Source organism: Thomasclavelia ramosa DSM 1402 (assembly GCF_014131695.1).
In the GTDB taxonomy this organism is placed as follows: Bacteria; Bacillota_I; Bacilli_A; order Erysipelotrichales; family Coprobacillaceae; genus Thomasclavelia; species Thomasclavelia ramosa.
On sequence record NZ_CP036346.1, the window covers coordinates 747,974 to 805,644 of the forward strand.

Genomic DNA, 57,671 nt, shown 5'->3' on the forward strand with positions numbered 1-57,671 from the left:
CGATTCCACTTATAATAAAAGCAACTAAATAAGGAAGCCATAAAGCACCAAGTGTGCTGGATGTTAAAAAGTCTTTTAGTTTTAAAATAATTGCTCCAAAACTAACAGGCATGAACATAAAAAATGAAAAATCACGAGCTGCCTTTTGTGATAATCCCCCTAACATTCCTCCTGTTAGGGTAGAACCACTACGAGAGATTCCTGGAAGTAATGCAAATAACTGAAAAATCCCCATTCTTAAAGCGTCGAATAAGTTTAATTTTTTTGCTGTCCGTTTTCCTTTGTAGCCAAATTTATGGATTGATAATAAGAAAATCGCTGTAACCAGTAACATGCATCCAACTAATTTAGGGTTAGAAAAAGCTGCTTCAATTTTATCATTAAATAAATATCCTCCAATTGCTGCCGGAATAGTTGCAACAATCAATAAAATACAGTATCTAAAATCACCTTCGTAATAGTTTCTTTTTTTTGGTTTTCGAATATAGCCAAAGAAAGCTGTGAATAATCTAACAATATCGTGGCGATAATAATACATGATCGCGAGTAGTGATCCAGTATTGACGATTACTTCAAAAGTAACATCGTTCATTTGAGGAACCATTAGTCCCATTTTTTCAAAAATACTTTGAAAAATAACTAAATGGCCGCTACTTGATATGGGAATTGGTTCACTAAAACCTTGAATCGCTCCAAGAATACCATAAATGATGATATTTTTAATTAATTCCATGTTTTCACCTCAGGAATCATTATATATTAATTAAAAATAAAAATATACTAAAAACATGATTTTATAAAATAATCATATATTTATATGGGAGGAAGATATGAAAGATATAATTGTAAACTGGGTTAAAGAAGATGAAGAATTATTAGAACCATATGAATGGGATGAAGATGATGATCTAGAAATCATTTCAAGAGTAGATATTTATCATGTTGATGAGAAGACTTTGCATGATTTTATTTATGGCTGTATCAATATTTATGATAGTCAATATTTTAATAACATCTTTATTGTTGGTGATGGGAAATATAGTGTAGTCGTAGAAATAAATAATAATGGTAAATTAGTTTATCGTTCATTAACGATGATGAAACAGCGAACATTAATTAATCATGAATTAAAAAAATTACCGATAGTAAAGATCAATTATCACATGTATGATGAGGGTTTAATCAAAGAATATGGCTTAACACGCAATGAACGAATTAAAAAACAATATGTTGAAAACATGGTTGATCAATTATATGTTGAAGACTATGATAAATTTCTAAATGTTTGTAAACAGTTGGAAATCAATGATGATAAAAGTATTGGTAAATATCTTCATCTAAAGAAAAAATTAGAAAAGGGATATTCTTTTATTCATGAACTTCTTTATAATGAATTTGTGAAAAAATAAATAAAAAGATTTTTCTATGTAAATAACTAGAAAAATCTTTTTATTTTGTTTTGAGTCATAAGAATAATTGTATTGACAATACTATAAATTCGTGTTACTGTATTAGTGTATTAATACAGTAGGAGGAGAGTTATGAGTGAACTATTAAAGATTACTAATGTAACCAAAAAATATCATCATTTTAAGGCTTTAAACAATGTTTCGATGACATTAGAATCTGGTAAAATAATTGGTTTATTAGGTCCTAATGGATCAGGAAAAACAACATTGATTAAAATTATTAATGGGTTATTGAAAGATTATGAAGGTGAAGTATTAGTCGATGGGAAAAATGTAGGAATTGATTCACGAAAAATTATTTCATATTTACCGGATGAGAATTATTTTCAAGATTGGATGTATATTAAAGATGTCTTAAGTATTTTCAGTGATTTATATGAAGATTTTGATAAAGAAAATTGTTTGACTCTGATGAATCGTTTTAAATTAGATAAGGGAATGAAAATTAAAGAGATGTCTAAAGGAATGAAAGAAAAATTCCAACTATCATTGGTGATGTCACGCAAAGCTAAATTATATATTCTTGATGAACCGATAGCTGGTGTTGATCCAGCTGCTCGTGAAGTTATTCTAGATGTTATTTTGAATAATTATGAAGAAGATGCTCTGGTACTTATTTCAACACATTTAATCAGTGATTTGGAAACTATTTTTGATGATGTCGTGTTTTTAAAAGATGGTGAAATCGTTTTGCATCAATCAACAGAAGATTTAAGATTAGAAAGAAAACAGTCAATTGATGAAGCCTTTAGGGAGGTATTTAGATGTTAAAATTATTAAAATATGAGATGATTCAATCGTATCGTCAATACTTTTTAACTTTAGGAATATTTTTGATTTTATGTGTTTTGGCACCGTTGTTGCCAGATTTTATTAGTCAAGTATTGAGTTCATTGATGATTTTTGCAATGTTAGGTATATCAATTGCAGTTTTGGTCAATGTTATTACAAATTTTAATCGTTCAATGTATAAGCGACCTGGTTATTTAACCTTGACGTTGCCTGTAAGTACTGAAAAATTGGTTGGGGCTAAATTTATAGGTAGTTTAATTTGGGTGTTTGTTAGTTCGATTGTTTTATCACTGGGAATATTAATTATTGTATTTTTAATTGGTAATGTTCCTTTGAATACTTTATTTGATTTATTTGGTGAGTTGTTAAAGGCTTTAGGTAATAATTTTGGTTTAGTAGTAATAAATTTAATTGATTCAATTGCGATGGTTAGTTCAATGATATTATCATTTTATGCTATTATTACATTAACAAAGACTAAATATATTCCTAAACACAAAACTGTTATTGGAATTATTGTTTATGTAGCACTTTTAATTTTAGGAAGCAGCTTATTAATGTGGCAGCCAATTGAGAGCTTTGTAATGAGTTTGGATAGTACTGCTTCTGTTTGGTTTAGCATTGTTTTAAATTTAGTATTAGCAACAGCATTTTATTTCTTCACTGTTTATTTAATTGATCATAAAATTGAAGTAGAGTAGGTGGTAGAATGAAAAATGACTTCGATCCTAATTTACCAATTTATATTCAGGTCATGGAAGAAATAAAAAAAGAGATTTTTGCCAGTGAGTATTTACCGGGAAGTAAGCTTGCTTCAGTAAGAGAGCTAGCGTTGGAATATGGAGTTAATCCCAATACAATTCAAAAAGCTTTAAGTGAATTAGAAAGAACGGGAATAATTTATAGCAGGCGAGCTTTAGGACGTTTTGTCAGTGAAGACAGTAATTTGATCAGTGAATTAAAAAAAGATGTTTCACTTGATAAAGTTAAAGTTTTTATTGAAGAAATGAGGAAACTAGGTTTTTCAAAAATAGAGGTAATTAAAATGATCGAGGAACTTGATTAATCCAAGTTCCTCGATTTGCATATTATTTTACTATGATTAACGAAAATGATAGAAAAATAATAAAAATAATGTATAATAGTGAAGTAAGGGAGATGGTATTATGATTCGTATTTACACAGCACCGAGTTGTGCATCATGTCGAAAGGTTAAGTCTTGGCTGAAAGAACATAATATTCCTTATGTGGAAAAAAATATTTTTTCAACCTTGCTTAGAGAAATTGAATTAAAAGAACTATTGGAACGAAGCGAAAATGGAACAGACGATATCATTTCTAAGCGAAGTAAAATCATTAAGGAAAATGATATTGACATTGATAGCATGTCAATTAGTGAGCTGATCAAGTTTATTCAAGAAAATCCATCAGTTTTAAAACGCCCAATTATGATTGATGAGCGAAGATTCCAGGTAGGTTATAATGCAGAGGAAATCCGGGTATTTATTCCTCGTGAGTTACGTAAATTAGCAGAATGTCCAAGTAGTGAAGTTTGTCCACAATTTATTAGTGAACCATGCTCAATTAAAGAGGCTTATTTTAAAGATAGATAGCAGTGTTATGAAACGCTGCTTTTTTAGTTCTAGTAAAAAAGATGATTATTTAATCATCTTTTAAACTATCCATTAAACGTTTTACCTTGCTAGGACAATTACGAGAATACTTTAAATTATATTGACCAATAAAGTCTAAAAATATTTGTTTACCATGATGATAATCAAATACTTCGTATTCTAATTCATAATCAGTAATTCCGTTATAAAGACTTTGATCTAGACAAATCAAGCCATCAGTAGTCTTAATTTCACAACGTGTAGTAGTAAGTACACAGTCTGTTTTAAACATCGTACTATCTAATCCAAGGGGTTTTAGAAGGTCAAAAATTTCATTAGTAACAAAATCGTGAGTAATGATTTTCTCTTTAGTTATTTTGTCAATCTTTAGATTAGTTTCTAAATTTCCATATGATTGTGGTTGCTTTAAGGTTAATTCATAATTCTCTTGTTTTTGACGGATTCGCAGCATATATTTTAATTCAGTTAATTTAGGGTGAATCAAATAGTAATTAGTTTGACTATATTGATGGTCGATGTGGTGATCGTTATAGATTTGCTGGTATATTTCTTTGTCGATCAATACTTTAAATTCTATTTCTAAGTTTTCTTCCATAGTAGCCTCCATTAGTATATACTATAGTATATACGCTAAGGTTGGTGAAAACAATGAAACAATATGCATTAGTAGTAAAACAGGATGAAATGTCTGCTAATATTGCTGAAAAAATTAAGAAAGGGTTAACCGGAATTATGGAATATAATCCCGATGATCCTGATTTGGTTATTAGTGTTGGTGGTGATGGAACAATGCTTTTGTCAGTGCATCAATATATGGAGCAAAAAGTTAGTTTTGTAGGTGTTCATACGGGAACCCTTGGTTTTTTTACAGATTATCAAAAAGATGAAATTACTGAATTGATTGCGGCTATAAAAGCTGATCATTATCAAATGACGCCCCGACATTTATTAGAAGTTGATGTGTATCATAAAGCAGGTAAAGAAACATATTTAGCATTAAATGAGATGCGCATTGATCATGGGTATACAACTCAAGTAATTGATGTCTATATTGATGATGAGCTTTTGGAAGTATTTAGAGGAAATGGTCTTTGTGTTTCTACACCATCAGGATCGACGGCTTATAATAAGTCAATTGGTGGAGCTGTTATTTATCCAGGAAATCCCTTAATGCAACTGACAGAAGTCGCCGCTATACAACATAATGCTTATCGAAGTTTGGGTGCTAGTTTAATTTTAGATGAAAATAAGGTGATTAAGTTAAAAGGACAGCATTTTAATCGAGTTTATTTGGGAATTGATCACTTATCTTATCATCTTGATGATGTTGAAAAAATTGAAATTAGAATTTCTAAGAAAGTAGTAAAGTTCATAGAATATAAGGAAATGTCTTTTATTCAACGAATTAGAAGGGCTTTTATCAGCGAATGAAATTTATTATCGCAATGAAAGAAAGCGGAATGTTGTTAAGAGAATTTCTTAGTCAACAGGAGCTTAGTAAAAAAGCTGTTAAATTAATTAAAATGCATGGGAAGATTCTTGTTAATGGTCAGCGTCAAACGGTACGATATTGTTTGCGGTACGGTGATGTTGTTGAATTATTGTGGCCTGAAGAAGTTAGTACTATGGAACCATATCCGCTAGCTTTAAAAATTTGCTATGAAGATGAAAATTTTTTAGTAATTGATAAGCCGGCAGGATTACCAAGTATTCCTACAAAGCGTTATCCTCGAAATACTTTAGCCAATGCAGTTGTTTATTACTATCAAAGCCAGGGAATAAAGGCAACTGTTCATTTGGTTAATCGATTGGATAAAGATACCCAAGGATTATTGTTGATAGCTAAAAACAGTTATGCTCATTATTTATTGTCTAGAGATATCAAGCAGGTACGCCGTGTCTATCACTGTGTAGTAGAGGGAGTATTGACGGGACAAGGAACGATTACAGCGCCAATTATTAAAGATAAAAAAAGTGTTAAAAGACTGATTCATCCAGCTGGGAAATTTGCTGTAACCCATTATCGGGGACTGGAGGTAAGTGCTAATCAGAGTAAAATAGAGTGTATCTTAGAAACAGGAAGAACTCATCAAATTAGGGTTCACCTATCTAGTATCAATCATCCGTTAGTTGGGGATACACTTTATGATTCGATTTATCAAGAATCTTACTATTTGGATAGTATAGCATTAAGTTTTATTGACCCTTTTACACAACGTCTGATTGAAGTAAAGAAAGATTCAAAACAATTTGAAAAGAATTAAAATGATTCCTCATAAATGGATAGCAAATAGCTGAAATTAAATGAAGGAATCTTTTTTATCGAAATAAAAAGATGATTTATCATTTAATAAATCATCTTATATAATTAATAAGTTAATAGCGCTTTTTTCCTTCGAGGATTCGCGTTTGTCGTTCCATATCTAAGAAAATTCCCATTGCAATCATATATGAAAGAAGTGATGAACCACCGTAGGATAGAAATGGTAAGGTGATTCCAGTAATTGGAAATAGTCCTAAAACCATTCCGATATTCCAAACTTGCTGGAAGATAAGTAGACCAAAGATTCCGGCTGTGAGATATTTATCCCGATTATTTTTAGATTTAAAACCAATTCTAATTAATAAGGCATCAAGTACACAGACAACTGCAATAGTGAAACCGCCACCGACAAATCCAAATCCTAAGGCAATAACAGCGAAAATAAAGTCTGTTTGTGCCTCAGGAAGATTAATGATAGCTGTTCCCATACCATGTCCCCATAGGCCGGCAGTTCCATATGATAACATTGCATTAAACAGTTGGAAACCTTGATCATTATAGGTACCCTCGGGATCGACCCAGCCATAGAAACGATTTAATTTATGGTCTCCTCCCATTAAACTAGCAAAAATATCATGTTGGTATAAGAATAGATAAACTCCAATCCCAAGGATGATTGCAACTACAATCCCCCCTATGATAAACCAGCCGGCTTGAATACCGGACATAAAAATAACGAATACTACTGATGCAAGCATGATCATTGTTACTCCGGCATCATTTTGTAAATAAACGAGGATACAAGGTGGTAAGGAAATAGCTAAGAGCTTACCAATCAATAAACAATCATTATGAATATTATGTACTAAATAGCGATTATTATGTTTATCGACTGTATCTGCCATGACAACCACCATGATGATTTTCATAAACTCTGATGGCTGGAGATCAAATACTTTGAGATTGTACCAGGATGTGGCACCACCCGCCCATTTAGCTAAAGGAACAATATGTATTCCAAATCGCGTAAATGCAAAGTGATCAATAGCAAGACCAACTAGTAAAACCATTAAAATTCCATAAATGATCCACATCGATGAATAGATTCGATCGTTGGAGACTTTATAAACGATAAACATCAAGATAAATGATATTCCATAAAACATTAGCTGTTTAATCCAATAGCCACTTGGATTTCCTTTAGTAATCAAAGGAGTGGCGCTTTTAATTCCCAGACAGCTAATGAAACAAAGCAATAGTAATAGACCGATTAATGGCCAACAGATAACGGATTTTTCTTTTTCTTCCACAAAATCCCTCCTTATAAAAATGATAGTTTTTTCTATCATGGTATAGTATACTATAATTAAATGGTAATTAATAGGGGGTATATTTTAATGAATGAATATTTATTATATGGAATAATCGCACTGATTGTAATCGTAATATTAGCGTTTATTTTCCTAAAAGTAATGAAAAATAAGCAACCAAAGCAAGTATCAGCTGCTGATATTCCAGTTGATGTAAATAGTATTATCGAAGCTGTCGGCGGTAAGACGAATATTAAAGAAACAACAGCTACTTCTTCAAAAGTCACTTTCTTTGTAAATGATGATAGTTTGGTTGATTTAGATAAGTTAAAAGCACTTGGTGCTTCTGGAATCGTTCAAACAAGTAACAAGGTTAGTGCAATTTTAGGAAAGTATTCAAAAGAGATATCTCATATGATTAATGGACAGTAAGCAGATAACAATATCTGCTTATTTCTCTATCGAAAGGAGGTAAGTATGGATATAAAAGATCGTGTTAAAAGTTATGAGCCGTTATTTAATCAATGGTTGTTTGAAGAACTGGTAGAAATTCATGATCAAGAATCATTGATAAAAATTAAACATCAAGCGATTGGTGTTGAGAAAACGGCTCTTTTAAAAGTAATAACATTATATGATCAAGATAATAATATTGAATTTTTAGAAAAACGTGTAGAAGAGATTAAAAATAGATTAGGATTGCAAGTAATCAATGAAAGTGAATATTTAGATTATGAACAATATCTTATTGAGGATAATCAAGGAAAGATAATTGGTATTGACCTATGTCTTTTGATGGTTGATGAAGTTGATCGTTTACAAAATATAAATAATGTCAGTGGTAAATTATTGTATGAATTAGGTTTGAAATTATTTGATAAACATGAATATCTTGAAGCTTTAGAGTATTTTAAAAAGGGAGCAGAGGTGGATAATAGTGATTGTGTTTGCATTATTGGTTATTTATATGAACGTGGACTAGGTGTCGAACAAGATCATTATCAGGCTTTTCGTTATTATCAATCAGCAACAAGTTTAGGAAATGTTGTCGCAAGCTGCAATTTAGCATATTTCTATGAGTTAGGAATCGGTGTGAAACAAGATTATCAGAAAGCTTTTGAGTTATATGAATTTGGGGCTCGAGCTGGATTTGCTCGTGCTATTTGTAATTTAGGCTATTGTTACGAATACGGTCATGGAACTGCTGTTGATCTTCCACGTGCTGTTAATTATTATTATCAGGCGGCTAAACTAGGGTATAGTGAGGCTTTGTATAGCTTAGGAACTTGTTTAGAATTTGGTGAAGGAATTGAACAAGATATTGAACGTGCTTTCAAATGTTACGAAGAAGCTGCGAACCAAGGGCACGAACGTTCTCAACACCGTCTGGGTTATTGTTATGAAAATGGATTAGGAACAATTCAAGATTTTGTTAAAGCATTTTATTGGTATTATCAAGCTAGTCAAGTTAATTACGCTCCTGCTTTAATTGCGTTAGCGTCGTGCTACGAATTAGGTCAAGGAACTGATATTGATTTAAAAGCTGCACGTCAAAATTATTTAAAAGCTGCACGTCAAGGATATTCGCGAGCACAGTTTTGGTTGGGTTATTTTTATGAGAATCATCCTGAAATTAAAAATGCACCATATCGCTGTTCATATTGGTATCGTCAGGCAAGTAAACAAAATGATGTTCAGGCAATCGTAGCACTAGGTTACTGTTATGAAAGTGGTTTTGGAGTTAAACAAAATTTAATCAAAGCAATTGAACTATATAATAAAGCAGCTAATCAAGGGTATGCTCCAGCCCAATGTAATTTAGCATATTGTTATGAAATGGGAATTGGTATAGATGTCGACTTAAATGAAGCTGTCCGCTATTATCGCTTGGCTGGAGATGCAGGTTATCCGCGGGCTTTATGTAATTTAGGTTACTTATACGATCATGGAGAAGGAGTGGATGTTGATCATCATCAAGCTTTTAAGTTATATCAAAAAGCTGCAGAAGCTAATTATGCTCCGGGTCTTTATCATCTAGCTTTGGCATATGAAGAAGGTAATGGAGTGGATGTTGATATTGATAAAGCAATTGAGTATTATGAATTAGCAAGTCATCAAGATTATGGAATTGCCCTTTATAATTTAGGTTTGATCTATGAGCATAATGAACAGTATCATGATGATTTAAAGGCAATCAAATATTATGAAGCTGCAATTGATCAAAATGATGTCCGAGCTATGTATCGGATGGCTTTATATTTAGATGAAGGTAAAGTAATTGCTAAAAATCTAGATAAAGCTTTTACTTATTTGCAGATTGCTGCTAATCAAGGCTATGGACCAGCTATGAATATGTATGGAATATATCTTGAAAATGGAATTGGTGGATATAAAAATTTAGATGAAGCTTTCAAATACTATCTTGCTTCAACAAGTGATGAATATGTACCGGGAATATATAATTTAGCACGTTGTTATTTTTATGGTATTGGAACAACAGTTGATAAAGCTTCAGCTTTTAAATTGTTTTTAAAGGCTAGTGAACGTGGGTATTATGATGCTAGTTTTATGATTGGCTATATGTATAGTTATGGAGATGGAATTAATCAAGATAAACAAAAAGCCAAAGAGTATTTTAAGCAGGCTGCCAATAAAGGAATGAAAGAGGCGATTGAAGAGTTGAATAAGCTCGATAAAGAGGTATAAAGAAGTTTAGATTGATTATAATAAATTGATGGAAAGAGGTAGATAAAGATGTCGTTTAAAGAAAAATTATCAAAATATGCACAATTGATCGTTAAAGCTGGTTTAAATGTTCAGCCAGCTCAAATTGTTGTAATCGATGCACCTGTTGAGAGTGTTGAATTAGTACGTTTAGTAACTAAGGAGGCATATGCGGCTGGAGCTAGGGAAGTGGTTGTAAAATATAATGATGAAGTTGTTTCACGATATAAATATAAATATCTTGAAAAAGAAGCGTTTGCTCATGTTCCAACGTGGTTTAAAGAATTTAGAAATGATTATGCTGCTAAAAAGGCTGCCTTTTTAACAATTATTAGTGATGATCCTGAAGGTTTTAAAGGAATCGATCCTGCAAAGATCGCATTGTGGTCAAAAAGTGTATCAACTGCTTGTAAACCATTTTATGATAGCCTTGATTTGGGGATAAATACATGGTGCATTGTTGCTGGCAGTTCAATTAAATGGGCAAATAAAGTATATCCTGATATGTCTGATAGTGAGGCAGTAGAGGCGTTGTGGAATGCTATTTTTAAAGCGGTTAAAGTCGTAGATGATGACCCTTTGACTGCCTGGCAGGAACATCGTAAAAGTTTTGAAGCTCGAGTAGCATATTTAAATAAATTGAATTTAAATACATTGACTTATACTAATTCGCTTGGAACAAACCTAACTGTTACCTTAAATGAGGGTTACCTATTTGCTGGTGGGGGTTCTTATACGACTAAAGGACAATATTTTTTTCCAAATATGCCAACCGAGGAGATTTTTACAAGTCCATATCGTAATGGGACTAATGGGGTTGTGTATAGTTCTCTGCCATTAAATTATAATGGTAATTTGATCGATGAATTTAAAATGGAATTCAAAGATGGTCGAATTATTGATTTTGATGCAAAAATGGGTAAAGAGGTTTTAAAAGAGATGTTGAGTATTGATGAAGGTAGTCTTTATTTGGGTGAAATTGCCTTGGTACCATATGATTCGCCAATTTCTAATATGAAAACATTATTCTATAATACTTTATTTGATGAAAATGCTTCATGTCATTTAGCAATTGGAAAAGGCTTTAGTGAATGTATTCAAGGTGGTTTAACAATGACTAAAGAACAATTGTTGGAAAAGGGAGTCAATGATTCATTAACTCATGTTGATTTTATGATTGGTACTAGTGATTTGAAAATTGTGGGAGAAACAAAAGATGGTCAAGTAGTAAGGATATTTGAAAACGGAAATTTTGTATTTTAAGAAATGACGATATAACGGTTAGGTTATATCGTTTTCTTATTTACTATACTCGCTTTTTGTAATAGAATGAGTTCTATTGAGGTGAAAATGATGGAAGTAAAGAAAAGTATTGTTCCCCAGATAATGACGATCTTGCTAGTAGCTTTAATGATCTTGATGTCAGAAGTGTTTCATGAAAAAGAATTTATTTTTCCAGAAATTACGGCATTGACGATTGGAGCATGGTTAGCGCCTAAACAAGTATGGAAAACTAATAAAATTAAATTGGTTTTTTTAATTGCGGCTTATGCGTCGTTAGGGATTATTTTGGTTAAATATGTAGATATTGATATTTATTTTAAAATTTTAATTGGCTTTGTAGTATGTGTGACGGGATTATTTTTATCTAAAACGACGTTTGCTCCATTGATATCTGCAACGATCTTACCAATCATTATTAATAGTGAGTCATGGTTGTATCCGCTTTTTGCTACTGCAATGAGTATTTTGATTGTAATCGGGCAACAATATTTAGAGAAGGGCGGCTATCGTAGTGTTCAGGAATATCATCCGGTTACTGCAGCAGTTAAAGAAACCTATAGCTTAAATTTAAAACGGTTATGTGCATTAGCATTAACGGCTTTTATTGCTTTACAATTAAAATTACTGTTTTTGATTGCCCCACCCTTGATAGTTGCTTTTGTTGAATTGAGTAGTAATCACCCAAAGTTGCGTCATAATTCGATTAAATTAGCATTTGTTACCTTTATTTGTGCATTTAGTGGTGCTTATGGAAGAATTTTGATAAGTGAGATTGGTGATTTGCCATTAACTATTAGTGCAATTATAATTGTAATGATCATGTTGAGCATTATGAAAATTACTAAATTATATTTTCCGCCAGCTGGTGCCTTAGCAATTTTACCGTTATTGATTGAATCGGGAAAATTAATAGTTTATCCGTTTGTGATAATCGGTGGATTTGTAATCTTCACTGTCTTTGCTTTCATTATTACGAAGACTCCGTTAAACAGTCTGAGTAAATAGATTTCGGTTGACAAATTCATTATAAATCTATATGATTAATCCTTGCAAGGAGATATAAAAATGAGCGATTTTATCAAAGAAGTTGAAAAAAGAAGAACGTTTGCCATCATCTCCCATCCCGATGCTGGTAAGACAACATTAACAGAAAAATTCTTATTATACGGAGGGGCAATTCAACAGGCAGGTACCGTAAAAGGAAAAAAGAACAGCAGACATGCAACAAGTGACTGGATGGAAATAGAAAAGCAAAGAGGAATCTCTGTAACATCATCTGTATTGCAATTTAATTATGATGGTTTTTGTATTAATATTTTAGATACACCAGGTCATCAGGATTTCTCTGAAGATACTTATCGTACATTAATGGCAGCTGATTGTGCAGTTATGGTTATTGATGCAAGTAAAGGGGTCGAAGATCAAACTCGTAAATTATTTAAAGTTTGTACGATGCGTAATATCCCAATTTTTACTTTTATCAATAAAATGGACCGTGAAGCTCAAGATCCATATAATTTAATGGAAGAGATCGAACAAGAATTGGGGATCGATACTTGTCCAGTTAACTGGCCTATTGGTTCTGGAAAACAGTTTAAAGGTGTTTATGAACGGCATGATCAGGAAGTAATCCGTTTTATCCCTGTTGATGGCGGGCGTAAAGAAGTTGATACTAAAATAATGAAATATGATGATCCTGAATTAATTAATGAATTAGATGAAGAATTATATAATAAGCTGCAGGAAGATATTGAGTTATTAGATATGGCAGGAAATGATTTTGATTTAGAAAAAGTGCGTCAAGGTAAACTTTCTCCAGTATGCTTTGGTTCTGCTTTGACTAACTTTGGAATCGAACCATTTTTAAAACATTTCTTAGAAATGACAACACCACCATTACCACGAAGTACTGGTGAAAAAACAATCGATCCATTTAGTGAAGATTTCAGTGCCTTTGTTTTTAAGATTCAAGCTAATATGAATAAAGCACATCGTGATCGAATGGCTTTCTTTAGAATTTGCTCTGGTAAATTTACTAAAGGGATGGAAGTATATCACTATCAAGGTGGTCGTAAAATAAAATTGAATCAGTCAAAACAATTGATGGCTGATGAACGTCAAGAAGTTGATGAAGCTTATGCTGGAGATATCATCGGAGTTTTTGATCCAGGGATCTTTTCGATTGGAGATACGATTACAACAGGTAAAGCTAAATTTGCTTTTGAAGGTATTCCTACCTTTGCTCCAGAACATTTTTCATTGATTCGTAATAAAGATACGATGAAAAGAAAACAATTTGTTAAAGGTGTAGAACAAATTGCTAAAGAGGGAGCAATCCAAATTTTCACTGAATTAGGCGGTGGAATGGAAGAAATTATTGTTGGTGTCGTTGGGGTACTTCAATTCGAAGTATTAGAATATCGCTTAAAGAATGAATATAATGTTGAGATAATCAAGCAGCCGCTACCATATCAATATGTGCGCTGGGTTAAAGAGGGATGCGATTTAAAAGCTTTAAATTTATCTAGTGATACAAAAAAAGTACAAGATTTAAAAGGACAACATTTATTATTGTTTACTAATGATTGGGGCGTTCGTTGGGCTACAGAGAAGAATCCTGATTTAGAGTTATTGGAATTCAGTAAGAATTAGCAGGGCTAATTCTTACTTTTCTTTTAATTATCATGTTATAATGAATGAGAAAAGAGGTGATTACTATCGCAAATACAGGAAAACGTCGCGTGTGTCGTTGTATCAAGACAATGAATATTGTAATTGGTAAAGAACAGCGGGATCTATTTACTAAGGGCCAAGTTTACGATTGTGTGATTCGTGATAGTGGTCAGCTTCAGGTAAATTATAAAATATATGGTAAAGAGTTTGATTTGTCATGTACTAAAGAGGAATTTGAAGAAAACTTTGTTTTAATAAATAAAAAAACGGGGGTTAGAAAATGATATTTGAAGATTTAAAATTAGCAGAATTTAATGATTTTTATAAAGTTATTTTAGGAAATTTTCCTAGTAAAGAAATCAAAGAATATGATTATATGAAAGAGACTTTTATTAATGGTGATTTTAAAGTTTTGACTTTAAAAGAAGATGATGAAATTAAAGGTATTTTATCACATTATGATGGTGGAGAATTTGCTTTTGTTGATTATTTTGCAATAGATGGTAATCAAAAAGGCAAAGGTTTGGGAAGTAAGATGTTAAAACATTTTATGGAGACGGCAGGGAAACCGGTTATTTTGGAAGTTGAACATCCAGAAGATGAGCAAAGTCGTCGACGGATTGCGTTTTATCAAAGAAATGGCTTAGTGCTAAATGATCAGCATGATTATTTTGTACCACCTGTGCGTAACTTAAAACATCGTCTGTATTTTCATTTAATGTCTTATCCAACGGAAATTGATGCATTGCAATTTGAACGTTATTATCCTCAAATTTTACAGTTAGTTTATGGTGTTAATGAGTAGAGTTGGAATTTTTTTGAAGATATGCTAAAATTAGGTGACTATTGGAAAGGAGATTACTATGGCTCGTAATTTCTATATTGATAATATAAATGATAATGATAAATTAAATGAGGTCAGCCTCCTCTTAAACGAAATGGAAGAAGTTTCACGAATCAAGATTGGAAAAACAGGTATTTCATTTTATTGTGAAGATCCTGAAAATGTGCAGGCGGTTTTGAATAATCATGATGAAAATCTTGTTTTAAAAGAGGAAATCAACTCACGTAAGCGTGAATTCGTGGCACCAGAACAAAAAGTAGAACATATTTTTATGTTTACTAATTTAGAGACAGAAGAAGAGGCAAAAGAAATTGAGGAAGTTATTTCACGATATTCAGCCTATGAAAATGTTAGTCTTGATTTTACTAATAAGTTACTTAAAGTCACAACTAGTCAAAAGAATATTTTAGTGCGATTAAATCGTCTAGTTGATAAAGTTAATCCTAAAATTGATGTGGAGCAATGGAAGAAGCCATTTAAATCACAAGATATTTTTCAACAAAAATATTTAAATACAATGATTAGAATTGCAGGATTATTTGTAGCTTTAGCACTTGGATTAGTTACAAAAGATGATCCTAATTTTATAACTAATATTGCCTGGCTGATTGCTTTGATTATTTTTAATGAAAAGACCTTGGTTCAAGCATATAAAGATTTAAAAGTTAAACAATTCTTAAGTGAAAATATTACAATTAATCTAGCTTGTTTATTTGGATGGGCTTATGGTGCTTATATTGAGGCTATCGTGGTTTCTTTGATTTACCAAGTTGGAGAACGGTTATTGATGCGTTTAATCAATTTAACGATGGAGAAAATTGATGACGAGATCAACCCAATTCAATTGGGACGTCGAGAAATTGGTGAAAATGAATATGAGATGGTTTCTTTAGAAGATTTTGATATTGGTGATGTGATCGTAGTTTTACCTGGAGAAACGATACCTCTAGGTGGCAAGATTGCTTCGGGTGAAAGTGAATTAGATATGTTTGCCATTAATGGATCAGATATTTTAGAGCCAGTTAAAGCCGGAAGTGAAGTTCAAAGTGGAAGTGTCAATGTTAAAGACACTTTGAGAATTAAAATTTTATATACGTATGATCGCAGTGCAATGAGCAGAGTCTTAGAAATTGCGACAATGGCACCTGTTGGTTCTTCAAGAACGCATAGGCTGGTAGAATTAATCAGTAAGATTGATACAGTTCTTTTAGTCGTCGCAGGAATTCTTTGTGCAACATTAGTGCCAATTCTTAATTTTGAAGCAAATTTTAAATATATTTATTTAGGGGCTATTTTAATAACAATTTCTGGTTCTTTTGCTTACAAGCAGGCTTCTTCTTTTGCTGTTCTATCAGGAGTGGCTAAAGCTTTTTCTAAAAATATTGTTATTAAAGAAAATAGTGGTTTAGATGCTTTGAATTTATGTCGAACAGTTATTTATGATCGTTTTGATGGAGTTGAAGTAACTGAAGAGGAAATGGAATTATTCGCTAAATTATCAAAATTACATGTTGGCTTGATTATTTTCAATGATGGACCAGTTGATCTTGAAAATGATCAGTATCGAATCTATAATAATTTGGCAGTTGATGAAAAATTAGAAGTAATGGATAAAGCAAGTATTGCTGGACCAGTTGCTTATATTGGTGATAATTCAAAAGATATTGCATTATTGCAAAAAGCTTATGTAGGTATTAGCCGTGGTGGCATCAAAGATAAAAAAGTGATTGAAAATAGTGATATTATGCTGATGAATTCTGATCTTAATACCGTTATTGAAACATTCATGATTTCTAAGAAACAAAAATATATTACGATTGAAAATATTTTTGTAGGATTGTTTATTAATGTAATCTTAATGATCTTAGCTGTTTTATTTATTATTCCTTGGTGGCTGGCATTAGTAATTTATTTAATAGAAGTTGTAGTTGTATTATTTAATACTCATCGAATCATTGATATGAAATAGGTTACTTTAGTAACCTTTTCTTATAAGGAGGAAAATATAATGGATATGATTGAAGTAAGTACGATTGATTATTTACCCGGATACCGAATTACAAAGAGTCTGGGAATCGTTTTTAGCAGTAAAATCATGAATCAGGCAATTGCTAGTGATAATACTAATATTGAAGAAATGTTAGATACAGCAAGACAAGAAGCGATGGCAGAAACAGTTGCTCAAGCTTCTCGAAGACATGCTTCAGCAATCATTAATGTTCGCTTTACAACAACAAACCTTGGCAACAATATGATTGAGTGTCAAGTTTCTGGAATGGCAGTTAAGGCGGAAAAAATCGATGAATAAGTATTTAGTGAAGACAGATTCTACGTTAATGGAGTTTTTATTAAATCACTATAATAAAAAGAATGTTAAAAATTTACTTAAATTTAAGCAGGTGTCTGTCAACGGGCAAGTGATTAGTCAGTTTGATTATTCATTAAAACGGGATGATGAGATTGTTGTTGATCGTAATCCTAATAATAATTCAAGTCTAGATATTATTTATGAAGACAGAGAACTGATCGTTATTAATAAACCGGCTGGTTTATTAAGTATGGCCGGAGGAAATGAAAAAGAAAAAACAGCTTATCATTTAGTTGGAGAGTATCTTAAAAGTAAAAATAAAAATGCCCGTGTTTTTATTGTTCATCGACTTGATAAAGAAACATCGGGGGTACTGTTGTTTGCTAAAAATGAAATAATTAAAAATAAATTACAAAATAATTGGAATGATATTGTTTATAAGCGTGGTTATTTGGCAATTATTGAAGGAAAGCTTAAAAAGAAGCATGGAACGATTAAAAATCACCTTGATGAAAGTAAGACACAAATGGTTTATATTGCTAATAATGGTAAAGGTAAATTGGCGATTACAAATTATAAAGTATTAAAAGAATCACGATATAATTCATTGATTGAAGTATTTCTTGAAACGGGTCGTAAAAATCAGATTCGGGTCCATATGCAATCATTAGGTCATAGTATTGTTGGGGATAAAAAGTATGGTGCTACAACTAATCCGATTAAACGAATGGGACTTCATAGTCATGTATTCGCCTTTGTTCATCCGGATACAAAAGCTAGAATGGAATTTAAAGCGGTTGTACCAGAAGAATTTAAAAAAATGTTTAAATAATGTCTTGTTATGATAAGTAGCAAGGCATTTTCTAGCTTCTATTTAGTCGATATGCTATAGTAGCAAGAGGCTGTGGGCGCAGTATAATTTGACACAAGAAGAACTAGGGGGCAAGCGGTCGCTAAGTGAGAAATAAATGGTGGTATCTTGATATTGAAAATATTAAGAATTTGGCTAAGTTTATATTTATTAATAAATATAATTGCTGTAGAATGGAAAGTATTTAAACATAATCATAAAAACAAGTAATAATTTTATTGGGATTACATATATTATTAGTGGTGATGAAATGTTTGCATTAATAGTATTGATAGTCTTTTCGGTGTTTGGATACTTTAAATATTTACAAATAGATGAAGATGAATAAATCTTTTAAATATGGGTTGACTTTAATTAAATAAAATGATAATATACTCAAGTAAATGAAAAGTAGTGGAAAGAAGAAGTGCCTACTTCTCGCCTGATTGATTATGTCGATAGGCAAATGTCGCTAAGATAAACTATCTTAATGTCAATGTGTGGGTACTCAGTGTGCTCACTTTTTGTTTAAACTACTAAAATGGAGGTGGCTTTTATTAGCAGATTTGATAACAGAAAACCAAAACAACCGGATGAGTTAGTAAACGAAAAAATTCGTTTCAAAGAAGTACTAGTCATTGATCAAAATGGTGATCAATTAGGTGTCAAAAGTCGTAACCAGGCAATTGATATTGCTTATGGTGCAGGACTTGATTTAGTGTGTGTTGCCCCTAACGGTAAACCACCAGTATGTCGTATTATGGACTTTGGTAAATATCGTTTCGAACAACAAAAGAAAGCTAAAGAAATGAAACGTAATTCTAAAGTGGTTGCTTTAAAGGAAACTCAATTATCGGTAACTATTGATGTTCATGATAAAAATGTAAAATTAAAAAGAACATTGAAATGGTTAGAAGAAGGTAACAAAGTTAAAATTGCAATTAGATTTAGAGGAAGACAATTAGCTCATATGGATCTTGGGAAAAAAGTTATTGATGACTTCGTAGCTGAATGTGCTGAAGTTGGTCAAATTGAAAAACCAGCTAAGCTAGAAGGTAGAACTCTAACTGCAATAATTGCACCAAAGAAAAAATAATTTAGGAGGAATATATCATGCCAAAAATGAAATCACATAGTGGTCTTAAAAAACGTTTAAAAAGAACAGGTAGCGGTAAATTAAAACGCAGCCATGCTTATGTATCACATTTATCTCACAATAAAACTCATAAACAAAAGAAACACTTAGCTAAAGCTACTTTAGTAAGTGCATCAGACTACAAGAGAATTAAATCTAGATTAGCAAAATAATTATTGACATAGGAGGAAGAAACAAATGGCAAGAGTAAAAGGTGGATTTACTACAAGACGTAGAAGAAAAAAAGTATTAAAATTAGCCAAAGGATATTTTGGATCAAAACATACATTATATAAAACTGCTCATGAACAAGTTATGCATTCATTAGCATATTCATATAGAGATAGAAGACAAGTAAAAAGAGATATGAGAAAATTATGGATTGCACGTATCAATGCTGCTGCAAGATTAAATGATATCTCATATTCAAAATTAATGCACGGATTAAAATTAGCTAACGTTGAAGTTAACCGTAAAATGTTATCTGAAATCGCAATTTGTGATCCTAAAGGATTTACTGCAATTGTAAATACAGCAAAAAAAGCATTAGCAAAATAATTATTTAGAGAAAGTTCGCTTTCTCTTTTTTTATTGTGTTATAATGGAATCGTGGAGGGCTCAAAAAATGAAAAGAATAGATATGACAGTTGATTTTAAAAGTGAAGTAGCAGCAGTTTTTAAAGTAATAACTAATTTAAAGGATTGTTCATGGCGTAGTGATTTAACACGGGTTGAGCAGATTGGTGATAATCGATTTATTGAATATGATCGAAAACAGCGGGAAACGAAGATTTTTGTTACAGATTTACGTGAAAATATTCAATTTGACTATGATGTTGAAAATAATAGTTATCGTGGTCATTGGAGCGGACAATTTGCCCCTTTGCCTGATGGTGGATGTCGCATGTATCTAAATTTTGATTTTGAACCTCAATCGATATTAGGAAAATTTGTTCGTGTAGATAAATTTGAAGAAAGATATATTGAAGATTTGAAAAAAGAGCTGAATGAATATTAAAACTATACTAAGGTATAGTTTTTTTAGTCAATTAGAATATGTAGCTTACTACATATTTTAATTGACTATTAATATTAGTCATCTTATAATATTAATATGTAGCAGGCTACATATTAGGGAGGCGGAAATGAAGGATTATGAAGTAATGTTCAGTTTAAATAAACTGGCAGGAAATATTGCTAATTATGCAAATGCTCGTTTAAAGCCATATGGATTAACTTTTACACAGCTTAGTGTCCTGATTTTTTTAGCCGATAATCAGGATCGAACGATCAATCAAAAAGATATTAGTATGGAATTTGATGTCTCACATGCTACAACAGTAGGAATAGTTGCACGAATGCATGGCCGTAGTCTTGTTAAGGTTAAAGCGTGCGAATCTGATCGACGAATAACCAATGTTATAATCACAGATCATGGTAAAGATATGATAGTTCAGACTAGAAAGGTACAAGAGGAATTAGTGCAATTATTTTCTAAATGTTTAGATGAAACAGAAATGACTAATTTTTTTAAATTGATCAATAAAATTAATCAAGTTTTTAAAACTTAGATAGGAGAAAAGTATGGGAAATTTTAAGTTTGCAATGACATTACTGGTGAAAGAGTATAAAAAGAGTGCTTTTTATGCTTTGACAATGGTTTTTGCTATTGCAGTTTGCTTTATCTTTTTTAATATTATGAATAACGACTTATTAGCTGATCCTGGTGCTGTCGTTGGTGGTACTACATGGAATCAAGTCAATGTACCGCTTTCTACAACATTATCTTTTATCATAATTTGCTTTTGTTGTTTTATGATTTTCTTTGCAAATAGCTTTTTTATTTCTCGAAAAACTAATGAAATTGCCATTATGACATTATCGGGAAACAGTTCTTTTAAATCTACTAAATATTTGATTTATCAGACATTTGTATTATTACTGATTGCAGCACCAATTGGTCTTGCGTTGGGGATGGCAGTTACACCAATCTCAAATTATTGGATGTTTCATTATTTGGGGATTGAGGCATCGATTTATCATATACCTTCAGCAGCATTTATGCAGACCATAGTTGTAGTTGCAATGATCCTAGTTGCACTTTGTGTTTTTGCTAGTGGGTATATTTATCGAAATGATATTTCAAGTTTGTTACAACAAGAAAAGGCAATGGATTTTAGTGATAAACGTAAATTAGTAATTCCATCAGCTGTTTATTTATTTTTATATGTATTTGGAATAGTTATGATGTTTATGAATGAGCATAGTGCTACCGCTTATATCGCACCTACCGGGGTAGGGATCGTTGGGGCTATTGGTTTGATTAGATATGCGCTGCCAGAGTATATTAAGAAGTTTAAAGAAAAGAAATTATTAGAAAAGAGATATGCATTGATTTATGTTTCTAACCTTGGTTATTCAATTCAGCGAGCTATTTTACTAATTAGTTTAATGATGATTTCTGTTACAGGGATGATTGCGGCAATCGCTGCTAATCAGGGAGCACCTCGTGAATATATTACTGGAGTGATTGGTTACATTGTAATAATCATTTTGTTAATAACTAGTATCGTTTATAAATTTTGTATGGAGGCCCAGACAAGAAAAACTTTATTTTTTAATCTTTGGAAGATTGGGTATACACGAAAAGAAATAACTAAAATAATTAAGTATGAGGTATTTTATTTTTATTTAGTTTTATTATTAATTCCAATGATTTATATAATTATTATTTCAGGATGTTTTATTTATCATGGGGAGATGTCGGTTGCTTTTGCGTTAGGAGTAATTGGGGTCTACTTTATTCCTGTTGTTTGTTCAGGTTTAATTACTTACTATAATTATAAAAAAGCGGTGGTAGCACCGATTCATGGAGGAAAAAATGATGGAAAATAAAATTTTAGTTGCTAAAAATGTAACAAAAATATATGGTGTAGGGACAAAAAACCCCTATACTGCGTTAAGTGATGTTTCTTTAGAAATGTATGAGGGAGAATTTGTTTGTGTCATGGGTCCTTCAGGAGCTGGTAAATCGACTTTTATTAACAATTTATCAACAATCGATATTCCAACTAAAGGTTTTGTTTATATTAATGGTAAAGAGGTACGACAAATGTCGGAGGGAGAAATTGGTAAATTCAGATATGAAAATTTAGGATTTATTTTTCAAGAATTTAATTTATTAGATTCACTAACGATTTTTGAAAATATTGCTGTACCGCTGACGTTAGCAGGAAAATCAAAAGTAGAGATAAAAGCAGCAGTTGCAAAGATTGCAAAACGGTTAGATGTCGAGCAGATTTTGAATAAATATCCAAGTGAGTGTTCTGGGGGACAAAGACAAAGGGCAGCAATTTGTCGGGCTTTAGTTACTAATCCAAAGATTATTGTAGCTGATGAACCAACTGGAAATCTTGATAGTAAAAATTCTCATGAATTGTTATCGTTGTTTAGAGATTTAAATATTAATGACGGTGTATCTATTTTAATGGTAACTCATGATTCTAAAATTGCTTCGTATTCATCGAAATTATTATATATTAAAGATGGTGTGATTGATGAAACAATAGAGCGAAAAGATATGAGTCAAAAAGAGTATTTTTACAAAATCGTTGATATTAATTCGACAGAATCGCAAGCGTTGTTTGACTAATGGGCTTAATAAAATTAGCAATAAGATCTTTAAAAACTGATTTTTTAAAGAGTTTATTTTATTTTCTATCTTTTGTTTTAACAACGATTTTTATTTTTTTATTCTTTAATCTTACACTTAATCCTAGTACAGGGATCAATCTTGGTGGGAATGATGCAAAGTTGATTACTACGATAGCTGCTTTTGTAATTTTGATTGCAATGGTTTGTGTATTTATGGCTAATGATTTTTATGTTTTAGCGAAAACTAAAGATGTGTCAATTGTTTTGATGTCAGGGGCATCTGTTTATCAAGTTGGGATTTATTTGCTTTTACAGAGTACGATTATCATGTTTTTAGCTATTCCAATTGGTTTTGTCATTAGTTATCCTCTAGTTCCTTTAGTAAATAATTTACTTTTTATGGTCTTTGATTATCAAGGAAGTTTAAATTATATTTCGAGTAATACTTTTATGGCAACTGCTATCATTTTATTTTGTGAAATTGGCTGGTGTACGCTTTTAAATATGGGATATTGTTATCGTACCAGCATCAATAAGATGGTGACTGCAAATGTTAAAATTGAAAAATTTGGAATAGGCGTAAAGAAACTATCAAATCGAATATATCTTGTTTTGTTTATTTTACCAATGATCGTATTTCCTTTTCTTAATGATACAGCTAGTCATTTATTGATTGCTCTTATTGGAATAATTGGTGTTTATGGCCTAGTTAAGAATATAATTCCTGAATTCATTGAAAATCGGCAAACTAATGAATCGTTAGAAGACCGCTGTTTATTAATTACGCTGGGAAATGTTCGCTATGATCTAGAAAAAGTTAGAATGCTTGTTTTAGTAATAACCATAGCAGCGATTATTTTGATGTGTACAACTATTTATACTTTAGATACCCCATTGATTAGTATGGTTACGTTGATGTCATATTTTAGTGTCATGGTATTGTTATCGATTACAACTATTTTTAAAGTAGGAATGGAATTGCAAGGACGAAAAAGGAGCTTTCTTAACTTGTATCATATGGGGTATGATCTAAAAGATTTAAAAAAGATAATCGATTTGGAAATGATTATCTTCTATGGTTTAATTATTGTTATTCCTTTGTTGTATCAAATAATTATTTTAATTAAATTGTATAGTTTAGGATTGATTAATTTTTATCTAGTGGGGGGATTGTTATTGATTCAAATTATCCCAATGCTAGTTTGTATGATTATTTGTACGCTCATGTACCAAAAAGTTTTGCCGGAACCGATTATTTGAACCATTTTTTATAAAATGGTTCTTTTCTTTTAGGACGTTCCATTGGGGAAAAAGGGTCACATGGTTCTAATGTCGTGACATCATAAAAAGTACTTTTTTTTGTCTTAGTATCAAAAATACAATAAGTTGGATTACGATACTGACCTCTAGGATAACAAACACTACCAGGATTAATAAAAGTGATTCCTTCATGAAAATCGTAATAAGGTCGATGAGTGTGCCCGAAACAAACTATATCAGCTCCCTTTTCTTTTGCGATATGGGTTAAATAATCTAGGTTATAATCAACATCATAGCGATGACCATGGACAATATAAAATTTTAAATCATCGATTGTAATAAATAATTCATCAGGAATATTACCAAAATCGTTATTACCACGGACTAAATAAAAACTATTAAGATTGATGCCATCATAAGTCATATAAATATCACCGCAGTGAATGTAATAGTTAACAGAGTTGTTTTTTAAAAGGGTTAATAAATCGGTTTTAGAAACAGAATGAGAATCTGATAAAATCATTATTTTCATAATAGACCTCCTAATTGATTTAATTTTAGCACGATTTTTATGAAAATTCTTGTAATATGAGTAGCATTATTTAATTTATTTATTAAAAAAGTAGAAATTGGATTGAGAATAGTTTCGTGATATAATTATGTATATGTTTTAATTAGAAAGGTAGTGATGATAAATGAAAAGTTTCATTACATTTAATAATGTTAAAAAGACATATAAAGTTGGTGATGTCGAAATCAATGCATCAGATGGTGTTGATTTTGAAGTTAATAAAGGTGAATTTGTAGTAATTGTTGGGCCTTCTGGTGCTGGAAAAACAACTATTTTGAATCTTTTAGGGGGAATGGATAAAGCAACAAGTGGGCAAATTTTAGTTGATGGTCAAGATGTTGCTAAATATAGTGAAAGACAGTTGACGCAATATCGACGAGATGACATTGGTTTTGTTTTTCAATTTTATAATTTGGTTCAAAATCTGACGGCTTTAGAAAATGTTGAATTAGCTACCCAGATATCGAAGAATCCTTTAGATGTGAGAATGGTTTTGGAACGTGTAGGATTAAATAAACGGTTAGATAATTTTCCGGCTCAGTTATCAGGTGGTGAGCAGCAGCGGGTGGCTATTGCGCGAGCAATTGCTAAAAATCCTAAACTGCTTTTATGTGATGAACCGACAGGAGCATTAGATTATCAAACCGGTAAAGCGATTTTAGGATTACTACGGGAGATGTGCGATAAATATACAATGACAGTAATTGTTATTACTCATAATAGTGCTTTAGCTCCAATGGCAGATCGAATCATTCATCTTAAAAATGGTCAAGTAGCTTCAATGAATATAAACGAACATCCTAAGTCAATCGCGGAAATTGAGTGGTAATATGAAAAAGAGAGCATATGTAAAAAATCAAATTCAAATAATAAAAAAAACTAAAGCACGTTTTTTGTCGATTTTTTGTATTGTCTTTTTAGGTGCTGCCTTTTTTGCAGGACTCCGGCATACGGCTTCAATTATGGAAATAACGATGGATAGTTATCTTCAAGAACACGCTTTCAATGATCTTAATTACGTTGCAACACTAGGATTTACAAATGAGGATATAGAAGCTGTTAAAAAAATTGAGCAAGTCGCTCAGGTTGAATATGGAAATCGCTTTGATGCTTTGATCCAAGTTGGTGATAATGTCAAAGGAACGACAGTATATACAAATGAGAGTTTTGATAATAAGGTCAATAAAATTGAATTAGTTGATGGTACAGTTCCAGTTGCTGATGATGAATGTTTGGTGGATAATAATTATGCTTCAAGAAATAAAATCAAAGTAGGAAGTAAGATAACATTAACTAATGATAATGGTGAAAAGAAATTTAAGGTTGTTGGATTGATCAATGATCCTCGTTATTTTAGTACGATTGAACGGGGGACAAATACTCTCGGTGATGGAACTAATGAGGCTTTTGTTGAAATTTTAGCTCAAGGCAATGAATCATTAGCTTTACCGCAAGATCTATATGATCTTCGTAATGGAACTGTTTTTAATGAAATTCGAGTGACTTTAAAAAACAGTGATGATAATAATATTTTTAGTGATGATTATTTAAGTTATGTAAAAGATGTTAATAAAGAAATTAAAAAAGTTCTTAGTGGTAAAGTTGCTCAGGTCAATGAGGAATTAGCGGGTGATGCTAATCGTGAATTAGAAAAAGGCGAACAGGAATATAATGATGGTATCAATGAATACCAAGATGGATTAGCTCAATATAACAATGGTCTTAGCCAATATGAAAGTGGCTTAAAGCAGTATCAAGATGGTTTAAATAAATACAATGATGGGTATCGTCAATATCAAAATGGTCTAAAGCAATATCAAGATGGAAAAGCTCAGTACGATCAAGGAGTCAGTGATTATCAGCTGGGAAAAGCTCAGTATGATCAAGGAATCAGTGCATATAATGAGGGGATAAATCAATATAATAATGGACTGAATCAGTATAATGTGGGAATTGAGCAATATAATCAAAGTGTAGTACAATTACAATATTTAATTGAGAATAATTTAATTACGCCAGAAGATGCTGCAATAATGCAAGAAAAGTTGAACGAGACTAAAATTCAACTGGATGCAACTAAAAAAACTTTGGATGCGAGCAAGCTGGAATTGGACAATAATGGTGCTGTTTTGGCTGCTACAGCTAATCAATTGGAAAGTGCAAGAATTACGTTAGCAAATACGAAAGTTACTTTAGACAGCTCCAAAGCCCAGTTAGATGAAACAGCGATAACTTTGACTAATTCTAAAAAACAACTGGACGATTCTAAAATTACATTAGACAAGACAAAAGTTTTACTGGATGAAACAAAGATTAAATTAGATGAAGCGAAAACATCGTTAGATGATGCTAAGATAAAACTGGATGAGGCTCGCAGTGCCATTGATGATATTCCAACTGGAAAACTGATTAGTTTAACACGTGAGGAAAGTGCTAGTATCTTAAGCTATGATTCTGCTTGTCAATCAATGAAAGCCATTGCAGTAGTCTTTCCACTGATCTTTTTCTTGGTCGCTGCATTAGTTAGTTTAACAACAATGACTCGAATGGTTGAAGAACAGCGAGTCCAAAGCGGAACCTTCAGAGCTTTAGGATATGATAAAAAAGATGTAATTAATCAATATTTGATTTATGCTTTTTTAGCTACTTTCGTGGCTAGTGTATTAGGAATTATCGCAGGAGTATATTTCTTCCCAAGTATTATTTATTTCTTGTATCGTAAAATGTTGTTTAATGTCGGTGCACCAATCAAGATTTCATTTGATACTTTTATTTGTATCCAAACATTTTTGATTTCAGTAGCGATTACTTTATTAGTTACTTACATAGTGACACGTCAAGAATTAAGTGAGATGCCAGCTAGTCTGCTTAGACCTAAGGCCCCTAAAATGGGAAAAAGAATTGTTCTAGAAAGAATAACATTTATTTGGAAACGTTTGTCTTTTAATCAAAAAGTTACGATGCGAAATATTTTTAGGTATAAAAAGCGTTTCTTTATGTCGATTATAGGAATTGCTGGTTGTGCGGCTTTAATTGTTACTGGATTTGGGATCAAGAATTCGGTTTCTACTTTAGCAGATAAGCAATATGGTGATATTTTTACTTACGATGGAATGGTTGTATTTGATCGTAATCTAAGTAATGATCAATTAAAAAAAGAAAAGGATGAGTTTGAGAGTTTAAGTAGTGTAAAAGATTGCAGTAGTTTTTATCGAAAAACGATCACAGTTGTAGGAAGTAAAGATCATTATGGTACATTAGAAGTATTTAAGAATAATGAGGAACTTAGCAAATATACAAATCTAGAGAATTATCAAACAGGTGAAAAAATTAAATTAAATAATCAGGGGGTTGTTATTTCAGCTAAATTATCAGAATTATTAGGAGTAACGATTGGAGATAAAATAAATATAACGATTGATGAAAAAGATTATCAGGTTAAAATTACAGGAGTAATGTTATTGTATTTTCAACACCATATATATATGAGTGAAGAATTTTATCGAGGTCTAACAGGTGAGACACCAGTTAATAATTATGCGTATTTTAATTTAGAAGATGATGGCAATCGTAAAACTGTTACTAACTATTGCGACAAGGATAGCAATATTGATTCATTAAATTATGTTAAAGGAATTAGTCAAGCATTTAGAGATCAAATGGGCAGTATCGATAGTGTTGTTGTGATATTGATTGCTTGTGCCGGGGCCTTAGCTTTTATTGTCTTGTATAATCTAACAAATATTAATATTCAAGAACGTAAAAGTGAAATTGCAACTATAAAGGTATTAGGCTTTTATCCACGTGAGGTGTATGATTATGTATTTAGAGAAAACCTAATTTTATCAGCAATCGGATCAATTGTAGGATTAGGAATTGGGAAAGTTTTACATATGTTTATCATTAATGCGGTAGAAGTTGAAGTAGCTATGTTTATTAGAAGTGTTAATTTAATGAGTTATGTTTATGCAATAATTATTACAATGATCTTTACTTATTTAATTGATTTTGGAATGCGAAAAGTTTTAAAAAATATTGATATGGTTGAGTCATTAAAGAGCATTGAATAAGGTATTTTTAGTTATAAATTCTGGATAATATTATTATTAATATTTATGTTTATGGTAATTTCTATTTAGGACTATGTAAAATCTTATAAATTTCTTAAGAAATCTTAAAAAAATTATTCTCTTGAAAGCTAAGCGGAGCTTGCGATACAGCCAAAGGACAAAAATGAAAGAGCTTTCAGGGCTAGATTTTTCTAAAAAATAGTAATATAATAACAATTGGATATATTATTGAAAGGAGGTAACGAATGGATAGAAATATTAAGACAAGCTTTAAAAATGTAGTTGACGAGTATATCGTTAATCGTAAAGCAATGTTCATTCCGATTGCAGCTGTTGCTAGTTTTATGCTAGTTGGTTATGCAGCAGCAGACAAAGAAAAACCTGAGATTAAGTCTAATCAAATCGATCTTGCCTATGGTGAGAAATTTGATGTAGATAGTATTGATATTACTGATAATAAGGACAGTCGTGATTTAATTGAAGTATCAGCTGACACTTCATCATTAAATGTAACACAATTAGGTTCTTATAAAGTATCAGTTACTGCAACTGATAGTGGTTCTAATGTTGCTACAAAAACAGTTCAAGTTAATGTAGTAGATAATGAGGGACCAAAATTTGAATCATTAGGTTCAAATCAAGGATACACAATTGATGTTCCTGTAAAAGGAAGTACAGATTTCGCTAGCTATGTTAAGGCTAATGATAATGTTGATGGTGATGTAACTCCATTTATCGAGGCTAATACCCCATTAAATACAGAGGTTAAAGGTCAACAAGATATTACTTTAAAGGCTACTGATAGTTCAGGTAATGAAACTGTTAAAACTTTTACATTCGCTGTTAGCGATTTAGAAGCTCCGGTTATTAATTTAACCCAAGGAGAAAATGTTACTGTAGATTACGGAAGTGGTTTTGATTTAAATAATTTTGTAAATGTTACAGATAACTTAGATGGTACTTTAGTACCAACTGTTGAAGGATCTATTGATACTTCAAAAATTGATGAAACGCAAACATTGAAAATTTCTGCAACTGATAGTTCAGGAAATGTTAGTGAGGCTAACTTAAATGTTGTTGTTAAAGATTTATCAGCTCCTGTAATTAGTTTAACAAAATCTTCAATTACAGTTAATGCTGGTGAAAATGTTGATTTTAATGCATATATTGCTTCAGCAATTGATAACAAAGATGGTGATGTTAAAGCCAATGTCAAAGTTGATGCTCCTAGTACAGCGAAAGCTGGTACTAAAACAGCTACATATACAGTAACTGATGCAGCCGGTAACACAGGTACCGCGAGCTTATCAGTAAAGGTAAATGCAGTTTATGGCGGGGCAGCAAGTAATAACTATGGTAATAGTGTTTTATCAGCTGCTTATTCTAGATTAGGGTGTCCATATGTATGGGGAGCAGACGGTCCAAATTCATTTGACTGTTCAGGTTTTGTCAAATGGTGTTACTCACGTGTAGGAATTTCACTTCCACACTCATCTTCAGCTCAAAAGAATGCAGGTACACAAATTAGTATTTCCCAAGCACAGCCAGGAGATATCTTATGGAAATCAGGACATGTTGGTATTTATATTGGTAATGGTCAATATATTCATGCCCCAAGAACTGGTGATGTAGTTAAGATTTCATCTGTGTCTGGTTCAGGATTCGTTTGTGCTGTAAGAGTAAAATAAAAATTGAATATAACAACTAATTAAAGATTACGATTTTAAATTCGTAATCTTTTTTGATTCTATCAATATAATTAGTATTACCGCACTTATAAATAAAGTTGACGTAATTAAAAATACAGTGCTATAATGAATATGTTATTTTTATAAAAAAATTAGAATCGAGGATCATACTTTTCCTGCACGGGAAAGAATAGATTTTCGTGCACAAAAAAAACACATAAATTTGGGTCTATTTACGTGTTTTATATTTATGCAACGAAAACGTATAGTTAAACCAAGTGGTAAGAATTTATCACTAATAAATTACTATTAAATAAAAATAATGGGCTAATACTGTAATGGGGTTTTAGAATATGACTATTTTGGTGGATAAATTTGTGGGCAAGTAACATATCTTGAAAAGTGAGGGAATTAGATATGGCAAATGATAAGATTAACGTAAATATGTTTGGAACGTTTTCACTTTCACGTGGAAATGTAACAGTTGATTTAACCAAATTATTAGGAAAACAGTTGATTAATTTATTCCAATTATTGCTGCTTCAAAAAGGAGTTGTAATATCTAAGAATAATATTATTGATATTTTATATCCGGATAGTGAAAATCCAAATAGTGTGGTTAAGTTTTCTATTTTTAGACTTCGTAAAGATTTAAAAGCATCAGGTATTTTTAATGAGGATGAAGAAGTTATTTTAACTGTTAAAGGTGGTTATCAAATCAATCCCAAGTTGGAATGGGTGATGGATACTGAGGAGTTTTATTATAACTGGGACAAAATAAAATATATTGATGATATAAGTGATAAGGACCTAGCATATGCTCAAAAAGTAAATCATCTATATAAAGGTAAATTATATATAACGACTAATCATTCTATTTGGATTGAACAGATGCTAGAATTTTTTCGCTCAGCATATGTTAACTGTGTTATCAAAATTTGCAAATACTACATGAAAAGAAAACAGTTTGAAAAGATGATGTCAATAAATTATCATGCTATTCTATTAGAACCATTTTACGAAGGTCTACATTATTATTATATTAAAGGCCTGATTGAATTAAAGGACTATCATAATGCGTTAAAATATTATGATGACCTGAATGAACGCTTTTATAAAGAGTTGGGAACAGGATTATCACCGCGGTTTAAAGAGCTTTATGATGTCATTACAGAAGATATAGAAGAAGATTATATTATTAATACTGAAAATGTTAATGAAGATTTGATTATTAATAATGCTGATTATCGAGGGTTTTACTGTGGATATGACATGTTTAAGCATATGTATGAAATTTTACTTAAGAATGCACTTCGAGATAATAAGAAATATTTTTTGATTATTTTTGATCTTAATGCTAAAACTACAATAGAAAATCAAGTACATGTAATGAACCAGTTAAAAGAAATGATTGCTTCATCATTAAGAGTGAATGACTTGTTTGCTAAAATTAATAAGAAACAATATATTATTTTAGTAGCGTGTCAGGAAATGGACAATGCATATACAATCATTCAAAGAATAAATAAAAAGTTTTATGCAAAATATAATAGTACTACATATCGTTTGAATTATGATGTTGCAAAAGCAAAATTATTATATAAAAAACCAATAGAGTCTTCAGTTCAGAGTTAAGTTTTAGAGATATAACTTAACTCTTTTTTAGATTTTAAAAGAAAGTTATTATCTAAAACAAAATATAACCGCTTTAAAACCACCATTACATATAATATGGATGTAATGTGGGAAAAGTATCCACCGATCAATATTAAAGCAAAGGAGATAATCATCATGGAAAATAAAAAAAATAAGCTATTAATATTAATGATTGTTCTATGTATCATGGTTCCAATTGGAGGCGCAATTGCCTATTTCCGTGCCGATACTTCTTCAAGTAACAAACTTAGTTCAGGGAATATTGGAATTGAATTGAGAGATGCTACAACAAATGAAGATGGTCAAATAACGGATGAAGGTATTAACTTTAATTTTGGTTATCCTGGAGCTATAAAAGATAAACAAACATTTGTAAAAAATACATCAGAAAATGATTTATATACAAGAATTGCTGTTACCAAATACTGGGAAGATGAAAGCGGTAATAAGGTGATCGATGCTAATCCTGGTTTTATTGAAATCATTACTAATGATAAAGATAATTGGATTATTCAAGATAGTGATGAAAATAAAGAAGTTGTTTATTTCTATTATAAAAAATTATTAGAACCAGGGGCAGTAACAGATTTATTTGTTAATCAAATCAAATTATCTGGCAATATCGATAACACTAATGCAATGCGTTACTCTGGTTTAAGTGCTCATTTAAGTTTTGAAGCTGAAGCAATTCAAAAAGTTGGTGCTGAATCTGCAATTTTGAGTGAATGGGGCTTAGAAGTTAAAATTGATAATAATGATGTTATTCAGTATGTAGAAGAATAGTCGTGGAGGAGGTCATTAAAATGCGAGGTAAAAATATTTTAAAAACATTAGTTGTAACAACAGTACTAGCACTATCTATGACTACTATTCATGCAGCTGATACTAATGTATCATTTGATGGTGATGCAGAAGACTTTATTTTTTTGGATGGTAGTCAGGATTTATTTGATAATTTTAAAAATATTATGCCTGGTGAAGTTCGAACACAAAATATTGTTTTAAAAAATGATGATCATCGAGAGTTAAGATTTTATTTGAGTGCTGATGTCTTAGATAGTCTTGATACTGATACTTCGGGATTAAGTGTTTATAATATTACAATTACTAATGAAGGTGAAGAGTTTTATAATGGAACACTTGATGATCTGGCTGCTTTAAGTTCTGGAAGAATGAGTGAAGATACGTTACTTGCTAGTTTACAAAAAGGTGAAACTACTACAGTAACAATGACATTGGAAGTTAATGGTGATTCAATGGATAATACGTATCAAAATCGTGAAGGATTGATCAAGTTTAATTTTAGTGTTGAAGAACTTGATGATCAAAGTACTATTGTTGAAGTAGTTAGAAATGTTTATGAAAGTATCAAAACTGGTGATGCAACTGTAATTGCACCATTACTTGGATTGGTAGCAGTTAGTGGATTTGCAGTTATATTCTTATTGAAGAAGAAAAAGCATAAGGAGGATTGCAGTCATGAAGAAAATTAAAAAAGTCATTATTGTTCTAGCTATGATGATTGCAATGGTCGGCTTTGTTAATCCAATGACAGTTGATGCTAGTAGAACCTATAAAGTAACATTTAGGGCAGGAGCTCATGGTACATTTGCTGCTAATGGTGAAAATAAGATTACTATCGATGTAGCAGCAAACGAATGTTTTCCGGATATCCCTGATATCAATGTAGAAGATGGCTATTATTTAATGGGATGGAATAAAACCCTTCCAGCTAGTGGTGAGGCTGTTACTGGTGCAATGACATTTGTAGCCAAATATCAAGTTTTGACTAATGGACGCGAATATTCGATCAATTATGTTAATCAGGATAATGTTCAAATAGCCACAACAAAAGTTATGACAGCGCCACTTGGCAGTACAGTGAACGAGAGAGCTAAAACGATTGCTGGCTATGAATTGATTGGAGCTGCTGATTTATCAATTACAATTGGTGAAACAGATAATTCAATCACATATGTATATCGAGATTTAAATGTAACACAGGAATATGTTGAAAGTGTTGTAGTGATTCCTGTAGGTTTACCTGCTAACACTGCAGTATCAACTGCAACTGGTGGAGCAGGAACTGGTGGTACTACAACTAACCAAGGTGATGATACCGAAAATGTGACTGATTCAGAAACTCCGTTATCACCTGGGGATGGAACAGAGGAAGTTCCTGATGATCAGACGCCTTTAAAAAAAGGTGAAGAAGGAATTAATTATACTTATTTGTATATTACAGGTGGAATTGTTTTACTGTTAATTGCTGCTGGTATCTTTATTCTTAAAAGGAAACAAGCAAGTGAATAAAATAAGAAAAATTAATAATATTGTTTCAACGATATTATTGATCTTATGCTTTATATATTTGATTATAACACTTGGCCCAAGATTGCTGGGGTATGAGGTAAATGTTGTATTATCGAATAGTATGGAGCCTGTTTATTCAACTGGAGAATTATTACTAGTTAAACCAGCTAAAGCTGATGAAATAAAGGTAAATGATATTATAAGTTTTAAAGGCTCAGGTGTAAGCGGTAATGTGATAACTCACCGAGTAATTAAAATAGACCAAGAAAAACAAGTATTTATTACTAAGGGTGATGCTAATAGTAGCCAAGATTCAAACCCAGTTGCCTTTAGTCGATTAAATGGGATAGTAAAGATAAATATTCCTTATATAGGATATATTTATGGAATGATCCAATCAATGATTGCAAAAATAATTTTGGCTGGTCTAGTGTTGATTTATATAATCGTTAATCTGGTAACAAAAAAGAAGCTTAACAGTAACGTCAGTGAGGAGGAAGCTAAATGAAGATATCTAAAAAAAGAAAACAAAATAAGTTTACTAGAAAGATAAAAACACTGGTTTTGGCATTAGCGATGATAATACCAGCGGCTGGAACTAACTTAATTGTTGAAGCGGAAAATAACCCTGGCTCTACTACTAGTAGTGATGGCCTAGTTACTGTTAATAAAACTTCAGAAAGAGTTGGCGATAATCGGTATAAAATCAATTTGGATTTAGCTACTGGAAAAGCCCAGGATAGTGTTGAGGCGATTGGTAATGATATTGTTCTAGTATTTGATATTTCAAATAGTATGGCTGAAGATGAACATGGAAATAGCACATCTTCAAATGATAAAAAACGTCTTACTAAAGCTAAAAACGCTGCAATTGAGTTTTTGAATAATAGTAAAATTTCTGGAAATAAAAAGAATCGATATTCAATTGTGACATTTAATTACTATGGTACAGTAGAACAAAATCTAACAAGCAATCTTGAAACCGCAAAACAAGCAATTAGAGATGTCGAATTAGGAAATAATTCGGATGGTGGAACCAACATTCAAGCAGGGCTTTATAAAGCTAGAACTGTTTTAAAAAATGCTAAATCAGAAAATGGAATTATTATTTTATTAAGTGATGGTGGTGCGACAGGAAGTTATAAACTAAATAATGAACGCAATAATGGTTATTTAGTTAATGATTATAGCGAAGCGACCGCTACTGATAAAGCTTTAGGATATAGTGGTAGATATACTTTTGGGGAAAATGCAATCAATTATGATAGTGTAATTAAGGGCGGAAGAAATGATTTTACATTAGACTTATATTTAAATAATAGTCACTATTCTTTAAATAATGCAGCTGCTACATTAGCTGAAAATGAAGCATTATTAGCAAAGAAAAGTGGAAATACAATTTTTACGATTGGTTACACAACTGGAAGTAGTGTTAATAGTTTCTTGAAGAATGTAGCTACTCAAGGTGAAGGATATGCCTATAGTTCCTCTAGTGATTTAAGCGGAATTTATGAAAATATTGCTAATGAGATTGTGACTCGATATGAAACAATCATAAAAAATGGGATTGTCAATGATCCAATGAGCCAGTATGTTGATCTTTTAGATTTACCTGATGGCCGTTATGATAACTCTGTAGCTGATAAATTAATATTTGATCGTGGTTATGTTATTGTAAGTACAGAAAATGGTCGAAAAAAAATCACTTGGTATGTAGGTGATGTTGAAAAAAACAGTCAAGCTCATTTAGAATATTATGTAGCAGTTAAAGAGGAATATAAGGATGGTACAGATTATCCAGCCAATGACCCAACCCAGTTAGTCTATAAAAATTATATTGATAAAGATTCTACATTGGATTTCAATGTACCAACAGTTAATGAAGAATTGCCAATTACAAGTGCAACTCTTACTGTAAAAAAGGTTGTAAACAATTCTAGTGAAGATAAGACATTTATTATTCATGTGGTTGGTCGAGATAGTGAAAATGCAGTAATTTATAAAACAGATTTAATCTTAAAAAATAATGAAGAAGTTCTTTTAGAAAATTTACCGTTTGGTAAATATACCGTAACAGAAACTGTTCCAATGGAATATAAGCTAGAAAGTACAGAAAGTGGTTATGCTCAAACAAACTTATCTAGTGGAAATATTATCGAACTTAGTCAAAATAAAGATGCAGCTAATGGTTATGTGACTCTAACAAATTCATTTGGTCATGTTGGATTCTTTAAAGCGACTGATGAAAAGACTAATTATCTTCCTGCTGGAAGTGAAACAATCAATAACTATGAATATAATGTAAGTGGAAATGTTAAATCTACGACAGTAAAAGCCCCACAAGACGTTGTCTTGCTATTAGATAAATCAGGCAGCATGGATGAGTCAATGAATGGCAGCAGTCGTCTAACCCATTTAAAAAATAATGTAATTAAATTTATAACTAAGTTATATGAACATAATCCTGACAGTCGTGTATCAGTAATTACTTTTGCATATAGTGCAGATGGTTCGATCACTAATAATAATTTTGTGAAGTTATCAGATATTAAATCAGGTAATGAAACATGGTACACATATTTAACTAAAAATAATGGTGGTATCAAAAATATTAAAGCTTCAGGAGGAACGCAAATTGATTTAGGTTTGTATGAAGTTCGTAATCAATTATCAAGTGCAACTGGAGAAAATAATCGTTCAGTAATCGTCTTTACTGACGGTCAACCAGGAAATAAGGGATTTAATACTAGTTATAATGATTATGATGATAATGGGTATCGGGTTGGAGCTGAGGCTTTAAATCAAGCTGATTTTATTAAGTTTAGTGGAAATTTAACAGGAATCAATAATTACATTGAAAGTAGTAATGGATCAAAGTATTATGGTCATAAAAATGATGATATTACTAAAAATCGTAGTAACAATAATTCTAATGATGCAGGCAATAGAACTAATCGTTCTGGTAAAGGTTTAGGTAAGACGATTTTTACGATTGGTCTTAATTCCAATAATTCATCATTATTTGATAGTTTCTTAACGCGTTTAGCTAGTGAAGGACATTATACAAAAGCAAATAACAGTAGTGCGATGGAAAATGCATTTAATAGTATTTTTACAAGTATTACAACAATGGATACCGATGTTGATATTCGAGTAAAATATGATGCTAATAAGTTTGAGGTAATTGATGCTCAAGGTGGTAAGCTAGGTGGCAGTGGTACTAATGCTTATATTGAATGGAAAGATATTATTGATGAAACTACTGGAAAATTTGTAATTGAAGGAATTAAATTTAGAAATATTGTGGCTGATGCAGGAGAACCACAGTTAACTGTGCAAGGTTATAAGGATGGTGTAACTACTGATTTAGAAGCTGCAGAAATAAAAAAAGTTGGTAATTAATAAAGAAGGTGAGGGATGACGCAATGAAATATTTAGGTAGAATTAAAATGAAACGACCATTGATGGTATTGATGGTAGTGGTGACAGTCTGTCTTACTGCAGTGGGCGGAATCTACGCATGGTCAAAACTAAGTGCATCTGTCACTAATAATATTAAGACACCAACAGTGGATACTGAAGTAGTAGAAAAGTTTGACAAAGATTCAACTGTAGACTGGTTTGATCAAGTAGAAAAAGAAGTACAATTCAAAAATACTGGAACAGCACCAGTCTTTCTAAGAGTTTCTTATGCGGAGTTTTGGAAAGATGCTGATGGCAAGGTTATTTCTGGGTTAGTTGATGGCAATGAAGTTGTTAATAAGAACTGGACTGAAGCATGGCAAAATGACTGGTTTGATGGTGGTGATGGCTGGTATTATTATAAAAAAGTTCTTCCAGCTAATGAAATGACAGCTAAAGTTTTAACTAGTCTTAAATTTGATAGCAATTATGCCGAAATTTATCAAACAGCAGATTATACTTTGAAATTTGTTAGTGAAGCAGTACAGTATAGTGATGACGATAGTGTTAACCATCGAGCAGTACAAGCAAACTTTGGTCGTGATTTTAAAGTTATTTCTAACAATGTAATTACTTGGAATTAAATGGAGGTGAAGATAAAGTGAAATTTTTAAAAATTAAAAAGACGAAGGTAGCTTTAATCTTTGCTTCAGTATGTTTGATTGTTGCGATTGGATATACAAGTGCTTACTATAATAGTACCGTCAATGTAGAAAACAAAATGGCAACGCAAGAACCGGAGATTGAATTGATTGAAAAATTTAATCAAGATTCACAATTTTTACCAGGAGAAACCGTTGATAAAAAGGTTAAATTTGCCAACAGTGGTGAAATTGATGCTTTAATCAGGGTAAGTTACAGTCAAAGCTGGATCAATCAAAATGGTGATTTTGTAAATGGTGACGTTGATAGTGTTGAAAAGAAATGGACATCTGCCTGGCAAGATGAATGGGTGGATGGAAATGACGGCTATTTCTATTACACTAAAGTATTAAAAGCTAATACAACAACTAATATCATTTTGGATAGTCTGGTTTTATCGGAGCAAGTTTCAAATGATACTCATGCGGTGGATTATTCAGGAATAATCTATCAAATTACATTTAATTTAGAATCATGTAAAGCTACAACTGAAGGGGCACAAAGCACCTTTGGTAAAACTGCTGCTATTTCTGGAAATAATGTAACATGGAGTGATTATAAGGGTAATAGTAATCAACAGAAATCTGGAGAAGATTTTTAATAACTAGGATAGGAGGCAGGTTATGAAGATATTTAAGAAAGTGGTTAGCTATTTATCAATATTATGTTATGTAGTGATAATAGCATTAGTGCTTATACTTGCTCCTATGGTAGTTGGCTACAAGCCTGTAGTTGTATTATCTGGAAGTATGGAACCCACATATCCAGTTGGAAGTTTGATCTATTACAAAGCTGCTTCTTTTGAGGATATTAAAGAAAACGATGCAATCACATTTCGAGTAGATGATGATACATTAGTTACTCACCGAGTGATAGTGAAAAACGAAATTTCACAAACTTTTGTTACAAAAGGCGATGCAAATCCAACTAATGATACAAATCTGGTAGAATATCAAAATGTAGCCGGAAAGACATTAGAATTCTGCCTCCCTGTTGTTGGAACGATCTTTGCTTCATCAGCAAAATATATTGCGGTAGCAATTATTGGTGGAATATTGTTATTAAATATTGTTTTGAGTAACCTTGTAGCGGATGAAAAAGAAAAAGTGACAGTCTAAAGATAGGAGTGTAGCGAGATGAGTAAAAAGAAAAGAACCATAATGAGTCTAATAGTTTTGCTAGGTTGTGTACTTGCTGTATCCGCCACACTGGCATGGTTTACAGATAGTGATGAGACTAAGAACCGGATTAGAATTGGTGAATTTGGAATAGATGTTATCGAAAGCTCAACTAATCCCGATGCCTCTGTGAGTGAAGATGGAATTAAGTATGATGATCCAGTAGTGATTGGACAAGAAAAATCTAAAATTGTTGATATAAAAAATACTGAGGAACTAGATGCTTTCATAAGAGTGACGGTTGAAAAGGTATGGATGGATGAAGATGGAAATATCTTGAGTGATAAAGATCCTGATAAAATTGTAATTCGTGGAATTGATGAAGATAAATGGATATATAAAGCTACTGGGGAAAAGGGTAAATCTTATTACTATCTAAAGATGCCATTAAAATCTAATGAGACTGTCAATTTATTTAAATCATTTATTATTGAAAATAATTTTACCTCACATGAGGAAACAATGTCATATGCTAATCTTAAATCTAAGATTATAATCACTGCTAATGGTGTACAAGCAGATGACGGTGCTAATGCAGTTGCTACGCAAAATTGGGATTCAATTATTGTTGAAAATGGACAATTAGTTTCTATTGATTAAATCGTGAAAGAGATGTATTTTTATACATCTCTTTTTGTTTTTGAATATTATTTTTCGTTTGTGAATATAACCGGAAAAAAACCAAATAAAGATATACTGTTAATTGTAAAAGAAAAGTTTTCTTCGATAGTTATATTAATAGAATAAGAGTTATAAATATAACCAGAAGCAAACCATCAATTGTTATCATTGATTTGTAAAATGAAATAAAAAATAAAAAGGAGTGGAAATCATGAAAAACAAGAAAAGCGTAGTGGCATCAATTGTATTATCAGGGGCATTGGTAGTTGTAGGAACTCTAGCATATTTTACTCAAACACATACAGTTGACAATAAATTAAAAACAAAAGGGTTTGGCTCTGATATTGTCGAAAAATTTACACCTAAAGAATTTAATCCAGGAGCAACTGTTACAAAAGAGGTACGAGTTGATAATACAGGAGATTATGCTTTAGTAGCACGTGCTAAATGGGAAGAATCATGGACACGCAACGGAGAAGAATTTAAAGCAGTAGCTTATCCAGACACTAATAATGAAAGTGTTGTTGATAAAAATGGTATGAGCGATAAATGGGTTGACGGTAATGATGGATGGGCATATTATAATGAGATGATTGGAGTAAATGGACATACAGAAAATTTCCTAACTTCAATTACTTTAAAAAATAGTGCTGATGTAGTTGGAACAGATATTAAAAACTTTTATTATACAACTGCAGCAACTGAACCGGATAAAACATCAATTGGAACTGACTCAAAAACTCAATGGGTAAAAATTTCTGAAGAAGAATTTAAAGCATTAGATGATGAAAATAACAATATTAAAGCGACATTTAAACGTGCTGAAGTTAAATCAAATGGTTTATATGATAACGCTGAGTATACATTAACAATTACTGCTCAAGTTTCACAAGCTAATAAAGAAGCTGCTGCAACTTGGATCACTGATGCAACAAATCAAACTGTAAAAAATTTCTTAAATGGATTACCTACAGTAAACAACTAATGAAGCCACGAACACTCTAACAATTGTTAGAGTGTTTTTCTTTATAAGTTAAGACAATTATTGATTTTTAGATTCAATAAAAACATTAAAATAGAATATTAAGGAAAGTGAAATATAACCAGAAGCAAACCATGATTATTTATAATAATGTTGTAATATGACAAAAGTATATTTGTTGGTTATTAATACCACATATCGGTTATTAAATATTTGAGAAAGGGGTACGAAAATTATGAAACGAAAAAAGAGTTTGATTGCAATTATTTCGTTATCAGCATTTTTAGTTATAGGTGGGGCAGTTGCTTATTATAATAGCACAACGAATGTTGATAACAAATTAAAAACTGGACAGTTTAAGTCAGAAGTTGTGGAAAAATTTACACCAAAAGATAATTGGGAACCCGGAGATAAAGTTACTAAAGAAGTAGGTGTTGAAAATACTGGAACTGGTAATATTGTTTCTCGAGCAATGTGGAGTGAAACATGGAAAACAGCTGTTGGTGAAGATATTACAGTTACAAGTGCTGATCCAAGAGCTAGTGTTGTTGAAAAAGAATATGGTAATAAATGGATATATTCAAATAGTGATGGATATTTCTATTATGACGGAATAATTTCTTCGGGTGGTAGAGCCGAGGATAAGTTTTTAAAATCAATCATGTTAAGTGGAGATGTCGATTTTGCTGAAACTAAGAAAACAGTAGTATATTATTCGACGATGACAACTGGTGAACCAAGCAAAATAACTAATAATCCTGAAACAGGATGGGCAGTTGCCCCAAATACAGGCATTCCCAATAATGCAACTTACAATAAAACAGTTGTAACTGGTAATGGTAAGTATGCTAGTGCCAACTATACTTTAACGATTACAGTTCAAGTTTATCAAGCTAATAAACAAGCAGTCGCAGGAACCGCTTTTGAAACTGTAGTTCCTGAAACGTATGCATTATTAGATTAAAAAGAAAGTGAGTGATAGAAATGAAAAATAAGAAAAGCCTATCTGCCCTTATTTCATTAGCTGCAATTGTATTGGTTGTAGGTACATTGGCTTACTTTTCTAGAGACTTAACTGTTGAAAATAGACTTAAGACGGCAAAGTATGATACAACGATCGAAGAAGAATTTATTCCAACTGATAAGTGGGCACCAGGTGTTGAAATTAATAAAAAAGTTACAGTTAAAAATACTGGAAACGTTGATATTGTGGTAAGAGCAAAATTAACTGAGCTATGGAAACGTAGTGAAAATCTGATGGATCCTAATGATCCAGATAAAATCTTGAGCGAGGAAGGTGAAATTTTACCAAATTCATTCGTTGATGAAAACGGCATTTCACATGATGCGGCAATTAAAAATTTTGTTCAAAATATGGTTTATGAATATGAAGATGTTAAAGATAATCTAGCAGATTATCATAATAAATGGATTCATTATGGTGATTATTACTACTATTTAGGTGTAATTGGTGAAGATGAAGCATCAAATGGATTATTAAATAGTGTGAAGATGAATCCGTTATTAGATGCAACAGTTAGCGGCAGTCATACAGTCGTTGAAGCAGATGAACAAGGGACTACAACTGTAACTAAAAAATATCAATACGGAAAATATGGATATGATAGCGCAGATTATACTTTGACAGTTGAAGCGCGGACAGTCCAAGCTTCAAAAGCAGCAATTAGGGATGCGTTTGGTGATAATGTGATGGCTGTGTATTTAGCCGATCATTTTGCTACGATTGCTGAACAACAATAAAGAAAAGGAAAGGTGAAGAAGAATGAAAAATAAAAAAAGTTTAGGTGGAATATTATTATTAGCATTAACAGTAGGAGTAGTTGGGTCGTTAGCGTATTTTAGTCAGGAATTGACAAAAACAAATGAATTTAAAACAGCAAAATATGATACTACAATTGAAGAAGAATTTACTCCACCAACTGATTGGTTACCAGGAGTTGAAGTAAATAAAGATGTAACAGTAAAAAACAGTGGTAATGTTGATGTAGTTGTTAAAGCAACATTAACAGAGTCATGGACCCGCGGTGATGAAACTTTAAGCAATACATTTACTGATGAAAATGGTTTAACACAAAATGCGGCTTTATTGGCATTGCCAAATGTTGTGAAATATACTGATGATATAGAGTTGGCGGCACAAGCAGGTAAATGGGTTGAATATGAAGGAACTTATTATTATATGGGAGCAATCAAAGGCGGTAATAGTTCAGCTTTATTATTAGATAACGTTACTTTAAATCCACTATTAGATGTAACTGATAAGAGTGTTACTACGGTTGTAACAACTGATGAAAATGGAACAAAAAAAGAAATTACAACTACCGAAAAAGGTAAGTACGGATATGATGATGCTAATTATAAATTAACAGTAACTGCAAATACGATTCAAGCAACAGCTTCAGCTATTAAAACTTGGGGAAGTAATCCAGTTGTAGATTACATTGTTGCTAATTATGCAACAATTGCTGAAAAATAAGATATAAATATAGAAAGAACGAACTGTACCCCTCACTTCAGTTCGTTTTTTCAATTATATAATGAGTAACAAAAAGATTATAGGATTAATGCTTCTATAATCTTTTTGTATTCTTTGATTGTTGGGTATATAATTATCTTGGGGTGGGAAGATGAAATTGTTTAAAAGATTATTAAAGTATTTTAGTAGACTAGAAAAAGAGGAAATTATAGATCTTACGCCAATTGTTGAAGATAAATATAATGAAGTGGCGATAGGAAATCTAGTATGGGCTTTGATGCCGTTAAGTAATGATGAGTTAGAACGTATAGAAGAAAGTCATCGAATTAGGCCCTATTTGGTCGTTGCTAAGGACGAAAATTATTTTTATGGGTATTATTGTTCTACAAAACAAAAGTCCCGTTATTTAGCTACATTTAAGCTTGATAAGAATATATATGACCATCGTAAAAATACATATGTCTATTTAACAAACACTTATAAGATTCCGCGAACTAATTTTCGAGATATTTACAATCGGATTGGAATTAATAATTTAATAATGATTGAGCGAAAACTGATTGTTAATTCACGCTACCTAGAGGGATTGATTCATTTTGATGTTCCGATTATTTATTGCGTTGGTGATATTATTAGAGTGGGTGATCAATTATATTATATTTATCAAACAGATAATTCAAACTTATATGTTAATAAGACTAAGTTTGTTCGTGAAGCAGCATTACGATATGAATTTGATTACAGTGAAACGATTATATTTGATTGTAAAAAATCTTATGAGCTGGTTAATATGCTATCACCAAAACATATTGAAATAGTATATGAAAATAAACGAAAATATAAGCATGAACAAAAAAGAAAGCAAGTTAAGCAGTATAAAAATGTTTTTAATTATCCTCGCGGAAGTGTTTTTGAGGATTGTAATGGTGATAAGATAATTTATTTATATAGCCGTTCTAATCATCATTATGGAATCAATACAAAAATCAATGAATTTTTTCCATATATATGTGATATTCAAAATATTGAAAAAGCGAATATTATCGGTACTATTAATGATGGAAAAATGATGATCATGCTGGAACGTCTGTTAGACCAAAATATTAATCCACATAATATTGTTACAATGATTTATCAAGAGATAATGGATGAGCGTCCTAGAAGCAGAGTGTAGAAATCTGCTTTTTTTATTTTTTTTGCTTCTAAGTAGGTTTTTATGAATAATTGCTTTATAATATAAACATAAGATTTTATAGAGAAAGTAATGGTGATAATATGTATGTTGCAACAAGTAGACAAATGAAGGCTTACGATCAGGCTTTATTAAATGAGGGATATTCAATCGAAGAACTAGTGGATAAAGCTAGTAATGCCATTTTACCGCATTGTTTGGGTTATAATAATATCGTGATTGTTTGTGGACCGGGAAATAATGGAGCTGATGGTTTAAGTTTAGGGATTAAACTACATATTCGAGCACGAAATGTGAAGTTATACTGTTTTGGAAACCCTAATAAATTTTCTCAAGCAAATAATTTTTATATTGAGCAAGCGCAAGAGATGGAAGTTCCAATTACTTTTATGGATGAAGAAGATATATCTTTATTTATAAGTGATGCACAAAAAGCAGATGTGGTAATTGATGCAATGTTTGGTTTCGGATTAAATGGTGAAGTTCGTGGAGTAGCTAGGATATTAATTGAAGAAATTAATAATTTATATGATATAGACATCATCGCAATTGATATTCCAACTGGATTAAATCCTGATACAGGAATACCTTATGGTAATGTGATTTGTGCTAGTAAGACAATTACTTTAACAGCAATCAAACAGGCTTTTTTAAATGAAGAGTGTCATATGTATACAGGAGAGATTGCAGTTGAAATATTGGATGCTAAAGATTTACGTCAGGAGCAGGGGCTTGCTAAATTGGTTAGTCCATCATGGATCAAATATCATTTAAAACCGCGTGCTTATTATGGACATAAAGGAATCTATGGCAAGATTTTACATTTAACTGGATGTGATTACTATCGAGGAGCTGCTTTATTAGCGTCAAAAGCCTCGGTTTATAGTGGAAGTGGTGTTGTATGTGTTTGTTCAAGTGAAAAAGTAATTGATGCGCTAGCAATAGTTACTCCTGAATGTACTTCTAAACTTCGTAATAGTAAACTGGAACAAGAACTTTTTTATGACCGTGATGCAATTTTGATTGGTTCAGGTTTAGGGTTAAATGAACAAAGCGAGCAGTATGTAATTGATACTTTACAATATGCCAATTGTCCAATCGTAATTGATGCTGATGGTTTGACGATTGCAGCTAAACATTTAGATTTATTAAAAGAGTGCCCCGTTCCTATTATCTTAACACCTCATTTTGGTGAATTTAAGCGTTTGTGTGCTTATGATGATGAATTAGATATGATTGATAAAGTTGGTGGTTTTGCTCGAAAATATGGTGTTACTGTTGTTTTAAAGGGTCCTAACACATTAATTACAGATGGTCGAGAGACATATCGTAATATTACAGCTAATAAGGCGATGGCTACGGCTGGAATGGGAGATGTTTTAGCTGGGATGATCGTTAGTTTTGTTGGACAAGGCTATACACCTAAAAATGCAGCTATTTTAGGAACTTATCTACATGGCAGCTGTGGGGATGTAATAGGGGATAATTCTTATACAGTATTACCTAGTAAATTAATTGATTTGATTCCACAAGTAATGCATGAAATTATTAATGAATAATTAGAACTTGAAATCTAAATTTAATTTTAATAGATTTAAAAATATATGTGAAAAAGTCATCAATAGTGATGACTTTTATAATTAGTATTTAAGCAAGATAAAAGAATGTATTAAAATCAATAAAATAGAAATTTTTTGATACAGGGTATTTAACTATGATGCATTTATAAAAAAAGATAATCACGTAAATTAGTTTTATGCTCATCTGCTTTAGAACTAAAAAACTATCTTAGGATTATCTTTGTTTTAGTGTCAATGGGGGTTAGTGATGCCAGAAATCTTTTTGAAATCATCTTCAGATAAAGGCTTATTAAGATAATAGCCTTGAATAACATCACAAGATAAATCTTTTAACACTTTTAGCTGTTCTTTAGTTTCTACTCCTTCAGCGACACAAGTTATATCTAATTGTTGACACGTATTAATGATATTTTTGATTACTAATTTAGCACGGTGATCATGATAAATATCGCTTACGATCTTTCGATCAAGTTTAAGTGAGCTTAAGTGCAGCGAGTATAGTATATAAATATTGCTATATTCAGCACCGAAGTCATCTAAAGCAATTTTATATCCTTCAGCTAAAAATTGATTAACAATATTTTTTAAACTAGCAGAATCAATTGATCCAATGGATTCAGTAACTTCTATTTCAATTAATTCTTTAGGAATATTATAGCTTTCAACGATTTTATTAGTTTCTTCTAAAATACCAGGTTCTAAAATAGTTGCTCGAGAATAATTTATTGAAATTGGGAAAGGCTTCCAAGTAGTTTTTAACCAGTTACTGAGAATTCGGCAGACATCTTTTAGAATAAATAAATCTATATGTCTAATTAATCCTGCTCTTTCTATTTCTGGAAGAAAACGCCCTGGTGGAATAATTCCTTTTTGAGGATCGTTGTATCTGATCAATGCTTCAGCACCACAAATTTGATTAGTTTTAGTATGAGCCTTAGGTTGTAAAAAGGTTAAAAATTTTCCATTTACAAAAGCAGTATTTAAACGCTCTAATATTTTTGCTATCGACTGATCAGATTTAGCTAACTTAGAGTGTATTTTTTTATTTACAGCATGTCTTGTTTTTTCCTCTAATTGCTCTTGCATTGTTTCTAACACAAGTGAATTCTTTTCCCAAACTTTTTCACAAATGATCCATTGATCATAAAATTCAATTAGCTCTTGGTAAAAAGTATCATATATATGAATGAAGTTTTCATACGTAATATCTGGACAAAGCACTATAAAATGGGCATTACTGATCCGATAACATGATTTTTTATCAAAAAATTTAGTAATTGTTTGTGCGATGAACTGTAAGATTTCATCACCTTGGACGATGCCATACCGCTGATTATATTTTTTTAGATTAATGATAGTTATTTCAATCATTCCAAAAGTAGAATAAATATCAGTATTTATATTTCTTATAGTCTTAATATAAGAATCGTAGTTAGATAAACCGGTTTTTTGATCATGAGTAAGGGCATAAGTATATTTAGTCTGCAAATTATAAATAGTGGTAATTTTACAAATAACATCAGCAATCACCTCAATAGATTTTGAAGCGTTAATATGTTGTTTAACAGTTTCCACGAGCAAGCATGATACAAGCTTGTTTTTGTTATAAATACCGATAAATAATAATGGTAGTGGTACATCCTTTTCAAAATATAGTTCTGTAATATTTTTATAACAAAAATGGTTTTTATCTAATATTACAAAGTATTTTTGTGGTGCGACAGCACTAACAATATTTTCAAAGTGTTCCTTACTGAAATGAGTATTTTTAATATTAGAGATTTGATTATTATAATTCCACTTTGAAGTCAGAGAAAATTTTTGTTGATTATCGCTTTGATGAAATAAGAGAACATTTTGGGCATTAAAGAATGTTCCTAATTGTCTAAGAATATTATCAAAAGCATTTTCTCGTTGAATATTTTTATCTATATTTTTCCAGCTTATTTCTAAAAATTGTTGTAAATCTGAATCCTGATTTTCATATGCTAAGTTAAAGGGAATATCCTGCATTTCAATTTTTCTTACAGTATCGCCCTCATAATGAGACAGCTGTTCTTTAACATACATAAGTTTATCGATTTTGGATACAAAACATTCACGCATATTTGTTTGTTCAAAGTCGATTTGTTGAGAACAAAATGGGCACGGTGATTTACGATTATGTAATAATTCATAACATTTTATTGGCTTTTTAACTGGGAAAATACAATTAAATATGATTTGTCCAGTCGGGCTCATCGATAAAATTGTAAAATCATTAGGGTTAATAATCATTTCAATCTTGAAATTAAATTCAACTTTTTCAATTTCTTGATAAGATAGTATCTGGTTTTTTCCGCGTCTTTTAGCTGTATCTAAGGCATGGAGTGCGCATTGATGAATTTGACTATAGCTCATATTTTCTGAAAATAGATAGATTAAACCACCGGTGAGAGTTAACTGGGTCTCAATATCTTGAAAATGATAAATACTAGAAAGCTTTTTTTGAAGTTGTAAGGCTGCTTGATAGATAACTTTTTTTGATTCAGCATTATGATAAAAAATAGAGAATGTATCACCATTGATTCGTGCTGCAATACAGCTGGAAGAAATACTTTTCTTGATCATTTGTCCCATTTGACGAATGATTTGGTCACCGAACAAGAAATTCCCACTGTGATTTATCTGTTTAAAATTATCAATATCTAGCAAAAGAAAAGCATTGACTTTCTTAGGATCATATTCTTTCTTCAGCAATGTTTCAATCATTAGCTGTGAAGTAGACTCATTATATAAGCTACTCATCTCATCAATTTCTGCTTTATTTTGCAATGCTAATTCACGTCTTTTTTGGATATCAATATTTTTGGTATAAATAAATAATATTACATCGTTATTTTGAGGAGAAATAGTTGTTTTCATATTTAAGGATACCCATAATATCATTCCATTTAAATATTTCTGCCTAAATTCAAAAGTTGGAATATCGGTAAAAGTACGGATATAGTCATTAATTTGATTTTTAGAATATTTTTTCTCAAATTTTTTTTGATCATCCTCATTAGCAATAGTCTGTAATAAATATTTATAAATATCATCGTATGTGTAATCAGAGAGCTGTTTTTCATACTGTTCATTGGAATGTAAAGAAATATCTTCGATAAAATCACGAGAAAAATTTAAACGGATGTTTAATATAATATCTTCATTCAAAACTTTCCTTAAACTTTCTTCATTATAGATTCTTGTCTCAATTTCTTTTTGTTCTGTAACATCTTCTGATATGCCAATTGCCCATGCTGGTTTTTCATCAATATGCTGGACAATAGTATATGTTATTTTTTCCCAAAGATATTTATCTTTCGCATCTTTTTGTTTGACCCTGATTGTAGCAGAAAGGGGAGCAGCTCCTTTTTCTAAGCGTTGATATAAATTCTTAAGTTCATTAATGCTTTGAGGATGGATCAACCCTTGTGCAATTATGCTTTCTGGGATATTGGCAGTAAGATTTTGATAGCTGCGGATTACTGCAGAATCGGGATTGCCAATTACTTGTTTGTTTTGAATATCAAACTCCCAAATATTTAAGCCGGTTTTAGTTTGTGCAACTTTAAACAACTGCTGTGAGCGATATAACTTATCTTCTAGTTTTTTTCGTTTAGTAATATCCATGACCATTCCAATCATAATAATTGTTTGATCAAGCAGCGAAGTAAAGCTGGCACTAATATGAATCCAGGCAATTGAATTGTCTCGTTTTTTAATTCGATATTCAAGAATAGCTTGTGACTGATTATTTTTAATTAAATCCGTTATTTGGGCTCTTATTCTTGCTTTATCTGATTCATAAATGAGATTTTCAGCACAATCATTTAAATCATGGTGAAATTGTTTTTTGGTATACCCATGTATTCGATAATATCCGTCATTAGCATATAAAATTGGAAAATGTTCAATTAATGCAGCTTTAAAAACTCCGTCAAGGCTATTTTCATTAATGAAACGTAGTTCTTGTTCATTATTCATTTCATGGGAAATATCAACAAAAAAAGACAAAATTAGTTTTTGACCATGCCCATCGATAACGTATTTTCCTCTTTCATATACCCAAAGCAAATGGCCTCCGTGGCAAACTATGCGATAACGAATTTCATAAATGTCATTTCTTTCAAGCTGTTGGAAAATTTCTCTTTCAACAAATTGACGATCTTTTTCATAGATAATATTTGAAAATTTTCCATTTGTTATTTGACATAATTCTTCATAAGAATATTGGGTATATTCTAAAATGGCTTGATTAAAGCAATAGAGTGGAAAGCCAGAGTGCGCTTGGACAGCTAGTATTCCTCCCGGAATATTTTTATTTACAAAATCAAGTAAGTCAGTTTTTGTTTTTAAATCATTTTGCTGATCAAATATGTTTACAAAGTAAAAGCTTTTTTGAAAAAGAAAATTATTTTTATTGCTTTGATTTTTCTCATAAATATAATACGAAGTATCTAAATAAGTATCTAAAGAATTTGGCTCTAGAGAAGCTTGTTCTCTATTTTTATCCAAATTACGAATTGTTCCAGCAAATAAATCTGGATTACCATTTTTATCTCTAATCATTTTTCCTTTACAAAGCAAGGGAATCCAACGGTTAGAGGCATCTTTTGCACGATAATAAATTGTATGCTGTTCAGCTCTGCCATCAGCAATTTCTTGATTACTTCTTAAAAATCCTGCTTTATCATCAGGATGAATTTTTTCTCCCCAAAATGCTGCAGCATTATCAAGAATTTGATTTGGCAAACGAAAATCTATCATCATCTGACGTGAGTACATGAATTTACTTGTCTTTAAATTTCCAACAAATAAGTAGTCATCAATTGTTTCTGATAAACTTTCAAAAAGATGATCACGATTATATTCAAATAAAGGAATAGAATTATACTTAGGTTGTGAATTTGTTAGCCTTTTTTTATTCATAAGAATATGATAATCTCGTTTTTGGATATACATTTGTGAATCAGCAATAGATAATACATCAGAAACAGTTAAATTTTCATCTACATGGATATTAGCAATTCCATAACTAAAAGAGGTATCATAATCAATGTTTTCTTTGATTCTTTCTTGATTTAAAGTTAAAAGAATATTATCCATCCAAACTTCTACACCTTTAACAGTAGTATCTAAAAAAACAATTATAAATTCATCACCACTAAGGCGAAAGATAAAGTTTGGCTCTTTCAAACGCTTTTTTATATTTTGGGCAACAAATATTAATAGGCGATCGCCTTCAAGATGTCCATAAGTATCATTAACCCATTTTAAACCGTTCATGTCATATAAAACTACAACAAAGTCTTCGTTAAGATATTCAGCAGTTAATAGTTCTTCAATTCGTTTTTTACCGGCATTTCGATTAAAAATACCTGTTAATTCATCAATTGTTGCTTCTACAGATAACTGTAGTTGTTCAGTAACGTCAATCGAATTTTGGATATGATAAAGTTTGTTATCCCAAAGTTCTAAAGTATCATGATTTAAATATGTTTTTTCTGTTATCGTGTTCTTTTCATACCATACACAAATTTTTTGTGAATTAGATTCTTGAAGTTGTTTGATTTTACAAAACTCACATCTTTTGTTCATTCCAGATTGTAAAATCTGCCAGCATTTCTTTCCTTCAGTGTTAGAGACTTGAAACGTATTTTTCATATAATCGTTCATATATACAATTTCATCAGTTTCAACATCGGTGACATAGATATTAGAGTTAATTTGATCAAGAATCTTCTTGTAGAATGCTGAATTAAAATTTTCATTCATCGACAAAATCACCTCAATTATCGTTTATATATATTACTTTTATTATATCATTCATCGAGAAACATATAAAAAAATTAACAAGTAAAAAGATAAGTTAATGTAGTTAAAATGTGATTTTGTAACTGATTTATAACCAATTTATGTAATTTTATGGAAAATTTAATTACTAAAAAATAAATATTAACAATTAAAGTAGAAAAAACTGATTTAATAAATAAAAAGGGCTATAACGCCTAGAGTGATATGCTTCCTCCTAGGTAGACAAATAAAATAATAAAAACTTGTCATCTAGAAGGGAACATATCAAAGATTGAAAATCTTTATTTGTTATAGTCCTTTAAGCTTGTCTTTTTATGATTGTGATATTTCTGCCACTATCTTTATATTTACGATAGCTATAAAATAACTTGTCATTTTCAACAGTACAATATGGCGAAACAGTAATATTTTTTTTCAATAAACCTAAATTTAATAACATTTGTCGGTTTAGACCTTTGTTATCAAGCAAATAATGTGTAGTATCTGTTTGTTTATAGTACGGAGTAGTATCGAAATCCATTTGTTTAACTAAGTCGATGACATTATCCATTACCTCAAGACAATCTTGGCAGATGCATGGTCCAATATAGGCAAGCATCTCTTTAGGATCACAATGTTCATTTTCAATTAGATGTTTTGTGACTTTTGAAACAATTTGTTTAGTTGTTCCTAGCCAACCAGAATGAATTGCAGCAATTATTTTTGTTTTAGGACAATATAGTAACACTGGGGTACAATCTGCATGAAATGATAATAAAAAGAGATCAGTATCTTTTGTATAAAGAGCATCAGTATTGTTAAAGGCATCATCTTGGCAGTACATACCTCTGCCACCGTCTTTAAGAGATACTTCTTTAAAGTTGGCTGAGTGTGTTTGATGTGGTGCCACCATGTGCTCTAAATCAGTTTTTAAAAGTTTGGCTAATTGTTTACGATTATTGAGAATCAATTGTTTGTCCTCGTTATTATAAGACATATCGCCTAATTCTTTAGTAATTGTATATGCTTCAATGTTTTCAACAGTATTCCATTTGATTAATTTCATAATTTAGACCTTTCTGTGTAATTTGCCTTAGCACCAAATTTAATCGAACATATAGTATATTAAAGGAGGTGGAAATGATGTTTTGTAACTCAGGATGTGGTTGTAACAACAGCTGCGGATGTGGAGGATGTAACAGTGGAATGAACTGCTGCCGTGCTACTCCAATCGTTGCACCAAGAAAAGTTTGTACAAGCTGCTCTAATCAATATGTTGAACAACCAATTATTTGCCCAATCGAATGTCGCCATATTAATAATATCGTTTATTACCCACGTTATTATCCACGTTATGAACGTACTTTCATGACTCAAAGTAATGGAAATCCATTCGCAAGTGCTGCTAACGCTACTCCATTTAACGGAGCAGGTACAGGATTTAACGCAGCTAATAACACAGGTGACTCTGTTATTAATGGAATGTATAACAACGCTAATAACGGAGGAAGCGGATGTGGATGTAACCGCTAAAAAAGATAGATGCCCAGGCATCTATTTTTTTTGTAATTCATCGAGGCAATGTTGATCAGGATCAATATAAATAGTTTTATAATTATCTAAGATTACTTGCCCAGGTTTAGCGCCATGAGGCTTTTTCAATGTTTTTATTAAAGTATAATTGACAGGAACACTACTACTGTTTTTCCCTTTTGAATAATAGGCAGCGATATTACTAGCTAATCGAATCGTATATTCATCTAATTGATCACCTTTAACGACAACATGACTACCAGGCATATCTTTAACATGAAACCAGGTATCATAGCGATGAGCATGTTTAAAAGTTAGATAATCATTTTGAAGGTTATTCTTCCCAATACATATTTCAATACCATCTTTAGTATAATATGTCTCAAAAGAAGGTTTTTTATTTTTACGGATCGTATTAGTTTTCTTTTTCTTTTTTAAATATCCTAGATTTTCTAATTCTTCTTTTATTTCTAGGGCATCATAGTATGAAGCATTATCCATTAGTGTTAAAAGAGTGTCAAAATATTCAATTTCTTTTTTGGTTAAATCAATCTGCTCATGCAGAACATTGATTGAATTTTTTGCCTTTTGATACTTGTTATAATATTTTTGAGCATTACTTTTAGGATCAAGTTTTTCATCTAAATCAACCATAATCTTAGAACCATCATAGTAATTATCTAGTTCAACATGACGCATTCCTTTTTTTAATAAATGTAAGTTTGAGTATAAAAGATCGCCAATGATTCGATATTCATCACTATTGTTCGAATCTTCTAGAGTTGATTCTAATTTTGCAAGTTTAGTAACATTTTTTTGATATTCATTATTAATAAATTTCAAAAGATTTGATGTTTGTTGTTTTATACGTTCTTTTTGATCGATTAAATTAAAATGTTTATCCAGACCATCGAATAATGAATAAGACTGTGCCTGCTGATTTAGATGAGTTAATGGAATTAAATGAAAATATTCTTTTTCATCAACTCTACTTATATAAAGGGTATCGCTATTTTTTATTTCATCCATAATCTCTTTAAAATCTATACCATTATCATGACGATAAAGAATTTCTTTAGATAGGATTGGAGACATCCCTTGATATATTTTTGTTAGATTATTGTTTTCAATAAAATCACTAGTGAAAGGATCAACTTTATTTTGATTCATTGGTGGCAATTGGTACATTGCCCCTGGTTGTACAAAACGTTCACTATTAATGTTAGGGGTAATTCGTTTTAAACAATCAAGAATTTTTTTATCTTGATTGCAAAGAATAATATTAGAATGTTTACCCATAATTTCAATATAACAATGGTATTCAACGTAATCACCAAATTCGTTATGACAGCCAAAAAGAAAATGACAAATTCGATCTAATTCGATTTGTTCAATTTTTTTGATATAACCACCCTCAAGATGTTTACGAAATAACATTGTTAAAGGATTCGGACTTTCCGGAGTAGGATAGTCTAAATTAGTCAGCTGAATTCTTGCGTACATTGGATGGCAGGAGAGCAGCAGCTTGTAATTAGTTCGATTATTACGAACTTGAATCAATAATTCATATTTTGAGATTTGGTAGATTTTGTTGATTCTACCACCAGTTATTGTTTTGTTTAAGTCATCAATTACTTGATGCATCATTATTCCATCATATGCCATTTTTTATCACCGTTGTAAGTATAACATAGATTAAAAATAATTGACATTATATAGTTTGAAAACAATTGACAATATAAGACGTATTTTGTATGATGAACTTATCAAAAAAAAGGGGTGTAGACAGTGCAAAAAGGAATGTTGATAATTCTTAGTGGGCCTAGTGGCGTTGGTAAAGGAACAGTAAGAGAAGAATTATTCAAAGACGATAGTTTAAATCTTGCTTATTCGATTTCGATGACAACAAGAAAACCACGTCCAAATGAAAGAGATGGAATTGATTATTTTTTTGTTGAAGAAGAAGAATTTAAAAGTAAAATTGAAGAAGGAAAGTTATTAGAGTGGGCGCAGTTTGTCGGTAATTATTACGGAACACCCAAAGATTACGTTGATCAATTATTAAATGAAGGTAAAAATGTTGTTTTAGAAATTGAAGTTCAAGGGGCCCTTCAAGTAATGGAAAAATGTCCAGATGCAACAACAATCTTTTTAGTACCACCTAGCTTAGAAGAACTCGAACGACGAATTCGTGGACGTCGTACAGAGGAAGAAGAGATTGTCCAACAACGTTTATCAAAAGCAAGAAAAGAAATTGCGACTAAAGATGAATATAAATATGTAGTGGAAAATGATGACGTTATGGCAGCAAAAGATAAAATTGCTGAAATTATAAAAAATCATCAAACAAATCAGGGGTAAATATCCCTGATTTTTAGTAGGAGGAAAAATGGAAAAGTTTAAAGAGTATTTTAAGGTGTTTGCGTATATTTTTTATCCAGGAATGGTTTTAATTTTATATTTGGCGCAAGGGTTAGAAGGTAAATTAGGACTTGATTTAATTTTTTGCCCAACCGACATTATTGTGTTATTAGCTATTTTGGGAATATACATGTTGTTAGATGCATTTAAAGTATTTGATGCTAAAGTGTTTGATTTTATGAAAAAAAATGATGGACGGCTAAAAGTGCCATTTTTACTAGCTTTTTTATTAATTATTGCAGTTTTGATGGGACTATATGATGATTTAAAAGTATATTTTTATTTGAATAATGATGTAAGTATTAATTTATTTATTATAATCGCATTAGGTTTAGGGTTAGCAGGAATAGCTTTCCTCTTAAATAAATCTGAAAAATAAGTTATAATATGGTTGCTAAGATAAAAACACGAACTTGTTGGTAGTCAAGTTGTGCATTTTGCATCAGTAACCTGCCCTCCTGAGGTTGTCCGTTCTTAGAAGTAAATTTCAAGGAGGATAGCGATATGTTGGATGTTGGTTTGGAATTAAATGTTTTATTTGATGATCCGTTTTGGATTGGAGTATTTTATTTAACAAATGGAGATAAGTGTTACGTTGAACGAGTTGTGTTCGGTCAAGAGCCAAGTGATGGTGAGATATATGTTTATTTTTTAAATAATTACCATAAACTTAATTTTGTTGCTGAGTTCAAAGCGAAACATAAAGATAAACCAAAAAATCCTAAGCGATTACAACGGATGATTAGAAAACAATCTATGAACTTACAAACAGGTACTAAATCGATGCAAGCGTTGAAACGACAATATGAGCAAAATAAGGCAAAGAATAAAATTATTCGTCGTGAGCAGCGAACGGCTGAAAAAGAGCATCTATTTGTATTGAAACAGCAAAAACGTAAAGCGAAACATCGGGGCCATTAGGCCCTTTTGTTACAATTTCCCGGGAAATGTAAAATAATGAGGTAATAAAATGGTCAAACGAGTAATAATTGGATTTGGAATATTGAATCTACTAGCATTTTTATTAGTATTTAAAAAACCATATAAAAAACAGCGTTATAAAAAATATGATTGTGCGATTATTTGTGGTTATCCTGCTAATATCGATGGTGAGCCATCAACAATTATGAAATCACGGGTTGAAATGGGTGTTACTTTATATAAAAAAGATAAGATTAAATTTTTAATCTTATCTGGTGGGGCAGTTAAAAATGAATATCAGGAAGCGAAAATAATGGCTTCATATGC

At 31.3% G+C, this 57,671-nt stretch carries 56 protein-coding genes and 1 other annotated feature (2 of these 57 running past the window's edge); of the genes, 49 read left to right on the top strand and 7 right to left on the bottom strand.

Translation table 11 applies throughout. From position 1 onward, the window contains the following. Nucleotides 1-733, bottom strand: the 5' portion of a protein-coding gene (locus EYR00_RS03610) for an undecaprenyl-diphosphate phosphatase (RefSeq protein ID WP_003538586.1). The gene continues 110 nt to the left of window position 1, outside the view; the window shows 733 of its 843 coding nt (coding positions 1-733); its start codon is at nucleotides 731-733; its stop codon lies beyond the left edge, outside the window. A gap of 97 nt (nucleotides 734-830) precedes the next feature. Here EYR00_RS03610 and EYR00_RS03615 point away from each other — a divergent pair, with 97 nt between their 5' ends. The 5 genes from EYR00_RS03615 (at nucleotide 831) to spx (ending at nucleotide 3,874) form a co-directional block, all read left to right on the top strand. Then, nucleotides 831-1,409 (top strand): hypothetical protein, encoded by a 579-nt coding sequence (locus EYR00_RS03615; RefSeq protein ID WP_003538585.1) that lies wholly within the window; start codon nucleotides 831-833, stop codon nucleotides 1,407-1,409. Between the two features lie 132 nt (nucleotides 1,410-1,541). Beyond that, on the top strand, nucleotides 1,542-2,240 hold the full coding sequence (locus tag EYR00_RS03620; RefSeq protein ID WP_003538583.1) for an ABC transporter ATP-binding protein: 699 nt from the start codon (nucleotides 1,542-1,544) through the stop codon (nucleotides 2,238-2,240). Further along, complete coding sequence (locus EYR00_RS03625; RefSeq protein WP_003538581.1) at nucleotides 2,234-2,962, top strand: ABC-2 transporter permease; 729 nt, start codon at nucleotides 2,234-2,236, stop codon at nucleotides 2,960-2,962. Before EYR00_RS03620 ends, EYR00_RS03625 begins: the two co-directional genes overlap by 7 nt. An 8-nt stretch (nucleotides 2,963-2,970) precedes the next feature. Further along, entirely contained in the window at nucleotides 2,971-3,327 is a 357-nt protein-coding gene (locus tag EYR00_RS03630) for a GntR family transcriptional regulator (protein ID WP_003538578.1), read from the top strand. A gap of 100 nt (nucleotides 3,328-3,427) precedes the next feature. Next, nucleotides 3,428-3,874, top strand: a complete 447-nt coding sequence (gene spx, locus EYR00_RS03635; protein WP_003538576.1) for a transcriptional regulator Spx — start codon at nucleotides 3,428-3,430, stop codon at nucleotides 3,872-3,874. A gap of 49 nt (nucleotides 3,875-3,923) precedes the next feature. Here the strand turns inward: spx and EYR00_RS03640 are convergent, their stop codons facing one another. Further along, a complete protein-coding gene (locus EYR00_RS03640) occupies nucleotides 3,924-4,490 on the bottom strand; it encodes a CYTH domain-containing protein (RefSeq protein ID WP_009299590.1) in 567 nt (188 codons plus the stop codon). 53 nt (nucleotides 4,491-4,543) lie between these two features. Between EYR00_RS03640 and EYR00_RS03645 the strand changes: the two genes are divergently transcribed. Beyond that, nucleotides 4,544-5,326 (top strand): NAD kinase, encoded by a 783-nt coding sequence (locus EYR00_RS03645; protein ID WP_003538573.1) that lies wholly within the window; start codon nucleotides 4,544-4,546, stop codon nucleotides 5,324-5,326. After that, nucleotides 5,323-6,159: an RluA family pseudouridine synthase gene (locus EYR00_RS03650; protein ID WP_003538571.1), complete on the top strand. Its 837-nt coding sequence runs from the start codon at nucleotides 5,323-5,325 to the stop codon at nucleotides 6,157-6,159. Before EYR00_RS03645 ends, EYR00_RS03650 begins: the two co-directional genes overlap by 4 nt. A 112-nt stretch (nucleotides 6,160-6,271) precedes the next feature. On the opposite strand, the gene EYR00_RS03655 is transcribed toward EYR00_RS03650, so the two are convergent. Next, on the bottom strand, nucleotides 6,272-7,468 hold the full coding sequence (locus EYR00_RS03655; RefSeq protein ID WP_008792105.1) for an FtsW/RodA/SpoVE family cell cycle protein: 1,197 nt from the start codon (nucleotides 7,466-7,468) through the stop codon (nucleotides 6,272-6,274). A gap of 87 nt (nucleotides 7,469-7,555) precedes the next feature. On the opposite strand from EYR00_RS03655, the gene EYR00_RS03660 reads away from it, so the two are divergent. The 18 genes from EYR00_RS03660 to EYR00_RS03745 all read left to right on the top strand — a co-directional run bounded on the left by EYR00_RS03660 (nucleotide 7,556) and on the right by EYR00_RS03745 (nucleotide 24,200). After that, on the top strand, nucleotides 7,556-7,900 hold the full coding sequence (locus EYR00_RS03660) for a PTS sugar transporter subunit IIB (protein ID WP_008792104.1): 345 nt from the start codon (nucleotides 7,556-7,558) through the stop codon (nucleotides 7,898-7,900). A gap of 45 nt (nucleotides 7,901-7,945) precedes the next feature. Further along, a complete protein-coding gene (locus tag EYR00_RS03665; protein ID WP_003538565.1) occupies nucleotides 7,946-10,174 on the top strand; it encodes a tetratricopeptide repeat protein in 2,229 nt (742 codons plus the stop codon). Between the two features lie 48 nt (nucleotides 10,175-10,222). After that, nucleotides 10,223-11,455 carry an aminopeptidase gene (locus EYR00_RS03670; protein WP_003538562.1) on the top strand — a complete coding sequence of 411 codons (1,233 nt, stop codon included), beginning with the start codon at nucleotides 10,223-10,225 and terminating at the stop codon, nucleotides 11,453-11,455. 90 nt (nucleotides 11,456-11,545) lie between these two features. Beyond that, nucleotides 11,546-12,481 carry a hypothetical protein gene (locus EYR00_RS03675; protein WP_227166840.1) on the top strand — a complete coding sequence of 312 codons (936 nt, stop codon included), beginning with the start codon at nucleotides 11,546-11,548 and terminating at the stop codon, nucleotides 12,479-12,481. Between the two features lie 60 nt (nucleotides 12,482-12,541). After that, the gene (locus EYR00_RS03680) at nucleotides 12,542-14,128 is read left to right on the top strand and encodes a peptide chain release factor 3 (protein WP_008792101.1); all 1,587 of its coding nucleotides are present in this window, start codon (nucleotides 12,542-12,544) and stop codon (nucleotides 14,126-14,128) included. Nucleotides 14,129-14,184: 56 nt separating this feature from the next. Then, on the top strand, nucleotides 14,185-14,433 hold the full coding sequence (locus tag EYR00_RS03685) for a hypothetical protein (protein WP_008792100.1): 249 nt from the start codon (nucleotides 14,185-14,187) through the stop codon (nucleotides 14,431-14,433). Further along, nucleotides 14,430-14,954, top strand: coding sequence for a GNAT family N-acetyltransferase (locus EYR00_RS03690; RefSeq protein ID WP_003538554.1), 525 nt, complete (start codon nucleotides 14,430-14,432; stop codon nucleotides 14,952-14,954). Before EYR00_RS03685 ends, EYR00_RS03690 begins: the two co-directional genes overlap by 4 nt. A gap of 58 nt (nucleotides 14,955-15,012) precedes the next feature. Further along, a complete protein-coding gene (locus EYR00_RS03695; RefSeq protein WP_182481624.1) occupies nucleotides 15,013-16,962 on the top strand; it encodes a P-type ATPase actuator domain-containing protein in 1,950 nt (649 codons plus the stop codon). 39 nt (nucleotides 16,963-17,001) lie between these two features. Next, the gene (locus EYR00_RS03700; protein WP_003538549.1) at nucleotides 17,002-17,301 is read left to right on the top strand and encodes a YbjQ family protein; all 300 of its coding nucleotides are present in this window, start codon (nucleotides 17,002-17,004) and stop codon (nucleotides 17,299-17,301) included. Beyond that, nucleotides 17,294-18,133, top strand: a complete 840-nt coding sequence (locus EYR00_RS03705) for an RluA family pseudouridine synthase (protein ID WP_003538547.1) — start codon at nucleotides 17,294-17,296, stop codon at nucleotides 18,131-18,133. Before EYR00_RS03700 ends, EYR00_RS03705 begins: the two co-directional genes overlap by 8 nt. Before the next feature lie 431 nt (nucleotides 18,134-18,564). Then, nucleotides 18,565-18,686 (top strand) — a sequence feature (ribosomal protein L20 leader region). Nucleotides 18,687-18,692: 6 nt separating this feature from the next. Further along, nucleotides 18,693-19,247 carry a translation initiation factor IF-3 gene (gene infC / locus EYR00_RS03710; RefSeq protein WP_003538545.1) on the top strand — a complete coding sequence of 185 codons (555 nt, stop codon included), beginning with the start codon at nucleotides 18,693-18,695 and terminating at the stop codon, nucleotides 19,245-19,247. A 17-nt stretch (nucleotides 19,248-19,264) separates the two neighbouring features. Beyond that, a complete protein-coding gene (gene rpmI, locus EYR00_RS03715; protein WP_003538543.1) occupies nucleotides 19,265-19,459 on the top strand; it encodes a 50S ribosomal protein L35 in 195 nt (64 codons plus the stop codon). Between the two features lie 25 nt (nucleotides 19,460-19,484). Further along, the gene (gene rplT / locus EYR00_RS03720) at nucleotides 19,485-19,844 is read left to right on the top strand and encodes a 50S ribosomal protein L20 (RefSeq protein WP_003538541.1); all 360 of its coding nucleotides are present in this window, start codon (nucleotides 19,485-19,487) and stop codon (nucleotides 19,842-19,844) included. Nucleotides 19,845-19,911: 67 nt separating this feature from the next. Beyond that, entirely contained in the window at nucleotides 19,912-20,304 is a 393-nt protein-coding gene (locus EYR00_RS03725; RefSeq protein WP_008792097.1) for an SRPBCC family protein, read from the top strand. A 127-nt stretch (nucleotides 20,305-20,431) separates the two neighbouring features. Further along, nucleotides 20,432-20,857: a MarR family winged helix-turn-helix transcriptional regulator gene (locus EYR00_RS03730; RefSeq protein WP_003538538.1), complete on the top strand. Its 426-nt coding sequence runs from the start codon at nucleotides 20,432-20,434 to the stop codon at nucleotides 20,855-20,857. Nucleotides 20,858-20,870: 13 nt separating this feature from the next. After that, complete coding sequence (locus tag EYR00_RS03735; RefSeq protein ID WP_003538536.1) at nucleotides 20,871-22,181, top strand: FtsX-like permease family protein; 1,311 nt, start codon at nucleotides 20,871-20,873, stop codon at nucleotides 22,179-22,181. Further along, nucleotides 22,168-22,938 (top strand): ABC transporter ATP-binding protein, encoded by a 771-nt coding sequence (locus tag EYR00_RS03740; RefSeq protein ID WP_008792095.1) that lies wholly within the window; start codon nucleotides 22,168-22,170, stop codon nucleotides 22,936-22,938. The genes EYR00_RS03735 and EYR00_RS03740 overlap by 14 nt, the downstream gene beginning before the upstream one ends. Then, nucleotides 22,938-24,200, top strand: coding sequence for an FtsX-like permease family protein (locus EYR00_RS03745; protein ID WP_003538532.1), 1,263 nt, complete (start codon nucleotides 22,938-22,940; stop codon nucleotides 24,198-24,200). The genes EYR00_RS03740 and EYR00_RS03745 overlap by 1 nt, the downstream gene beginning before the upstream one ends. On the opposite strand, the gene EYR00_RS03750 is transcribed toward EYR00_RS03745, so the two are convergent. Continuing rightward, nucleotides 24,193-24,732 (bottom strand): metallophosphoesterase, encoded by a 540-nt coding sequence (locus EYR00_RS03750; RefSeq protein ID WP_009299597.1) that lies wholly within the window; start codon nucleotides 24,730-24,732, stop codon nucleotides 24,193-24,195. The genes EYR00_RS03745 and EYR00_RS03750 overlap by 8 nt on opposite strands. A gap of 163 nt (nucleotides 24,733-24,895) precedes the next feature. Here EYR00_RS03750 and EYR00_RS03755 point away from each other — a divergent pair, with 163 nt between their 5' ends. From EYR00_RS03755 to EYR00_RS03845, 19 genes are all read left to right on the top strand, one after another. Then, complete coding sequence (locus tag EYR00_RS03755; protein WP_003538528.1) at nucleotides 24,896-25,600, top strand: ABC transporter ATP-binding protein; 705 nt, start codon at nucleotides 24,896-24,898, stop codon at nucleotides 25,598-25,600. A 1-nt stretch (nucleotide 25,601) separates the two neighbouring features. Next, entirely contained in the window at nucleotides 25,602-28,841 is a 3,240-nt protein-coding gene (locus EYR00_RS03760) for an FtsX-like permease family protein (RefSeq protein WP_003538525.1), read from the top strand. A 245-nt stretch (nucleotides 28,842-29,086) separates the two neighbouring features. Beyond that, entirely contained in the window at nucleotides 29,087-30,529 is a 1,443-nt protein-coding gene (locus EYR00_RS03765; RefSeq protein WP_003538523.1) for a C40 family peptidase, read from the top strand. Nucleotides 30,530-30,946: 417 nt separating this feature from the next. After that, nucleotides 30,947-32,164 (top strand): BTAD domain-containing putative transcriptional regulator, encoded by a 1,218-nt coding sequence (locus tag EYR00_RS03770; protein WP_008792092.1) that lies wholly within the window; start codon nucleotides 30,947-30,949, stop codon nucleotides 32,162-32,164. A gap of 156 nt (nucleotides 32,165-32,320) precedes the next feature. After that, nucleotides 32,321-32,968, top strand: a complete 648-nt coding sequence (locus EYR00_RS03775) for a hypothetical protein (protein ID WP_008792091.1) — start codon at nucleotides 32,321-32,323, stop codon at nucleotides 32,966-32,968. A 20-nt stretch (nucleotides 32,969-32,988) separates the two neighbouring features. Beyond that, nucleotides 32,989-33,678 carry an LPXTG cell wall anchor domain-containing protein gene (locus tag EYR00_RS03780; protein WP_009008794.1) on the top strand — a complete coding sequence of 230 codons (690 nt, stop codon included), beginning with the start codon at nucleotides 32,989-32,991 and terminating at the stop codon, nucleotides 33,676-33,678. Continuing rightward, a complete protein-coding gene (locus EYR00_RS03785) occupies nucleotides 33,665-34,498 on the top strand; it encodes a MucBP domain-containing protein (protein ID WP_003538516.1) in 834 nt (277 codons plus the stop codon). The genes EYR00_RS03780 and EYR00_RS03785 overlap by 14 nt, the downstream gene beginning before the upstream one ends. Next, complete coding sequence (locus EYR00_RS03790) at nucleotides 34,491-35,006, top strand: signal peptidase I (protein WP_003538514.1); 516 nt, start codon at nucleotides 34,491-34,493, stop codon at nucleotides 35,004-35,006. The genes EYR00_RS03785 and EYR00_RS03790 overlap by 8 nt, the downstream gene beginning before the upstream one ends. Continuing rightward, nucleotides 35,003-37,900 carry a vWA domain-containing protein gene (locus tag EYR00_RS03795; RefSeq protein WP_003538512.1) on the top strand — a complete coding sequence of 966 codons (2,898 nt, stop codon included), beginning with the start codon at nucleotides 35,003-35,005 and terminating at the stop codon, nucleotides 37,898-37,900. Before EYR00_RS03790 ends, EYR00_RS03795 begins: the two co-directional genes overlap by 4 nt. A 23-nt stretch (nucleotides 37,901-37,923) precedes the next feature. Then, a complete protein-coding gene (locus EYR00_RS03800) occupies nucleotides 37,924-38,544 on the top strand; it encodes a hypothetical protein (RefSeq protein WP_008792087.1) in 621 nt (206 codons plus the stop codon). A gap of 17 nt (nucleotides 38,545-38,561) precedes the next feature. Beyond that, nucleotides 38,562-39,203 carry a BsaA family SipW-dependent biofilm matrix protein gene (locus EYR00_RS03805; protein WP_009299600.1) on the top strand — a complete coding sequence of 214 codons (642 nt, stop codon included), beginning with the start codon at nucleotides 38,562-38,564 and terminating at the stop codon, nucleotides 39,201-39,203. A gap of 22 nt (nucleotides 39,204-39,225) precedes the next feature. Further along, a complete protein-coding gene (locus EYR00_RS03810; RefSeq protein WP_003538503.1) occupies nucleotides 39,226-39,720 on the top strand; it encodes a signal peptidase I in 495 nt (164 codons plus the stop codon). A gap of 18 nt (nucleotides 39,721-39,738) precedes the next feature. Then, nucleotides 39,739-40,380, top strand: coding sequence for a SipW-dependent-type signal peptide-containing protein (locus tag EYR00_RS03815; protein WP_003538500.1), 642 nt, complete (start codon nucleotides 39,739-39,741; stop codon nucleotides 40,378-40,380). Between the two features lie 232 nt (nucleotides 40,381-40,612). After that, the gene (locus EYR00_RS03820; protein WP_003538498.1) at nucleotides 40,613-41,386 is read left to right on the top strand and encodes a BsaA family SipW-dependent biofilm matrix protein; all 774 of its coding nucleotides are present in this window, start codon (nucleotides 40,613-40,615) and stop codon (nucleotides 41,384-41,386) included. Nucleotides 41,387-41,618: 232 nt separating this feature from the next. Then, nucleotides 41,619-42,347 carry a BsaA family SipW-dependent biofilm matrix protein gene (locus EYR00_RS03825; protein WP_003538495.1) on the top strand — a complete coding sequence of 243 codons (729 nt, stop codon included), beginning with the start codon at nucleotides 41,619-41,621 and terminating at the stop codon, nucleotides 42,345-42,347. 20 nt (nucleotides 42,348-42,367) lie between these two features. Beyond that, nucleotides 42,368-43,144, top strand: a complete 777-nt coding sequence (locus tag EYR00_RS03830; RefSeq protein ID WP_003538493.1) for a BsaA family SipW-dependent biofilm matrix protein — start codon at nucleotides 42,368-42,370, stop codon at nucleotides 43,142-43,144. Between the two features lie 22 nt (nucleotides 43,145-43,166). Beyond that, the gene (locus tag EYR00_RS03835) at nucleotides 43,167-43,880 is read left to right on the top strand and encodes a BsaA family SipW-dependent biofilm matrix protein (protein ID WP_003538491.1); all 714 of its coding nucleotides are present in this window, start codon (nucleotides 43,167-43,169) and stop codon (nucleotides 43,878-43,880) included. Between the two features lie 151 nt (nucleotides 43,881-44,031). Continuing rightward, entirely contained in the window at nucleotides 44,032-45,054 is a 1,023-nt protein-coding gene (locus EYR00_RS03840; RefSeq protein ID WP_003538484.1) for a hypothetical protein, read from the top strand. Between the two features lie 101 nt (nucleotides 45,055-45,155). Beyond that, on the top strand, nucleotides 45,156-46,631 hold the full coding sequence (locus EYR00_RS03845) for a bifunctional ADP-dependent NAD(P)H-hydrate dehydratase/NAD(P)H-hydrate epimerase (RefSeq protein WP_003538482.1): 1,476 nt from the start codon (nucleotides 45,156-45,158) through the stop codon (nucleotides 46,629-46,631). A 252-nt stretch (nucleotides 46,632-46,883) separates the two neighbouring features. Here the strand turns inward: EYR00_RS03845 and EYR00_RS03850 are convergent, their stop codons facing one another. After that, nucleotides 46,884-52,451 (bottom strand): diguanylate cyclase domain-containing protein, encoded by a 5,568-nt coding sequence (locus tag EYR00_RS03850; RefSeq protein ID WP_003538481.1) that lies wholly within the window; start codon nucleotides 52,449-52,451, stop codon nucleotides 46,884-46,886. Between the two features lie 337 nt (nucleotides 52,452-52,788). Then, nucleotides 52,789-53,535 (bottom strand): peptidoglycan editing factor PgeF, encoded by a 747-nt coding sequence (gene pgeF / locus EYR00_RS03855; protein WP_003538479.1) that lies wholly within the window; start codon nucleotides 53,533-53,535, stop codon nucleotides 52,789-52,791. Nucleotides 53,536-53,609: 74 nt separating this feature from the next. Here pgeF and EYR00_RS03860 point away from each other — a divergent pair, with 74 nt between their 5' ends. Next, on the top strand, nucleotides 53,610-54,002 hold the full coding sequence (locus tag EYR00_RS03860) for a hypothetical protein (protein ID WP_009008800.1): 393 nt from the start codon (nucleotides 53,610-53,612) through the stop codon (nucleotides 54,000-54,002). Between the two features lie 21 nt (nucleotides 54,003-54,023). Here the strand turns inward: EYR00_RS03860 and EYR00_RS03865 are convergent, their stop codons facing one another. Continuing rightward, nucleotides 54,024-55,667 carry an Rqc2 family fibronectin-binding protein gene (locus tag EYR00_RS03865; protein ID WP_003538474.1) on the bottom strand — a complete coding sequence of 548 codons (1,644 nt, stop codon included), beginning with the start codon at nucleotides 55,665-55,667 and terminating at the stop codon, nucleotides 54,024-54,026. A gap of 123 nt (nucleotides 55,668-55,790) precedes the next feature. On the opposite strand from EYR00_RS03865, the gene gmk reads away from it, so the two are divergent. From gmk to EYR00_RS03885, 4 genes are all read left to right on the top strand, one after another. Continuing rightward, complete coding sequence (gene gmk / locus EYR00_RS03870; RefSeq protein WP_003538467.1) at nucleotides 55,791-56,363, top strand: guanylate kinase; 573 nt, start codon at nucleotides 55,791-55,793, stop codon at nucleotides 56,361-56,363. A 28-nt stretch (nucleotides 56,364-56,391) separates the two neighbouring features. Then, on the top strand, nucleotides 56,392-56,802 hold the full coding sequence (locus EYR00_RS03875) for a hypothetical protein (RefSeq protein WP_003538465.1): 411 nt from the start codon (nucleotides 56,392-56,394) through the stop codon (nucleotides 56,800-56,802). Between the two features lie 125 nt (nucleotides 56,803-56,927). Then, nucleotides 56,928-57,344, top strand: coding sequence for a YjdF family protein (locus tag EYR00_RS03880; RefSeq protein ID WP_003538462.1), 417 nt, complete (start codon nucleotides 56,928-56,930; stop codon nucleotides 57,342-57,344). Between the two features lie 49 nt (nucleotides 57,345-57,393). After that, nucleotides 57,394-57,671, top strand: partial view of a YdcF family protein gene (locus tag EYR00_RS03885; protein WP_003538461.1) — the start only. Its footprint extends 295 nt past the window's final position; 278 of the gene's 573 nt are visible here — the first part of the coding sequence; it begins with the start codon at nucleotides 57,394-57,396; its stop codon lies beyond the right edge, outside the window.

What these genes read in the sequence shown, in the direction of transcription:
- EYR00_RS03615 (WP_003538585.1), top strand. Translation starts at nt 831, where the DNA reads ATGAAAGATATAATTGTAAACTGGGTTAAAGAAGATGAAGAATTATTA.
- EYR00_RS03620 (WP_003538583.1), top strand. Translation starts at nt 1,542, where the DNA reads ATGAGTGAACTATTAAAGATTACTAATGTAACCAAAAAATATCATCAT.
- EYR00_RS03625 (WP_003538581.1), top strand. Translation starts at nt 2,234, where the DNA reads ATGTTAAAATTATTAAAATATGAGATGATTCAATCGTATCGTCAATAC.
- EYR00_RS03630 (WP_003538578.1), top strand. Translation starts at nt 2,971, where the DNA reads ATGAAAAATGACTTCGATCCTAATTTACCAATTTATATTCAGGTCATG.
- spx (WP_003538576.1), top strand. Translation starts at nt 3,428, where the DNA reads ATGATTCGTATTTACACAGCACCGAGTTGTGCATCATGTCGAAAGGTT.
- EYR00_RS03640 (WP_009299590.1), bottom strand. Translation starts at nt 4,490, where the DNA reads ATGGAAGAAAACTTAGAAATAGAATTTAAAGTATTGATCGACAAAGAA.
- EYR00_RS03645 (WP_003538573.1), top strand. Translation starts at nt 4,544, where the DNA reads ATGAAACAATATGCATTAGTAGTAAAACAGGATGAAATGTCTGCTAAT.
- EYR00_RS03650 (WP_003538571.1), top strand. Translation starts at nt 5,323, where the DNA reads ATGAAATTTATTATCGCAATGAAAGAAAGCGGAATGTTGTTAAGAGAA.
- EYR00_RS03660 (WP_008792104.1), top strand. Translation starts at nt 7,556, where the DNA reads ATGAATGAATATTTATTATATGGAATAATCGCACTGATTGTAATCGTA.
- EYR00_RS03665 (WP_003538565.1), top strand. Translation starts at nt 7,946, where the DNA reads ATGGATATAAAAGATCGTGTTAAAAGTTATGAGCCGTTATTTAATCAA.
- EYR00_RS03670 (WP_003538562.1), top strand. Translation starts at nt 10,223, where the DNA reads ATGTCGTTTAAAGAAAAATTATCAAAATATGCACAATTGATCGTTAAA.
- EYR00_RS03675 (WP_227166840.1), top strand. Translation starts at nt 11,546, where the DNA reads ATGGAAGTAAAGAAAAGTATTGTTCCCCAGATAATGACGATCTTGCTA.
- EYR00_RS03680 (WP_008792101.1), top strand. Translation starts at nt 12,542, where the DNA reads ATGAGCGATTTTATCAAAGAAGTTGAAAAAAGAAGAACGTTTGCCATC.
- EYR00_RS03690 (WP_003538554.1), top strand. Translation starts at nt 14,430, where the DNA reads ATGATATTTGAAGATTTAAAATTAGCAGAATTTAATGATTTTTATAAA.
- EYR00_RS03695 (WP_182481624.1), top strand. Translation starts at nt 15,013, where the DNA reads ATGGCTCGTAATTTCTATATTGATAATATAAATGATAATGATAAATTA.
- EYR00_RS03700 (WP_003538549.1), top strand. Translation starts at nt 17,002, where the DNA reads ATGGATATGATTGAAGTAAGTACGATTGATTATTTACCCGGATACCGA.
- EYR00_RS03705 (WP_003538547.1), top strand. Translation starts at nt 17,294, where the DNA reads ATGAATAAGTATTTAGTGAAGACAGATTCTACGTTAATGGAGTTTTTA.
- infC (WP_003538545.1), top strand. Translation starts at nt 18,693, where the DNA reads ATGGAGGTGGCTTTTATTAGCAGATTTGATAACAGAAAACCAAAACAA.
- rpmI (WP_003538543.1), top strand. Translation starts at nt 19,265, where the DNA reads ATGCCAAAAATGAAATCACATAGTGGTCTTAAAAAACGTTTAAAAAGA.
- rplT (WP_003538541.1), top strand. Translation starts at nt 19,485, where the DNA reads ATGGCAAGAGTAAAAGGTGGATTTACTACAAGACGTAGAAGAAAAAAA.
- EYR00_RS03725 (WP_008792097.1), top strand. Translation starts at nt 19,912, where the DNA reads ATGAAAAGAATAGATATGACAGTTGATTTTAAAAGTGAAGTAGCAGCA.
- EYR00_RS03730 (WP_003538538.1), top strand. Translation starts at nt 20,432, where the DNA reads ATGAAGGATTATGAAGTAATGTTCAGTTTAAATAAACTGGCAGGAAAT.
- EYR00_RS03735 (WP_003538536.1), top strand. Translation starts at nt 20,871, where the DNA reads ATGGGAAATTTTAAGTTTGCAATGACATTACTGGTGAAAGAGTATAAA.
- EYR00_RS03740 (WP_008792095.1), top strand. Translation starts at nt 22,168, where the DNA reads ATGATGGAAAATAAAATTTTAGTTGCTAAAAATGTAACAAAAATATAT.
- EYR00_RS03745 (WP_003538532.1), top strand. Translation starts at nt 22,938, where the DNA reads ATGGGCTTAATAAAATTAGCAATAAGATCTTTAAAAACTGATTTTTTA.
- EYR00_RS03750 (WP_009299597.1), bottom strand. Translation starts at nt 24,732, where the DNA reads ATGAAAATAATGATTTTATCAGATTCTCATTCTGTTTCTAAAACCGAT.
- EYR00_RS03755 (WP_003538528.1), top strand. Translation starts at nt 24,896, where the DNA reads ATGAAAAGTTTCATTACATTTAATAATGTTAAAAAGACATATAAAGTT.
- EYR00_RS03760 (WP_003538525.1), top strand. Translation starts at nt 25,602, where the DNA reads ATGAAAAAGAGAGCATATGTAAAAAATCAAATTCAAATAATAAAAAAA.
- EYR00_RS03765 (WP_003538523.1), top strand. Translation starts at nt 29,087, where the DNA reads ATGGATAGAAATATTAAGACAAGCTTTAAAAATGTAGTTGACGAGTAT.
- EYR00_RS03770 (WP_008792092.1), top strand. Translation starts at nt 30,947, where the DNA reads ATGGCAAATGATAAGATTAACGTAAATATGTTTGGAACGTTTTCACTT.
- EYR00_RS03775 (WP_008792091.1), top strand. Translation starts at nt 32,321, where the DNA reads ATGGAAAATAAAAAAAATAAGCTATTAATATTAATGATTGTTCTATGT.
- EYR00_RS03780 (WP_009008794.1), top strand. Translation starts at nt 32,989, where the DNA reads ATGCGAGGTAAAAATATTTTAAAAACATTAGTTGTAACAACAGTACTA.
- EYR00_RS03785 (WP_003538516.1), top strand. Translation starts at nt 33,665, where the DNA reads ATGAAGAAAATTAAAAAAGTCATTATTGTTCTAGCTATGATGATTGCA.
- EYR00_RS03795 (WP_003538512.1), top strand. Translation starts at nt 35,003, where the DNA reads ATGAAGATATCTAAAAAAAGAAAACAAAATAAGTTTACTAGAAAGATA.
- EYR00_RS03800 (WP_008792087.1), top strand. Translation starts at nt 37,924, where the DNA reads ATGAAATATTTAGGTAGAATTAAAATGAAACGACCATTGATGGTATTG.
- EYR00_RS03810 (WP_003538503.1), top strand. Translation starts at nt 39,226, where the DNA reads ATGAAGATATTTAAGAAAGTGGTTAGCTATTTATCAATATTATGTTAT.
- EYR00_RS03815 (WP_003538500.1), top strand. Translation starts at nt 39,739, where the DNA reads ATGAGTAAAAAGAAAAGAACCATAATGAGTCTAATAGTTTTGCTAGGT.
- EYR00_RS03820 (WP_003538498.1), top strand. Translation starts at nt 40,613, where the DNA reads ATGAAAAACAAGAAAAGCGTAGTGGCATCAATTGTATTATCAGGGGCA.
- EYR00_RS03825 (WP_003538495.1), top strand. Translation starts at nt 41,619, where the DNA reads ATGAAACGAAAAAAGAGTTTGATTGCAATTATTTCGTTATCAGCATTT.
- EYR00_RS03830 (WP_003538493.1), top strand. Translation starts at nt 42,368, where the DNA reads ATGAAAAATAAGAAAAGCCTATCTGCCCTTATTTCATTAGCTGCAATT.
- EYR00_RS03835 (WP_003538491.1), top strand. Translation starts at nt 43,167, where the DNA reads ATGAAAAATAAAAAAAGTTTAGGTGGAATATTATTATTAGCATTAACA.
- EYR00_RS03840 (WP_003538484.1), top strand. Translation starts at nt 44,032, where the DNA reads ATGAAATTGTTTAAAAGATTATTAAAGTATTTTAGTAGACTAGAAAAA.
- EYR00_RS03845 (WP_003538482.1), top strand. Translation starts at nt 45,156, where the DNA reads ATGTATGTTGCAACAAGTAGACAAATGAAGGCTTACGATCAGGCTTTA.
- EYR00_RS03850 (WP_003538481.1), bottom strand. Translation starts at nt 52,451, where the DNA reads ATGAATGAAAATTTTAATTCAGCATTCTACAAGAAGATTCTTGATCAA.
- pgeF (WP_003538479.1), bottom strand. Translation starts at nt 53,535, where the DNA reads ATGAAATTAATCAAATGGAATACTGTTGAAAACATTGAAGCATATACA.
- EYR00_RS03860 (WP_009008800.1), top strand. Translation starts at nt 53,610, where the DNA reads ATGATGTTTTGTAACTCAGGATGTGGTTGTAACAACAGCTGCGGATGT.
- EYR00_RS03865 (WP_003538474.1), bottom strand. Translation starts at nt 55,667, where the DNA reads ATGGCATATGATGGAATAATGATGCATCAAGTAATTGATGACTTAAAC.
- EYR00_RS03875 (WP_003538465.1), top strand. Translation starts at nt 56,392, where the DNA reads ATGGAAAAGTTTAAAGAGTATTTTAAGGTGTTTGCGTATATTTTTTAT.
- EYR00_RS03880 (WP_003538462.1), top strand. Translation starts at nt 56,928, where the DNA reads ATGTTGGATGTTGGTTTGGAATTAAATGTTTTATTTGATGATCCGTTT.